This window comes from Mesorhizobium sp. L2C066B000, assembly GCF_000502335.1.
Taxonomy (GTDB): Bacteria; Pseudomonadota; Alphaproteobacteria; order Rhizobiales; family Rhizobiaceae; genus Mesorhizobium.
In genome coordinates, this window is sequence record NZ_AYWZ01000006.1 from 54391 (window position 1) to 110173 (window position 55783).

General features: G+C 62.1%; 60 protein-coding genes and 1 tRNA gene (2 of these 61 running past the window's edge). 42 read left to right on the forward strand and 19 right to left on the reverse strand.

Features of this window, described 5'->3' with window-relative positions:
* From kdsA to X733_RS150305, 3 genes are all read left to right on the forward strand, one after another.
* Positions 1-675, forward strand: the 3' portion of a protein-coding gene (kdsA, locus tag X733_RS150315) for a 3-deoxy-8-phosphooctulonate synthase (protein ID WP_023706540.1). 204 nt of this gene lie to the left of the window's left edge; the window shows 675 of its 879 coding nt (coding positions 205-879); its start codon lies off the left edge, out of view; its stop codon occupies positions 673-675.
* 97 nt (positions 676-772) lie between these two features.
* A complete protein-coding gene (locus tag X733_RS150310) occupies positions 773-976 on the forward strand; it encodes a dodecin family protein (RefSeq protein WP_023668908.1) in 204 nt (67 codons plus the stop codon).
* Positions 977-1060: 84 nt separating this feature from the next.
* Complete coding sequence (locus X733_RS150305; RefSeq protein ID WP_023818871.1) at positions 1061-1426, forward strand: PRC-barrel domain-containing protein; 366 nt, start codon at positions 1061-1063, stop codon at positions 1424-1426.
* Positions 1427-1507: 81 nt separating this feature from the next.
* On the opposite strand, the gene X733_RS1000000171315 is transcribed toward X733_RS150305, so the two are convergent.
* Together X733_RS1000000171315 and X733_RS1000000170225 are read right to left on the reverse strand one after the other, a co-directional pair.
* A complete protein-coding gene (locus X733_RS1000000171315; protein ID WP_023696089.1) occupies positions 1508-1630 on the reverse strand; it encodes a hypothetical protein in 123 nt (40 codons plus the stop codon).
* A 109-nt stretch (positions 1631-1739) separates the two neighbouring features.
* Positions 1740-3230: a hypothetical protein gene (locus tag X733_RS1000000170225; protein ID WP_196813626.1), complete on the reverse strand. Its 1491-nt coding sequence runs from the start codon at positions 3228-3230 to the stop codon at positions 1740-1742.
* Positions 3231-3417: 187 nt separating this feature from the next.
* On the opposite strand from X733_RS1000000170225, the gene eno reads away from it, so the two are divergent.
* From eno to X733_RS150245, 12 genes are all read left to right on the forward strand, one after another.
* A complete protein-coding gene (gene eno, locus X733_RS150300; RefSeq protein WP_023701745.1) occupies positions 3418-4692 on the forward strand; it encodes a phosphopyruvate hydratase in 1275 nt (424 codons plus the stop codon).
* 137 nt (positions 4693-4829) lie between these two features.
* On the forward strand, positions 4830-5153 hold the full coding sequence (locus X733_RS150295) for a septum formation initiator family protein (RefSeq protein WP_023682560.1): 324 nt from the start codon (positions 4830-4832) through the stop codon (positions 5151-5153).
* A 195-nt stretch (positions 5154-5348) separates the two neighbouring features.
* Positions 5349-6395 carry a pyruvate dehydrogenase (acetyl-transferring) E1 component subunit alpha gene (gene pdhA, locus X733_RS150290; protein WP_023668914.1) on the forward strand — a complete coding sequence of 349 codons (1047 nt, stop codon included), beginning with the start codon at positions 5349-5351 and terminating at the stop codon, positions 6393-6395.
* A 15-nt stretch (positions 6396-6410) separates the two neighbouring features.
* Positions 6411-7832, forward strand: coding sequence for a pyruvate dehydrogenase complex E1 component subunit beta (locus tag X733_RS150285; RefSeq protein ID WP_023668915.1), 1422 nt, complete (start codon positions 6411-6413; stop codon positions 7830-7832).
* A gap of 18 nt (positions 7833-7850) precedes the next feature.
* The gene (locus X733_RS150280) at positions 7851-9272 is read left to right on the forward strand and encodes a pyruvate dehydrogenase complex dihydrolipoamide acetyltransferase (protein WP_023668916.1); all 1422 of its coding nucleotides are present in this window, start codon (positions 7851-7853) and stop codon (positions 9270-9272) included.
* 14 nt (positions 9273-9286) lie between these two features.
* Entirely contained in the window at positions 9287-9706 is a 420-nt protein-coding gene (locus X733_RS150275) for a hypothetical protein (protein ID WP_023818872.1), read from the forward strand.
* On the forward strand, positions 9703-10347 hold the full coding sequence (locus X733_RS150270) for an SGNH/GDSL hydrolase family protein (RefSeq protein WP_023818873.1): 645 nt from the start codon (positions 9703-9705) through the stop codon (positions 10345-10347). Before X733_RS150275 ends, X733_RS150270 begins: the two co-directional genes overlap by 4 nt.
* Before the next feature lie 3 nt (positions 10348-10350).
* Positions 10351-11316: a hypothetical protein gene (locus X733_RS1000000169580; RefSeq protein WP_155924209.1), complete on the forward strand. Its 966-nt coding sequence runs from the start codon at positions 10351-10353 to the stop codon at positions 11314-11316.
* On the forward strand, positions 11313-12761 hold the full coding sequence (gene lpdA / locus X733_RS150260; RefSeq protein ID WP_023818875.1) for a dihydrolipoyl dehydrogenase: 1449 nt from the start codon (positions 11313-11315) through the stop codon (positions 12759-12761). Before X733_RS1000000169580 ends, lpdA begins: the two co-directional genes overlap by 4 nt.
* A gap of 102 nt (positions 12762-12863) precedes the next feature.
* Entirely contained in the window at positions 12864-13121 is a 258-nt protein-coding gene (locus X733_RS150255) for a GlsB/YeaQ/YmgE family stress response membrane protein (RefSeq protein ID WP_023668920.1), read from the forward strand.
* Between the two features lie 208 nt (positions 13122-13329).
* Positions 13330-14295: a lipoyl synthase gene (gene lipA, locus X733_RS150250; protein ID WP_023688453.1), complete on the forward strand. Its 966-nt coding sequence runs from the start codon at positions 13330-13332 to the stop codon at positions 14293-14295.
* An 11-nt stretch (positions 14296-14306) separates the two neighbouring features.
* A complete protein-coding gene (locus tag X733_RS150245; RefSeq protein ID WP_023710532.1) occupies positions 14307-14768 on the forward strand; it encodes a type II toxin-antitoxin system RatA family toxin in 462 nt (153 codons plus the stop codon).
* Here X733_RS150245 and X733_RS150240 read toward each other — a convergent pair.
* Together X733_RS150240 and X733_RS150235 are read right to left on the reverse strand one after the other, a co-directional pair.
* The gene (locus X733_RS150240; protein WP_023682551.1) at positions 14744-15253 is read right to left on the reverse strand and encodes a CinA family protein; all 510 of its coding nucleotides are present in this window, start codon (positions 15251-15253) and stop codon (positions 14744-14746) included. The two genes, X733_RS150245 and X733_RS150240, sit on opposite strands and share 25 nt — an antisense overlap.
* Positions 15250-16473, reverse strand: a complete 1224-nt coding sequence (locus X733_RS150235; protein WP_023710531.1) for a bifunctional 2-C-methyl-D-erythritol 4-phosphate cytidylyltransferase/2-C-methyl-D-erythritol 2,4-cyclodiphosphate synthase — start codon at positions 16471-16473, stop codon at positions 15250-15252. The genes X733_RS150240 and X733_RS150235 overlap by 4 nt, the downstream gene beginning before the upstream one ends.
* A 139-nt stretch (positions 16474-16612) precedes the next feature.
* Here X733_RS150235 and dusB point away from each other — a divergent pair, with 139 nt between their 5' ends.
* The 8 genes from dusB to hflX all read left to right on the forward strand — a co-directional run bounded on the left by dusB (position 16613) and on the right by hflX (position 26761).
* Positions 16613-17635, forward strand: a complete 1023-nt coding sequence (dusB, locus tag X733_RS150230) for a tRNA dihydrouridine synthase DusB (protein WP_023818876.1) — start codon at positions 16613-16615, stop codon at positions 17633-17635.
* Positions 17632-18777 (forward strand): nitrogen regulation protein NR(II), encoded by a 1146-nt coding sequence (locus tag X733_RS150225; protein ID WP_023818877.1) that lies wholly within the window; start codon positions 17632-17634, stop codon positions 18775-18777. The genes dusB and X733_RS150225 overlap by 4 nt, the downstream gene beginning before the upstream one ends.
* A complete protein-coding gene (ntrC, locus tag X733_RS150220) occupies positions 18774-20231 on the forward strand; it encodes a nitrogen regulation protein NR(I) (protein WP_023710528.1) in 1458 nt (485 codons plus the stop codon). The genes X733_RS150225 and ntrC overlap by 4 nt, the downstream gene beginning before the upstream one ends.
* Positions 20232-20375: 144 nt before the next feature.
* The gene (locus tag X733_RS150215) at positions 20376-22664 is read left to right on the forward strand and encodes a PAS domain-containing sensor histidine kinase (protein WP_023818878.1); all 2289 of its coding nucleotides are present in this window, start codon (positions 20376-20378) and stop codon (positions 22662-22664) included.
* A complete protein-coding gene (locus X733_RS150210) occupies positions 22654-24015 on the forward strand; it encodes a sigma-54 dependent transcriptional regulator (RefSeq protein ID WP_023668929.1) in 1362 nt (453 codons plus the stop codon). The genes X733_RS150215 and X733_RS150210 overlap by 11 nt, the downstream gene beginning before the upstream one ends.
* A 102-nt stretch (positions 24016-24117) precedes the next feature.
* Positions 24118-24978, forward strand: a complete 861-nt coding sequence (locus tag X733_RS150205; protein WP_023736657.1) for a D-amino-acid transaminase — start codon at positions 24118-24120, stop codon at positions 24976-24978.
* 145 nt (positions 24979-25123) lie between these two features.
* Entirely contained in the window at positions 25124-25369 is a 246-nt protein-coding gene (gene hfq / locus X733_RS150200; protein ID WP_006202172.1) for an RNA chaperone Hfq, read from the forward strand.
* Positions 25370-26761, forward strand: a complete 1392-nt coding sequence (gene hflX, locus X733_RS150195; protein WP_023708495.1) for a GTPase HflX — start codon at positions 25370-25372, stop codon at positions 26759-26761.
* A gap of 6 nt (positions 26762-26767) precedes the next feature.
* Here hflX and mazG read toward each other — a convergent pair whose 3' ends face one another.
* From mazG to X733_RS150180, 3 genes are all read right to left on the reverse strand, one after another.
* Positions 26768-27592: a nucleoside triphosphate pyrophosphohydrolase gene (mazG, locus tag X733_RS150190; protein WP_023688462.1), complete on the reverse strand. Its 825-nt coding sequence runs from the start codon at positions 27590-27592 to the stop codon at positions 26768-26770.
* A gap of 80 nt (positions 27593-27672) precedes the next feature.
* The gene (locus X733_RS150185; RefSeq protein WP_023818879.1) at positions 27673-28857 is read right to left on the reverse strand and encodes an amino acid aminotransferase; all 1185 of its coding nucleotides are present in this window, start codon (positions 28855-28857) and stop codon (positions 27673-27675) included.
* A 129-nt stretch (positions 28858-28986) separates the two neighbouring features.
* Complete coding sequence (locus X733_RS150180; RefSeq protein WP_196813731.1) at positions 28987-29424, reverse strand: DUF3592 domain-containing protein; 438 nt, start codon at positions 29422-29424, stop codon at positions 28987-28989.
* 187 nt (positions 29425-29611) lie between these two features.
* On the opposite strand from X733_RS150180, the gene X733_RS150175 reads away from it, so the two are divergent.
* The 9 genes from X733_RS150175 (at position 29612) to X733_RS150135 (ending at position 36997) form a co-directional block, all read left to right on the forward strand.
* Entirely contained in the window at positions 29612-30133 is a 522-nt protein-coding gene (locus X733_RS150175; protein WP_196813732.1) for a sigma-70 family RNA polymerase sigma factor, read from the forward strand.
* Positions 30130-30906 (forward strand): anti-sigma factor, encoded by a 777-nt coding sequence (locus X733_RS150170; protein ID WP_023818880.1) that lies wholly within the window; start codon positions 30130-30132, stop codon positions 30904-30906. Before X733_RS150175 ends, X733_RS150170 begins: the two co-directional genes overlap by 4 nt.
* 38 nt (positions 30907-30944) lie before the next feature.
* Positions 30945-31661, forward strand: coding sequence for a Bax inhibitor-1/YccA family protein (locus X733_RS150165; protein WP_023818881.1), 717 nt, complete (start codon positions 30945-30947; stop codon positions 31659-31661).
* A 178-nt stretch (positions 31662-31839) separates the two neighbouring features.
* The gene (locus tag X733_RS150160) at positions 31840-32718 is read left to right on the forward strand and encodes an aldose 1-epimerase family protein (RefSeq protein ID WP_023818882.1); all 879 of its coding nucleotides are present in this window, start codon (positions 31840-31842) and stop codon (positions 32716-32718) included.
* A 23-nt stretch (positions 32719-32741) separates the two neighbouring features.
* Positions 32742-33518: a pyrroline-5-carboxylate reductase gene (locus X733_RS150155; RefSeq protein ID WP_023818883.1), complete on the forward strand. Its 777-nt coding sequence runs from the start codon at positions 32742-32744 to the stop codon at positions 33516-33518.
* Positions 33519-33625: 107 nt separating this feature from the next.
* The gene (locus tag X733_RS150150) at positions 33626-34402 is read left to right on the forward strand and encodes a DUF2066 domain-containing protein (RefSeq protein WP_245274439.1); all 777 of its coding nucleotides are present in this window, start codon (positions 33626-33628) and stop codon (positions 34400-34402) included.
* Positions 34403-34472: 70 nt separating this feature from the next.
* Positions 34473-35375, forward strand: coding sequence for an alpha/beta hydrolase (locus X733_RS150145; RefSeq protein WP_023818885.1), 903 nt, complete (start codon positions 34473-34475; stop codon positions 35373-35375).
* Positions 35376-35564: 189 nt separating this feature from the next.
* Positions 35565-35894 (forward strand): hypothetical protein, encoded by a 330-nt coding sequence (locus tag X733_RS150140; RefSeq protein WP_023818886.1) that lies wholly within the window; start codon positions 35565-35567, stop codon positions 35892-35894.
* Between the two features lie 341 nt (positions 35895-36235).
* The gene (locus X733_RS150135) at positions 36236-36997 is read left to right on the forward strand and encodes a GNAT family N-acetyltransferase (RefSeq protein WP_023818887.1); all 762 of its coding nucleotides are present in this window, start codon (positions 36236-36238) and stop codon (positions 36995-36997) included.
* Positions 36998-37020: 23 nt separating this feature from the next.
* Here X733_RS150135 and X733_RS0134835 read toward each other — a convergent pair whose 3' ends face one another.
* From X733_RS0134835 to X733_RS150105, 7 genes are all read right to left on the reverse strand, one after another.
* Entirely contained in the window at positions 37021-37830 is an 810-nt protein-coding gene (locus X733_RS0134835) for an MBL fold metallo-hydrolase (RefSeq protein ID WP_031193348.1), read from the reverse strand.
* A 3-nt stretch (positions 37831-37833) separates the two neighbouring features.
* Positions 37834-38622 carry a TatD family hydrolase gene (locus X733_RS150130; RefSeq protein ID WP_023818888.1) on the reverse strand — a complete coding sequence of 263 codons (789 nt, stop codon included), beginning with the start codon at positions 38620-38622 and terminating at the stop codon, positions 37834-37836.
* Positions 38622-40172 (reverse strand): methionine--tRNA ligase, encoded by a 1551-nt coding sequence (gene metG, locus X733_RS150125; RefSeq protein ID WP_023818889.1) that lies wholly within the window; start codon positions 40170-40172, stop codon positions 38622-38624. The genes X733_RS150130 and metG overlap by 1 nt, the downstream gene beginning before the upstream one ends.
* Positions 40173-40263: 91 nt before the next feature.
* Positions 40264-41319, reverse strand: a complete 1056-nt coding sequence (locus X733_RS150120; RefSeq protein WP_023818890.1) for a DNA polymerase III subunit delta' — start codon at positions 41317-41319, stop codon at positions 40264-40266.
* Positions 41316-41990 (reverse strand): dTMP kinase, encoded by a 675-nt coding sequence (gene tmk / locus X733_RS150115; RefSeq protein ID WP_023748651.1) that lies wholly within the window; start codon positions 41988-41990, stop codon positions 41316-41318. Before tmk ends, X733_RS150120 begins: the two co-directional genes overlap by 4 nt.
* A gap of 72 nt (positions 41991-42062) precedes the next feature.
* Entirely contained in the window at positions 42063-43229 is a 1167-nt protein-coding gene (locus X733_RS150110) for a D-alanyl-D-alanine carboxypeptidase family protein (protein ID WP_023818891.1), read from the reverse strand.
* Between the two features lie 102 nt (positions 43230-43331).
* Positions 43332-44537, reverse strand: coding sequence for a septal ring lytic transglycosylase RlpA family protein (locus tag X733_RS150105; protein WP_023701721.1), 1206 nt, complete (start codon positions 44535-44537; stop codon positions 43332-43334).
* A 295-nt stretch (positions 44538-44832) separates the two neighbouring features.
* Between X733_RS150105 and X733_RS0134840 the strand changes: the two genes are divergently transcribed.
* Complete coding sequence (locus tag X733_RS0134840) at positions 44833-45312, forward strand: MgtC/SapB family protein (protein WP_027050850.1); 480 nt, start codon at positions 44833-44835, stop codon at positions 45310-45312.
* Positions 45313-45518: 206 nt separating this feature from the next.
* Positions 45519-45608: transfer RNA gene (locus tag X733_RS150100), tRNA-Ser, on the forward strand.
* Positions 45609-45755: 147 nt separating this feature from the next.
* Here X733_RS150100 and X733_RS1000000170230 read toward each other — a convergent pair.
* A complete protein-coding gene (locus X733_RS1000000170230; RefSeq protein WP_023691300.1) occupies positions 45756-45917 on the reverse strand; it encodes a hypothetical protein in 162 nt (53 codons plus the stop codon).
* 186 nt (positions 45918-46103) lie between these two features.
* On the opposite strand from X733_RS1000000170230, the gene X733_RS150095 reads away from it, so the two are divergent.
* Together X733_RS150095 and X733_RS1000000169585 are read left to right on the forward strand one after the other, a co-directional pair.
* Complete coding sequence (locus tag X733_RS150095) at positions 46104-46295, forward strand: DUF3606 domain-containing protein (protein WP_023668952.1); 192 nt, start codon at positions 46104-46106, stop codon at positions 46293-46295.
* Between the two features lie 148 nt (positions 46296-46443).
* Complete coding sequence (locus X733_RS1000000169585) at positions 46444-46638, forward strand: hypothetical protein (protein ID WP_155924210.1); 195 nt, start codon at positions 46444-46446, stop codon at positions 46636-46638.
* A gap of 5 nt (positions 46639-46643) precedes the next feature.
* Here the strand turns inward: X733_RS1000000169585 and X733_RS1000000169590 are convergent, their stop codons facing one another.
* On the reverse strand, positions 46644-47390 hold the full coding sequence (locus X733_RS1000000169590) for a hypothetical protein (protein WP_155924211.1): 747 nt from the start codon (positions 47388-47390) through the stop codon (positions 46644-46646).
* 412 nt (positions 47391-47802) lie between these two features.
* Here X733_RS1000000169590 and X733_RS1000000167175 point away from each other — a divergent pair, with 412 nt between their 5' ends.
* From X733_RS1000000167175 to rimO, 6 genes are all read left to right on the forward strand, one after another.
* A complete protein-coding gene (locus X733_RS1000000167175; RefSeq protein ID WP_023818893.1) occupies positions 47803-48192 on the forward strand; it encodes an FdtA/QdtA family cupin domain-containing protein in 390 nt (129 codons plus the stop codon).
* Between the two features lie 64 nt (positions 48193-48256).
* Positions 48257-49453 carry an FAD-dependent oxidoreductase gene (locus X733_RS150085; RefSeq protein WP_031193351.1) on the forward strand — a complete coding sequence of 399 codons (1197 nt, stop codon included), beginning with the start codon at positions 48257-48259 and terminating at the stop codon, positions 49451-49453.
* Positions 49454-50380 carry a glycosyltransferase family 2 protein gene (locus tag X733_RS150080; protein ID WP_023818895.1) on the forward strand — a complete coding sequence of 309 codons (927 nt, stop codon included), beginning with the start codon at positions 49454-49456 and terminating at the stop codon, positions 50378-50380. It abuts the gene before it with no gap.
* A gap of 119 nt (positions 50381-50499) precedes the next feature.
* Entirely contained in the window at positions 50500-50907 is a 408-nt protein-coding gene (locus X733_RS150075) for a DUF930 domain-containing protein (protein ID WP_032904882.1), read from the forward strand.
* Between the two features lie 262 nt (positions 50908-51169).
* Positions 51170-51829, forward strand: coding sequence for a TerC family protein (locus tag X733_RS150070; RefSeq protein WP_023668959.1), 660 nt, complete (start codon positions 51170-51172; stop codon positions 51827-51829).
* Between the two features lie 141 nt (positions 51830-51970).
* Complete coding sequence (rimO, locus tag X733_RS150065) at positions 51971-53284, forward strand: 30S ribosomal protein S12 methylthiotransferase RimO (RefSeq protein WP_023818896.1); 1314 nt, start codon at positions 51971-51973, stop codon at positions 53282-53284.
* Positions 53285-53423: 139 nt separating this feature from the next.
* On the opposite strand, the gene X733_RS150060 is transcribed toward rimO, so the two are convergent.
* The 3 genes in view from X733_RS150060 to X733_RS150050 are tightly spaced (at most 50 nt apart) and all read right to left on the reverse strand, a layout consistent with a single transcriptional unit that may run on beyond the window.
* Complete coding sequence (locus tag X733_RS150060; RefSeq protein WP_023682527.1) at positions 53424-54491, reverse strand: BMP family ABC transporter substrate-binding protein; 1068 nt, start codon at positions 54489-54491, stop codon at positions 53424-53426.
* Between the two features lie 50 nt (positions 54492-54541).
* Positions 54542-55462, reverse strand: a complete 921-nt coding sequence (locus X733_RS150055) for an ABC transporter permease (protein WP_023818897.1) — start codon at positions 55460-55462, stop codon at positions 54542-54544.
* A protein-coding gene (locus X733_RS150050; protein ID WP_031193354.1) for an ABC transporter permease crosses the window boundary here: on the reverse strand, positions 55462-55783 show its 3' portion. The gene runs 803 nt beyond the window's last position; 322 of the gene's 1125 nt are visible here — the last part of the coding sequence; its start codon lies off the right edge, out of view; it ends in the stop codon at positions 55462-55464. The genes X733_RS150055 and X733_RS150050 overlap by 1 nt, the downstream gene beginning before the upstream one ends.

Genomic DNA, 55783 nt, shown 5'->3' on the forward strand with positions numbered 1-55783 from the left:
GACAAGGCCAACCGCACCTCGCTGTCGGCAACGCGCGGCGCCGGCATGGACGCGGCGCTTCCGGTGTTCGACGAGTTGCGCAAGGCGTTTTCGCTTCCCATTCTGACCGATGTCCACACCGAGGAGCAGTGCGCGATCGTAGCGCACCATGTCGATGTGCTGCAGATCCCGGCCTTCCTGTCGCGCCAGACCGACATGCTGGTCGCCGCGGCGAAGACCGGCAAGGTGATCAACGTCAAGAAGGGGCAGTTCCTGGCGCCCTGGGACATGAAGAACGTGGTGGCCAAGATCACCGGCTCCGGCAACCCCAATGTGCTGACCACCGAGCGCGGCGCTTCCTTCGGCTACAACACGCTGGTGTCGGACATGCGGGCTTTGCCCGTGATGGCCGAGATCGGCGCGCCGGTGATTTTCGACGCCACCCATTCGGTGCAGCAGCCGGGCGGGCAGGGCGGTTCCTCCGGTGGCGAGCGCCGCTTTGTCGAGACGCTGGCGCGGGCTGCCGTTGCCGTCGGCGTCGCCGGCGTGTTCATAGAGACCCACCAGGATCCCGACAATTCGACCTCCTCCGACGGGCCCAACATGCTGCCGCTGAAGGACATGCCGGCGCTGCTCGAAAGACTGATGGCATTCGACCGCATCGCCAAGAATGCTGCTGACCTGAACCGAGGCTGATGGTTTCGGCTATGGCGCGCGCGCTGCCCTGCTTGTGGAAGGCATAAGCCGGCTGTAGGCTCGCTGCTGCAAATGAGCGTCTTGGCAGGAGGAAGCCATGTCCGTCGCCCGCGTCACCGAAATCACGTCGTCGTCGAAAAAGAGCTTTCAGGACGCCATCGAGAAGGGGATTGAGCGCGCCTCAAAGACCCTGAAGAACGTCGAAGGCGCCTGGATCCAGGACCAGAAGATCGTCGTCGAGGACGGCAGGATCGCGGCCTATCGCGTCAACATGAAGGTGACGTTCATCCTCGCGGAGTAACCGCCCGCCGCTCGAAAAAACGGGAACTTTCGCCCGCGCCCCTCATTGTCAAAGTATCGATCAACGACATGAGGAGCAGCAGCCATGACCACCCAGACAGGCCACACCGAAGCCATCGCCGCTTCGCGCGTCATCGGCACGTCGATCTACAACACCGAAGGCACGAGCATCGGCAGCATCGAGGACATCATGCTCGACAAGACGTCGAACGGCATCATGTTCGCGGTGATCGGGTTCGGTGGATTTCTCGGCATTGGCGAGAAGTATCACGCCATTCCGTGGGCGAGCCTCGACTATGACGAGGACAAGGGCGGCTATGTCGTGCCGTTCTCGAAGGAGCAACTGAAGGCAGCACCCGCCTATTCGATCAATGAACTGGCCGGCGCCGATGGCGAGGCCGCGCGTGATGCTTCCTATGATTACTACAAGGTCACGCCGTATTGGCATTGATCAGCTGCGCTGACGCCTGACGTGAAAAGGCCCCGAATTCCGAAACGGGGGCCTTTTCAGTGCAACCCGACAGTTTCTAAATTATTCTGCCGCATGAAACGTGGACAGCTGCGTCACCGCCCTTGGCGGCTGCTGCGTATCGCAGGACGTCAGGAACGCCGCCGCGATCAGGAACAAACTCACGATACCGCTCAACTCGGACATGGCGAAACTCCTCCTGTTTCGCCCCGCGCATCACCATCCTAGTCGACACAGAGATTGTTATCTCTGAATTATGATGACGTGGTGTTGTCGAACGTGATCCGAGGCATGCTCAGCCGAGGAGTCCGGCATTCTTCACCGCCTTGAAAACCTTTTCGTGCCAGGCGATCCGATCCGCTTCGCCATTGGCCTGCGTGGCGGAATTGGCGTTGCCGACGTTGATCGCGCGCGAGATCTTTTTGATCAGGCCGGCATCGGCAAAGGCATTGCAGCCTGACCCTTTCCATTCGGCGCAAGCTGCGAGCAGCGAAGTCTGCGGATCCTCGATCAGTTCAGGATGATTGGCGAGGTCAACCTTGGCGAGCTTGCCCTTGGCCGTGTACGCGTCGCGCCCGGTGGTCTGGAACGTGCCGCCGCCGCGGAAATTGAAGCCGTCCAACGTTCCTTTCACATTGCCCATGCGGCCGCCATAGGCCCAGTCGCCCAGGGCTTGCGGCTTGCGCAGCAGGTTGTCCCCGATCCACTGATCGGTCTTGCCCGCGGCTCGCGACCTCCATGCGTTCCGGATTGCCGCCACGGTCGTGTAGGTCAGGGATTCGCGAATGAGGGTGAAGCCACCGGTTTCCATCGCCGCTTGAGCGAAGAAATGCATCAGCCGATCATAATTGTTGCACACGCCATGATCGCCAAGTGTCTTGAGGCCCTTGTCGGAGGTAAAGGCGCCGATGTAACCGTCATAGATTGTTCGCTTGGAACCGCTTGCCGGTCTCGGCGCGAATTTCTGGAAGACCGCTGCCGGCAAACCCTTGTTCGGATCGCCCGCAACCGCTTCGAGCACGCTCTCGACACTCTCGGTCGACAGCACCGGTTCGCCTTCGACGACCACCGAAGCATTGGGAATTCGCTTGCCGTTGCTTTTCGGGAAGCCACCGCCGGCAAAGGTTTTCAGATCGTCGATGAGGGCGATTACGCGTGTCCGGCTCTCCGTGAAATCCATGTCGGAAAGCGGACCGCTCACCTTCTTCGTCGGGTTGATGCATCCGACGCTGGACAGGAAATTGACGCCCGGATGGATCAGGATTTCGGTGCGCTTGTTGGTCTTCAGCAGTTCGAGTCCAGGTTTGGGTGGCGTCTTGGCGCCAGTGTAGCCGATCGTCACATATTTGCCTCCGGCCTGTGTCGCCAGCGGATAGGTGCCGGGCTCGATGCGCCTGCCATTGTCTTCTTTGGAATTGTCGCCTGGGCCGCGAGATTCACACACGAACCCCGATAGACCCGTTACTGCCGTGCCGTTGTGAAAGACTTTATAGGTACCAACTGTCCTGCGTCTGGTGCCCCTCATATGCTCGACTTTGCGGCTAATAAGAAGTTCCCAGCCAGTACCTGAAATCGCTGCCATTGCCGCCTCCCCAAAGAGTTCAAGTTTGTTGATTTCACTGTGGTCGCCAAATAGTTCGCGTTGTAGATGTGACCCTAACATCTTCGAATTCTCTGCATTGTGAAGTTTGTCACGTTGGCGGTAGCCTCTTTTGAAGCATCGGGTGGAGTTTGTGTGCCGCCTGGTTTCGTGACAAAGGCATTGCCGCAGGGGCGGGGCACCCACCCCATGCCGCGCCAGACATATGACGTCAGGGCGGGCTGTTTGCGTTCAGATGGCGTCGCCCATGCCCCACGGCCTTGAGCGCATGGGGCGACTGTCACCATTATTTCATGCCATTCCTGATTGCCTTTTGCGGCACTTTGGCTAAGAGGGGCGCGACGCTTTCAATCGATCAATCGGGGACATCGCAATGACCGCCATCATCGACATTGTCGGGCGTGAAATCCTGGACAGCCGTGGAAATCCGACCGTCGAGGTCGACGTCGTCCTCGAAGACGGCTCGATGGGCCGCGCCGCGGTGCCGTCGGGCGCGTCGACCGGCGCGCATGAGGCCGTCGAACTGCGCGACGGTGGCGCCCGCTATCTCGGCAAGGGCGTGCTCAAGGCGGTCGAGGCCGTCAATGGCGAGCTGTTCGAGGCGATCGGCGGCTTGGAAGCCGAAAACCAGATCCACATCGACCAGACCATGATCGAGCTCGACGGCACGCCCAACAAGAGCCGGCTCGGCGCCAACGCCATCCTCGGCGTCTCGCTGGCGGTCGCGAAGGCCGCGGCGGAAGCCGCCGGCCTGCCGCTCTACCGCTATGTCGGCGGCACCAAGGCGCATTTGCTGCCGGTGCCCATGATGAACATCATCAATGGCGGCGCGCATGCCGACAATCCGATCGATTTCCAGGAATTCATGATCCTGCCGGTCGGCGCGCCGACGCTGCGCGAAGGCGTGCGCTGGGGCTCGGAAATCTTCCACACGCTGCGCAAGAAGCTCAAGGATGCCGGCCACAACACCAATGTCGGCGACGAAGGCGGCTTCGCGCCCAATCTGAAGAGTGCGCCGGTGGCGCTCGATTTCATCATGGAATCGATCGAGAAGGCCGGCTTCAAGCCGGGCGAGGAGATCGCGCTTGGTCTCGACTGTGCGGCGACCGAATTCTTCAAGGACGGCAATTACGTCTATGAGGGCGAGAAGAGGACCCGCGATCCCAAGGCGCAGGCCAAGTACCTGGCCAAGCTTGCCGCCGACTATCCGATCATCTCGATCGAGGACGGCCTGGCCGAGGACGACTGGGAGGGCTGGAAGTACCTGACCGACCTGATCGGCAACAAGACGCAGCTGGTTGGCGACGACCTCTTCGTCACCAACACGGCGCGGCTGCGCGACGGCATCCGCATGGGTGTCGCCAATTCGATCCTGGTCAAGGTCAACCAGATCGGCTCGCTCACCGAAACGCTCGACGCTGTCGAGACCGCGCACAAGGCAGGCTACACAGCCGTCATGTCGCACCGTTCGGGCGAAACCGAGGATTCGACCATCGCCGACCTCGCCGTCGCCACCAATTGCGGGCAGATCAAGACCGGTTCGCTGTCGCGCTCGGATCGCATGGCCAAGTACAACCAGCTGATCCGCATCGAGGAAGAGCTCGGCAAGCAGGCGCGCTACGCCGGCAAGTCGGTGGTCAAAGCTTAAATTCTGCCGAACTGGCGAAAACGACGAAGGGCGGGATTTTCCCGCCCTTTTTCGTTGCGGCCGCTGGCTAATGCACCTGTCCGTAACCGTCCATTAAGCACAATCGAGCGACAAATGGCGGTCAAAGGATTGCGACCATGTGGACACGCCAGCACAAGCAGAGAAACACCGGCCGGCTGATCATCCCGTCGCTTTGCGTGGCGTTCCTGGCCTATTTCGGCTTCCATGCCTATCATGGCGAGTTCGGCATCAATTCCAAATATCAGCTCGAAGCGCAGACCATCGAATTGCAGGCCAAGTACGATGCCATCAAGGCGCGCCGGATCGATCTGGAGCGGCGCGTCCAGCTGATGCATGAGGGCACGCTTGAAAAGGATATGCTCGACGAGCAGGCACGCCGGGCGCTCAATCTGTCCCAGCCCGATGAAATCACCATCATGCTGCCGGCCAATTCGAAATAATCGAATTTCGGTTAATCGCTGTTATCTCTAACGATTCTGGGCGTTTAGGCGCATGCCAGCCATGCGTTTTTCTGCATGGCGAAACGCGGTCTCGCATGTTAGCTTCCTTCCAATCGGTGGGGAGGAGCTGATCCTCCCCGGAGCAGACATGGTCTGCTTTAGTGTCCGCGAAGAGACGCCAACAGGGAGTGATGCATGGCCACCGCCGCCAAAAAAGCGCCTGCCAAATCCGTTAAATCGACATCCGCCAAATCAACGGGGCTTTCCGCCCCCAAGCCGGCCGACTTCACCAAGGACGAGGAGCTTGCCGCCTACCGGCACATGCTGCTTATCCGTCGCTTCGAGGAAAAGGCCGGCCAGCTCTACGGCATGGGCTTTATCGGCGGCTTCTGCCACCTCTATATCGGCCAGGAAGCGGTCGTCACCGGCATGAAGATGTCGCTGATCAACGGCGACCAGATGATCACCGCCTATCGCGACCATGGCCACATGCTGGCGATGGAACTGTCACCGCGGGGCGTCATGGCAGAGCTGACCGGACGCCGTGGTGGCCTGTCGAGGGGCAAGGGCGGCTCCATGCACATGTTCTCCAAGGAGAAGCATTTTTACGGCGGCCACGGCATTGTCGGCGCGCAGGTCTCGCTCGGCACCGGTCTCGCCTTCGCCAACCGCTACCGCGACAACAACAATGTGTCGCTGACCTATTTCGGCGATGGCGCTGCCAATCAGGGTCAGGTCTATGAAAGCTTCAACATGGCCTCGCTGTGGAAGCTGCCGGTGATCTACATCATCGAGAACAACCGCTACGCCATGGGCACTTCGGTGTCGCGCTCGTCGGCCGAAACCAATTTTTCGCATCGCGGCGCCTCGTTCAAGATTCCCGGCATTCAGGTCGACGGCATGGATGTGCGTGCGGTCAAATCCGCCGGCGATCAGGCGACCGAATGGTGCCGTGCCGGCAACGGTCCGATCATCCTCGAGATGCAGACCTATCGCTATCGCGGTCACTCGATGTCGGATCCGGCAAAATACCGCTCCAAGGAAGAAGTGCAGAAGATGCGCTCGGATCATGATCCGATCGAGCAGGTCAAGGTGCGGCTGACGGCCAAGAAGTGGGCGACCGAGGACGAACTCAAGAACATCGACAAGGAAGTCCGCGACATCGTCGCCGACGCCGCCGAATTTGCCCAGCACGACGCAGAGCCGGATCCGTCCGAGCTCTGGACCGACATCGTATTGTAACGGGAGGGCAAGGACATGCCGATCGAAATTCTCATGCCCGCTCTCTCGCCGACCATGGAAGAGGGCAATCTTTCCAAGTGGTTGAAGAACGAGGGCGACAAGGTCGTCGCCGGTGATGTCATCGCCGAGATCGAAACCGACAAGGCGACCATGGAAGTCGAAGCCGTCGATGAAGGCACGATCGGCAAGATCGTGGTTCCCGCCGGCACCGAAGGCGTCAAGGTCAATGCGGTGATCGCCGTGTTGCTGCAGGACGGGGAAAGTGCAGGCGACGTCGAAAAGAGCGGCAAGCCTGCCTCCACCCAGGATGCCATTTCCGCTGGCGGTCAGCGGACCGATGCAGCCGAGGAAGGCTCAAAGGCGGCTCCCCAGGATGCCGGCGAGGCTCCGAAGGCAGTTCCCGCCGCTCCGGCAGCCAAACCTGCCGCCGATCCGGATATTCCCGCCGGCACCGAGATGATCTCGACTACGGTGCGCGAGGCCTTGCGCGATGCCATGGCCGAGGAAATGCGCCGCGACGGCGATGTCTTCGTCATGGGCGAGGAGGTCGCGGAATACCAGGGCGCCTACAAGATCACGCAAGGGCTGCTGCAGGAATTCGGGCCGCGCCGCGTCGTCGACACGCCGATCACCGAGCACGGCTTTGCCGGCGTCGGCGTCGGTGCGGCGATGGCCGGCCTGAAGCCGATCGTCGAGTTCATGACCTTCAACTTCGCCATGCAGGCGATCGACCAGATCATCAACTCCGCGGCCAAGACGCTCTATATGTCGGGCGGCCAGATGGGCGCACCGATCGTGTTCCGCGGACCGAACGGTGCGGCCGCCCGCGTCGGCGCCCAGCATTCGCAGTGCTATGCCGCCTGGTACAGCCATATTCCCGGGCTAAAGGTGGTGATGCCGTACACGGCTGCCGACGCCAAGGGCCTGCTCAAGGCGGCGATCCGCGATCCGAACCCGGTCATCTTCCTTGAAAACGAAATCCTCTACGGCCAGTCCTTCGACGTGCCGAAGCTCGATGATTTCGTGCTGCCGATCGGCAAGGCGCGCATTCACAAGCAGGGCAAGGACGTCACCATCGTCTCGTTCGGCATCGGCATGACCTACGCCATCAAGGCGGAAGCCGAACTGCGCGGCATGGGCATCGATGCCGAGATCATCGATCTCAGGACCATCCGTCCGCTCGACCTCGACACCGTCATTGCCTCGGTGAAGAAGACCAACCGCTTGATCGTGGTCGAAGAAGGTTTCCCGCAAAGTTCGGTCGGCGACCACATCGCCAACCAGGTTTCGCAGCGCGCCTTTGACTTCCTCGATGCGCCGGTCATCACCATCGCCGGCAAGGACGTGCCGATGCCTTATGCGGCGAACCTCGAAAAGCTGGCCTTGCCCAATGTCGGCGAGGTCATCGAGGCCGTCAAAGCCGTCACGTATCGCTGAGCCGGTCGGGAGGACATCATGCCAATCAACATCACCATGCCGGCGCTGTCGCCCACGATGGAAGAGGGCAATCTTTCCAAGTGGCTGGTCAAGGAAGGCGACAAGGTTTCGCCGGGCGACGTGATCGCCGAGATCGAGACCGACAAGGCGACGATGGAAGTCGAGGCCGTCGATGAGGGCACGGTCGCCAAGCTGGTCGTTCCGGCCGGCACCGAAGGCGTCAAGGTCAATGCGCTGATCGCCATTCTCGCCGGCGAAGGCGAGGATGCAGGGGCGGCGGCAAAGGGTGGTGGCGATGCCGCGCCCGCGAAAGCCGATGCCAAGCAGGATAAGGCGTCAATCTCCCCACCCGTGGGGGAGATGTCGACGAAGTCGACAGAGGGGGGCGCTGCCCCGCCGACCTCTCAGTCTGTCGCGCCCCCCTCTGGCCTGCCGGCCATCTCCCCCACAAGGGGGGAGATCAGCCAATCGTCAGGCGAGCGCACCTTCGCTTCGCCGCTGGCTCGTCGCATCGCCAAGGATGCCGGAGTCGACGTGTCCGCCGTAACCGGCACCGGCCCGCATGGCCGTGTCGTCAAGGCCGATGTCGAGGCGGCGATTGCCGGCGGTGGCGCCAAGGCTGCACCGGCCGCGAAAGCCGCACCTGCCGGCGCTCCGGCACCTGCGGCTCCGGCTGCGGCACCCAAGGCGATGTCGGACGAACAGGTGCTGAAGCTGTTTGCCGAAGGGTCCTATGAGCTCGTCCCGCACGACAATATGCGCAAGACCATTGCGCGCCGCCTGGTCGAGGCCAAGACAACCATCCCGCATTTCTACCTGACGCTCGACTGCGAGCTCGATGCGCTGCTGGCGCTGCGCACACAGATCAATGCGGCTGCTCCGACGAAGAAGACCGACAAGGGCGAGGCTCCCGTCTACAAACTCTCGGTCAACGACATGGTGATCAAGGCGATGGCGATGGCGCTGATGGCGGTGCCGGATGCCAATGCATCGTGGACCGAAAGCGCCATGGTCAAGCACAAGCACGCCGATGTCGGCGTTGCCGTGTCGATCCCCGGCGGCCTGATCACGCCGATCATCCGCCACGCCGACGAAAAGACGCTGTCCACTATCTCCAACGAGATGAAGGATCTGGCGAGCCGTGCCCGCAGCCGCAAGCTGAAGCCTGAGGAATATCAAGGCGGCACGACGGCTGTCTCCAATCTCGGCATGTTCGGCATCAAGGACTTTGCCGCCGTCATCAACCCGCCGCATGCGACGATCCTGGCGGTGGGTGCGGGCGAGCAGCGGCCGGTGGTCAAGAATGGCGAGATCAAAATCGCCAATATCATGTCGGTGACGCTGTCGACCGATCACCGCGCCGTCGACGGTGCGCTCGGCGCCGAACTTCTGGTCGCCTTCAAGCGCATGATCGAAAACCCGATGGGCATGCTGGTCTAGGAAGGAAAAAGGCTGTGCGGAAATTCGTAACCAGCCTTTTCGCCCTGATCCTTTCCGGCCTGGCCGGCGGGCTGGTGGCGCTGTGGCTGGCAATCGTCACCAATGCGAATTCCGAATACATCCTGGTCTTCATGGTTTCGGCGCTGGTCACCATCGTTGCGACGGTGGCGTTTTTCATCGCGCAGTTGGTGCCAAACCCGCAAAGGGCGATAAACCTGACGGGGCTTGTTGGGATTGCGTTGTTCGTGCTGGCCGGAATCGGGCTGATCGCCTGGACCTTCTCGCAGCCGCCGGGCAAGGCCCAGTGGTCAGGCGATCTTCACTTTGGCGCCGGTCTGATTTTGCCAAGCATCGCCACGGTTATCGTGCAGTGGCTGTTCGTGGGATGGCGCGTGCGGCGCGGGCTTAAGGCGGAGGCGGGTGCGGGTGCATGAAGACGATCCTCTGCTACGGCGATTCCCTGACCTGGGGCTATGACGCGGCGAGCCTCGGGCGCCATGCGCTGGAAGATCGCTGGCCGAGCGTGCTCAAGGCGGCGCTGGGCGACGATGATATCGAAGTCCTTGCCGAAGGTCTGAACGGCCGCACGACGGCCTTCGACGATCACCTAGCCGGCGCAGACCGCAACGGCGCCAGGGTGCTGCCGACGATCCTGACCAGCCATGCACCGATCGACCTGATCGTCATCATGCTCGGCGCCAACGACATGAAGCCCTGGATCCACGGCAATCCGGTCGCCGCCAAACAGGGCGTGCAGCGGCTGATCGACATCGTGCGCGGCCACGATTATCCGTTCGGCTGGGCCGCGCCGCAAATCCTGATCGTTGCGCCACCCGCGGTCAGCCGCACCGACAATGCCGAATTCAAGGAAATGTTTGCCCGCGGCGACGAGGCCTCGAAGCGGCTGGCGCCGCAATATTCCATCCTTGCCGACGAAGCCGGTTGCGGCTTTTTCGATGCCGGCAACGTGGCCGTGACCACACCGATCGACGGCGTCCATCTCGATGCGGAAAACACGCGAAACATCGGCCAGGCGCTGGCGCCGCTGGTGCGCGTGATGCTGGCAAGGGAGTAGGCGGTGATCCAGGTTCTAATTGAGGAAGGTGATATTGCTGATCAAGTATCGGACGTGATGGTACTTAAGTTCGCTGAGAGACCGCACGGCGCCGACAAATATATCTCCGACCGTGAAGGTTTTGTTCCATCAGTCTTAGAAGGGCAGAGTCAGGCGATAAAGTCTCGCAATACGAGTGCAGCCACTATCTTGTTTGTAGGAGTTGGTACCCTATTGGAGTTTGGTTACGAGAACATAAGAACATTTGCACGAAATGGATTATCTCTCGCAACTCGCGCAAACCCAGACGCGACCAAGATAACGATGACTGCTCACGGCCCCGGTTATGGTCTAGATGAAAAGCAGGCGTTTGTTTCTCTGTTACTCGGACTTCAGGATGCGTGGTCAGAATTGGCTGGTAGGACAAAGATTGATTCGGTTGTTATCGTTGAAAAGAATCGAAAGCGTGTTGAGCGATACAGGAACATTGTCGACGCCTTGGGATTTTACACAATAGGGGAACTATTACTTGGCAATGTTGAACATCTTGATGACGAACGGGTTGTTTTTGCTGACAAAAGCGTTTCTCTTCCGAGGAAAAATGGTGCACTATTTCTAGCGATGCCTTTTGCAGAGAAATTTGAAGATGAGCATTCTGCAATTAGAGAGGCATGCGAGTCACTTGACGTTCTCTGCGAGCGTATCGACACCGGTCCTTTTTTGGGAGACATTGTTGAGAAGATAAAACAGAAGATAGAGGCTTGTGATATTTTTGTAGCGCTCCTGAACGACAATAATCCAAATGTATTTCTAGAACTTGGATACGCTTGGGGGAAAAATAAAAAGACTATTTTGATCGTTGAAGACGTATCGGGTCTGCCTTTTGATGTAAAAACAAAAAATGCCATAGTCTACAAGTCAAGATTTAAATTGCGCGAGGATATGAAAAGAATTTTGGCCGAAACTCTATCAATGAAGGTTGTGCAATGAGCGAACCCTACGACGTCATCATCATCGGCTCCGGCCCTGGCGGCTATGTCACGGCGGTGCGCTCCGCCCAGCTCGGCTTCAAGACTGCCATCGTCGAGCGCGAGCATCTCGGCGGCATCTGCCTCAACTGGGGCTGCATCCCGACCAAGGCGCTGCTGCGCTCGGCCGAGATCATGCACTATTCCGATCATCTGAAGGACTACGGCCTGAAGCTCGAAGGCGGCAAGGTCAGCGCCGACACGGCCGCTGTCGTCGACCGCTCGCGCAAAGTGTCGTTGAGGCTCAATGGCGGCGTCGCCTTCCTGATGAAGAAGAACAAGGTCGACGTTATCTGGGGCGAGGCCAAGCTCTCCAAGCCGGGTGAAATCGTCGTCTCCCAGACGGCCAAGAAACCGATGGAGCCGCAGCCGCCGGTGCCCAAGGGCGTCAAGGGCGAGGGCACCTATACCGCCAAGCACATCATTCTCGCCACCGGCGCCCGGCCGCGCGCGCTGCCCGGCATCGAGCCGGACGGCAAGCTGATCTGGACCTATTTCGAGGCGATGGTGCCGAAGGAGATGCCGAAGTCGCTGCTGGTCATGGGTTCGGGCGCCATCGGCATCGAGTTCGCCTCCTTCTACCGCACCATGGGCGCCGAGGTGACGGTGGTCGAGCTGTTGCCGGCGGTGATGCCGGTCGAGGATGCCGAGGTCTCGAAATTCGCGCAGAAGCAGTTCGAGAAGCAGGGCATGAAAATCATCCTCGAGGCCAAGGTGACCAAGGTCGAGAAGGGTGCCAACTCGATCACCGCCCATGTCGAGATGAAGGACGGCAAGGTCGAGAAGATCACCGCCGACCGCATGATCTCGGCCGTCGGCGTGCAGGGCAACATCGATAATCTCGGCCTCGAGACGCTCGGCGTGAAGACCGATCGCGGCTGCGTCGTCATTGACGGCTATGGCAAGACCAACGTTCCCGGCATCTACGCTATCGGCGATGTCGCCGGACCGCCGATGCTCGCCCACAAGGCCGAGCATGAAGGCGTGGTCTGCATCGAGAAGATCGCCAATTTCCCCGGCGTGCATGCGACAGACAAGCTGAAGATCCCGGGCTGCACCTATTGCAACCCGCAGGTCGCCTCGGTCGGGCTCACCGAAGCCAAGGCGAAGGCCGAAGGCAAGGACATCCGCGTCGGCCGTTTCCAGTTCGGCGCCAACGGCAAGGCGATCGCGCTTGGCGAGGACCAGGGCTTCATCAAGACCATCTTCGACAAGAAGACCGGCCAGCTGCTCGGCGCGCATATGGTCGGCGCCGAGGTGACGGAGCTGATCCAGGGCTTTGTCGTGGCGATGAACCTGGAGACCACCGAGGAAGAGCTGATGCACACCATCTTCCCGCATCCGACGCTGTCGGAGATGATGAAGGAAAGCGTGCTCGATGCCTATGGCCGTGCGCTCAACGCGTGATAAATTGGTGCCGCGAGACTCAGACGCATGCGCCGGAGGAACCTTACGGCAAGACAGTTCGTTTCCGGATGCATTTTCACCTGACACTGGAGGAGTTGGCATATGGACGTGAATGGCGTGGGCTGGATTGCGGCCATCATCATCGGCGGTTTGGCCGGGTGGCTGGCCGAGATGGTCATGAAGAGCAATACCGGCGTCTTGATGAACATCATTATGGGCATTGTCGGCGCGGTGGTGCTGAACGCAATTCTCAGGGCGCTCAACATCGAACCCTTCGGTGTCGGCTGGCTCGCCTACCTGATCACCGGCTTCATCGGCGCCTGCCTGCTGATCTTTGCCGGGCGGCTCATTCGCCGATAAAACGGCTCGCCGTTTTATCTCGTTCTTCTGACGCAATTCCGGACGGAAAACCGTGTCACACTTTTCCTGGAATTGCTCTGGATCCCCGCTATGCGAAAAAGGCTGTGGCGGCATGCGCCGCCGCAGCCTTTTTCTTTGCACCGAAAAGTCCTAGATGACGCCAGAAGGGCGAATGCCGACGGGCAGACGCCAACAAGTCAGGTTTGAGATGGTCACTGTTCTCGACACGATCGCCAACGCGCCGCGCCTGCGGCACCCCGAGAAGGCACACAAGCCTGATCAGGACGTGCTGCGCAAACCCGACTGGATCCGCGTCAAGGCGCCGATGTCGAAGGGCTATGCCGAAACTCGCGAGATCGTGAAGTCGCACAAGCTGGTCACGGTGTGCGAAGAGGCCGGCTGCCCCAATATCGGCGAGTGCTGGGAAAAGAAGCACGCCACCTTCATGATCATGGGCGAGATCTGCACGCGCGCCTGCGCCTTCTGCAATGTCGCCACCGGCATTCCGACCGCGCTCGATGCCGATGAGCCGGCGCGTGTCGCGCATGCCGTCAAGCAGATGGGGCTGACCCATGTCGTCATCACCTCGGTCGACCGCGACGATCTCGCCGATGGCGGCGCGCAGCATTTCGCCGAGGTTATCCGGGCGATCCGGGCAGCGACACCTCTGACCACGATCGAAATCCTGACGCCCGATTTCCTGCGCAAGGAAGGCGCGCTGGAGATCGTCGTGGCGGCCAAGCCCGATGTCTTCAACCACAATCTCGAAACCGTGCCGTCGAACTATCTGACGGTGCGGCCGGGTGCCCGCTATTTCCACTCGATCCGGCTGTTGCAGCGGGTCAAGGAGCTCGACCCGTCGATCTTCACGAAGTCCGGCATCATGGTCGGCCTCGGCGAAGAGCGGAACGAGATCCTGCAACTGATGGATGACCTGCGCTCGGCCAATGTCGACTTCATGACCATTGGCCAGTATCTGCAGCCGTCGAAGAAACACCACCCGGTGATCCGCTTCGTCACGCCGGAGGAGTTCAACTCCTTCGCGACGATCGGCAAGACCAAGGGTTTCCTGCTTGTGGCGTCGAGCCCGCTGACGCGCTCCTCGCATCATGCCGGTGACGATTTCGCCAGGCTGCGGGCGGCGCGTGAGGCGCAGCTCAAAAAAGCCAGTTAAATCCTGCTTCAATGCCGAAATTCGAAGCCACACGCCGCGTTGCCCACACGCCGGAGCAGATGTTTGCTCTGGTCGCCGATATCGAGACCTATCCGCAATTTCTGCCGCTTTGCGAGGCGCTGACGGTGCGCTCTCGCAAGGAGCGTGATGGCCGCACCATTCTCCTCGCCGATATGAGCATCGGCTACAAGGCGATCCGCGAGACCTTTACGACGCAGGTGCTGTTGAAGCCGGACGAGAACACAATCGACGTCAAATACATCGATGGGCCGTTCAAATATCTAAGCAATATCTGGCGCTTCGAGCCGGCCGACGGCGGCGGCTGCAACGTTCGCTTCTTCATCGACTACGAGTTCAAGAGCCGTATCCTCGGCGTGTTGATGGGCACCATGTTCGATCGCGCCTTCCGCATGTTTTCCGAAGCCTTCGAAAAACGTGCGGACGTCATCTACGGAACGACGCCCATCTCATGAGTGTCGCCGAGCGCGCGCAGCCCGATCTCCAGCGCATGCTTGACCGTCTCGCGGCGGATGAAGTCGCGGCCATTGTCGGCAAACATATTGAGCTCGGCAGCCACCGGCCCACGTCTTAGGGCAACTCCGAACCAGACGAGGCCGACCGGTTTTTCCGGCGAACCGCCGCCTGGGCCGGCAATGCCGGTGACGGCAAGCGCCAGCCCGGCGCGCGAGCGCGCCAGAGCGCCCGCCGCCATCTCCAGAACCGTTTCGCGCGAGACGGCGCCATGCGCCTCGAGTGTGGCGGGCGAGACGCCGAGCATCTCCATCTTTGCTTCATCGGAATAGGTGATGAGGCCGCGATCGACGACAGCGGACGAGCCGGCAATGTCGGTCAGTGCCGAGATGATCATGCCGCCGGTGCAGCTCTCGGCCGTCGCCAGCATGATGCCGCGCTGCTGGCAGACCTGGAGCAGGGCGTTGGCAAGATCGCTGTTGTTCATGCGGGAACCTCCCCGGGGAAGACGACACTGGCTGTGGCGATGGCGGCGATGCCTTCCTCGCGGCCGACAAAGCCGAGTTTTTCGTTGGTCGTCGCCTTGATGGAGATGCGATCGCTGGAAATGCCCAGTATCGCCGACAACGCGTTGGTCATGGCCTCGCGATGCGGGCCGACGCGCGGCGCCTCGCAGATCAGCGTGATGTCGGCATTGGCGATGCGGCCGCCGCGTTCGCGCACCAACCTGGCCGCATGCTCGACGAAGATCTTCGACGCCGCGCCCCTCCATTGCGGATCGGAAGGCGGGAAATGCGTGCCGATGTCGCCGGCGCCGCAAGTGGCGAGCAGCGCATCGGTCAGCGCGTGCAGGCCGACATCGGCATCCGAATGGCCCGAAAGCTTCTTGCCGTGCGGGATGGCGACGCCGCACAAAGTGACATGGTCGCCAGCCTCGAAGGCGTGCACGTCATAGCCATTGCCGGTGCGAATGTCTGGAAAACGCTCGCCAGTAAGCCGTTGATCCGCCATCGCGATATCCCTTGCCCAGGTCAATTTGACATTGTCCGGCGATCCCTCGACGATTTTCACCGGAATATGCGCCCATTCGGCGATCGCGGCATCGTCGGTGAAATCCGCCTTGCCGAGATGATGGGCCTTTTCATGCGCGGCGAGCAACGGCCAGAACGGAAAGCCCTGCGGCGTCTGCGCGGCATGAAGGCCGGCCCTTGGCACCGTCTCCTCGATCATGCCGGTGCCCGACTCGCGCTTCAGCGTATCGGCGACGGGCAAAGCGGGCAGCGCGCCCTGGCGCTCGCCAATGGCCGCAATGGTGCGGTCGATCAGGGCCGCGTCGACAAAGGGCCGCACTGCGTCATGGACAAGGACACGGCCGGGCGTACGGTCCCTCAGCGCCAGCAGGCCGAGCCGGACCGAGGCCTGGCGCGACTCGCCACCGACCACGGCGGTAACCCGCTCGGCATATACGCCGGCTGCCTTGTCAAAAAGCGCGTGGTCATCGGCATGGATCGCGACGACGACGGGACCAATTTCGGGATGCGCCAGGAAAGTCTCCAGCGTGCGCGCGATAACGGCACGGCCGCCGATGCGCTGATATTGCTTCGGCCCGTCGGCCTGTCCGGCACGCGCGCCGCGGCCGGCTGCAACGATGACCACACCGACCTTGTCGGTCGTCGCCTCGGCCGGTTTTTCGCTTGCGTCTGTCATGCCGAGAGGCTTAGTCGCGGCTTATGGCGAAGGCCAGCATTTTCCCAAATGCTCCGCAATGTGACGTCATTGCGCGTTGCACAATGCCTTTCTTATGGCTAGAGAATGTGCAGCAATCCGATATGCTTGGTTTTTGTGCATGCCTGAAGTGACAAAATTGGCTTCGCCGCTCGACATTGGCGGCGTGACGATCCGCAACCGCGTCTTCCTCGCTCCCATGTCGGGAATAACGGACGAGCCGTTCCGGCAGCGCGCCTACGCGCATGGCGCGGGCCTGGTCGTGTCGGAAATGGTGGCGAGCGGCGAGCTTGCCAAGGGCAGGGCCGGCTGCGACCTGCGCATCCGTCATTCCGGGCTGCCCGTCCATATGGTCCAGCTTGCCGGCCGCGAGGCCGAGCACATGGCCGAGGGCGCGCGCATCGCTGCCGGCGAGGGCGCCGACATCATCGACATCAATATGGGCTGCCCGGCCAAGAAGGTGACCGGCGGCTATGCCGGCTCGGCGCTGATGCGCGATCTCGACCACGCGCTGTCGCTGATCGAAGCGGTGATCGGCGCGGTCCAGGTGCCGGTCACGGTCAAGATGCGGCTCGGCTGGGACGACAATGCGCTCAATGCACCCGTCTTGGCGAGCCGCGCCGAAGAGGCCGGTGTTAAAATGGTGACCGTGCATGGGCGCACGCGCTGCCAGTTTTATCAAGGCAAGGCCGATTGGGGCGCCATCGCCCGCATCAAGGACGTCGTCTCGATCCCGGTCGTCGCCAATGGCGATGTGGGCTCGCCCGCGGAGGCCGCCGAAATCCTTGAACAGTCGGGCGCCGACGCGGTGATGATCGGCCGCGCGCATTATGGCGCGCCATGGACGGCGGGCCACATCGCGGCAATGGCTGCGGGCGACGCGCCCTCCGGCGTGCCGGAAAGCCCGCAAGCCATGGCGGACTACATCGTTTCCCACTACGAAGACATGCTGACGCTTTACGGCGTCGAAAGCGGCTTGCGCCAGGCGCGCAAGCATCTCGGCTGGTATCTCGACCGCCACTCTGCTGGCGTTTCCGATGAGCGGCGGAAAGCCATTCTCACCTCTTTCGAACCCGCCCGCGTCATTGCCTCGCTGCATGAGGTGTTTTCCGGCGAAGCCACGCCCTTGCGGAGCGCCGCATGAACGCCACCGTCACACCGAGCTCCGACATGGCGGATGCCGCCAGTATAGTGCTGAACACCATCCGCCGTCCGGTCATCATGGTCGATCCGGACGGGTTCATCACCTACGCCAATGCCGATGCGGAAGACTTCTTCCGCTCCAGCGCCAACATGCTTGCCCGCAACACACTCTCCAAACTGATCCCGTTCGGCAGCCCGTTGCTGCAGCTGGTCGACCAGGTGCGCGAGCGCCGTGCGCCGGTCAACGAATACCGTGTCGACGTGTCGTCGCCGCGTCTCGGCATCGAGAAGGTCGTCGATCTTTATGTCGCGCCGGTGCCGGAATTCCCAGGCTCTATCGTCGTGATGTTCCAGGAACGCTCGATGGCCGACAAGATCGACCGGCAGATGACACACAGGGGTGCCGCGCGTTCGGTCACCGGCCTTGCCGCCATGCTGGCGCATGAGATCAAGAACCCGCTGTCCGGCATACGTGGCGCCGCACAGCTGCTCGAACTCTCGGCGTCCGACGAGGATCGCGCGCTGACCCGCCTCATCACCGACGAGACCGATCGTATCGTCTCCCTCGTCGACCGCATGGAAGTGTTTTCCGACGAGCGACCAATCGACCGCTATCCCGTCAACATCCATGTCGTTCTGGACCATGTGAAGGCGATCGCGAAGAACGGTTTTGCCAAGAGAATCAGGGTATTGGAGGATTATGATCCATCATTGCCTCCGGTTTTCGCCAACCGCGACCAACTGATCCAGGTGTTCCTTAACCTGGTCAAGAACGCTGCCGAGGCGATCGGCGGCGACCCGCAGGGCGAGATCGTGCTGTCGACCGCGTTCAGGCCGGGCATCCGCGTTTCCGTTCCCGGAACCCAGGACCGCGTGTCGCTACCGCTTGAATTCTGCGTGCGCGACAATGGGTCCGGCGTTTCGGAAGACATTCTGCCGATCCTGTTCGATCCGTTCATCACCACCAAGCCGAACGGCTCGGGGCTCGGCCTGGCGCTGGTGGCGAAAATCGTCGGCGAGCATGGCGGCATCATCGAATGCGATTCGACGCCGCGCGGCACCACCTTCCGAATCCTGATGCCGGCCTGGAAAGAAACACCCATCGACACTGCCGATGATGAAGGCGAAGGAGACCGCAAATGACGGTTCGCGGCAATATTCTCGTCGCCGACGACGATGCGGCCATCCGCACCGTGCTCAATCAGGCGCTGTCGCGCGTCGGCCATGAGGTGCGCGTGACCTCCAACGCCTCGACGCTGTGGCGCTGGGTGGCGGCGGGCGAGGGCGACCTGGTGATCACCGACGTTGTCATGCCGGACGAGAACGCCTTCGACATGCTGCCCCGCATTAAGAAGGCCCGGCCGGAGCTGCCGGTCATCGTGATGAGCGCGCAAAACACTTTCATGACGGCGATTCGTGCTTCCGAAACAGGTGCTTATGAATATCTGCCGAAGCCGTTCGACCTGACCGAACTGCTCAACATCGTCAACCGGGCGCTGTCAGAGCCGCGCCGACCGAAGATCGATACGCGACCGGAAGAACAGCCTGACGCGATGCCGCTGGTCGGCCGGTCGGCCGCCATGCAGGACATCTACCGCATGCTGGCGCGCATGATGCAGACCGACCTGACGGTGATGATCTCGGGCGAGTCCGGCACCGGCAAGGAATTGGTGGCGCGCGCGTTGCACGAATATGGCCGTCGCCGCGGCGGTCCGTTCGTCGCCATCAACATGGCGGCGATCCCGCGCGATTTGATCGAATCGGAGCTGTTCGGCCACGAGAAGGGCGCCTTCACCGGCGCACAGAACCGCTCGACCGGCCGCTTCGAGCAGGCCGAGGGCGGCACGCTGTTCCTCGACGAGATCGGCGACATGCCGATGGAGGCGCAGACGCGGCTGCTGCGCGTGCTGCAGCAGGGCGAATACACCACGGTCGGCGGGCGCACCCCGATCAAGACCGATGTGCGCATCGTCGCCGCCACCAACAAGGATCTGCGCACGCTGATCAACCAGGGGCTTTTCCGCGAGGATCTGTTCTATCGCCTGAATGTCGTGCCGCTTCGGCTGCCGGGTTTGCGTGAGAGATCGGAAGACATTCCCGATCTGGTGCGGCATTTCTTCAAGATCGGCGCCAGCGAAGGCTTGCAGACCAAGCGCATTTCGACCGGCGGCATCGAATTGATGAAGCGCTATCCGTGGCCGGGAAACGTGCGCGAGCTGGAAAACCTGGTGCGCCGGCTTGCGGCGCTCTATTCGCAGGACGAAATATCAGCCGAGATCATTGAAGCCGAGCTGAAGACAGGCGAAAGACCGGTCGTTCCCGGCGGCGGCAATTTGATCCCGGACGATCTGTCCATCGGGCAGGCGGTGGAGCACTTCCTGCAGCGCTATTTTGCCTCTTTCGCCGGTGAGTTGCCGCCGGCAGGTCTCTATCAGCGCATCTTGTCCGAGGTCGAATATCCGCTGGTGCTCGCTTCCATGACGGCAACGCGCGGCAACCAGATCAAGGCGGCCGAATTGCTCGGCTTGAACCGCAACACGCTGCGCAAGAAGATTCGCGAGCTGGGCGTCAACGTCTACAAATCGTCGAGATCGTGAGCGCCTACCGCCCGATGTGACGTCAGGTCATCCCCTTTTCAGGGGATCGGCGGCCGAAAGATTTCCGTCACGGCCACACTTGTTGCATAATCGCCACAATGCGTTGCATACATCCGACGCAATCACTGGCTCTTAGACGGCGACATGGCTTCGCAAGCTCTGACATCAAACGAACCGCTTTTCAGCAGACCCGGCCAGAGGGATGGACGCCGGCTGCTTGCGTTGCCTGGCGTTGTGGCAATTGCCGGCGCGCTGGTTACGGCGGCAATCTCGTTTGCCATTCTTGTCGGCGCCACGCCGATCACGCCAGACGCAAACACAACGCTGACGCTGATTGCGGCCAATGCCTTATTTGTGCTGGCGCTGATCGCCCTGGTCGGCCGAGAGGTGCATCGCATCACCATGGCGCGCCGGCACGGCAAGGCGGCTTCGCGGCTGCATGTGCGCATCGTGACGATGTTTGCGCTGGTCGCGGCCATCCCCGCCATCATGGTGGCCATCATCGCCTCGATCACGCTCGATATCGGCCTCGACCGCTGGTTCGAAATCCGCACCAAGGCAATCGTCAACTCGTCGCTGTCGATCGCGGACGCCTATGTGCAGGAAAACGCTCGCAATCTTCAGGGCACGACGCTGTCGATGGCCTACGATCTCGATGCGTCGCGCACGCTTTACGGCCTCGATCGAACCGGCTTTCTCGACCTGATGAACAAGGAAGCCGTGGGCAGGAGCCTGGTGCATGCGGCGCTGGTCAGGGAAGACGGCTCCTTTGTCATGAGCGCGAAGACCGATGCGGATTTCTCTATGCCGCCACCGCCGGAGGGCGCGGTCAGCGCCGCGGCCGACGGCAAACCGGTGCTGATCGAGCCGAAGACGCGCAACATCATGGGCGCCATCATCAAGCTGCGGGAGATCGAAGGCCTCTACCTCTACACCAATCGCCTCGTCGACCCCGAAGTGATCAAGGCGAGGGCGATCGTCCAGTCCAACACCGCCGAATATCGCGGCCTGGAAGACAACAGGCGGACGTCGCAGGTGGCGTTTGCGCTGCCCTATCTGTCGCTGACGCTGATCATCATCCTGTCGGCCATCTGGACCGGCATAGCGGTGGCCGACCGCCTGGTGCGGCCCATCCGCCAGCTCATCGGCGCGGCTGACGAGGTTGCCACCGGCAATCTCGATGTCGCCGTGCCGGTGCGGCCTTCCGACGGTGATGTCGCCTCGCTTGGCGATACGTTCAACAAGATGCTGCTGGAGCTTAAATCGCAGCGCAACGAGATCCTGTCGGCCAAGGATTTGATCGACGAACGACGTCGTTTCTCGGAAGCGGTGCTGGCCGGCGTCACCGCCGGCGTCATCGGCGTCGATCCCTACGGCATTGTCTCCATCGTCAACAAATCGGCCGAAACGATGCTGGCCATATCGGCCACGGCGGCGCTGGGGCAGAACCTGTCCGCCGTGCTGCCGCATGTCGGCCGTGTCTTCGAGATCGGCCGCAAATCCGGCAAGCCGGTCTATCGCGAGCAGGTCACCTTCTATCGCACCGGCGCCGAGCGTACCTTCAACGTGCAGATCACCATCGAGGCCGGCGACGACGGCGAGGAGGAGAAATCCTACGTCGTGACGGTCGACGACATCACCGATCTGGTCCAGGCACAGCGCTCGTCGGCCTGGGCGGATGTGGCGCGGCGTATCGCACATGAAATCAAGAACCCGCTGACGCCGATCCAGCTCTCGGCCGAGCGCATCAAGCGACGCTTCGGCAAGGTCATCACCGAGGACCGCGAGATTTTCGACCAGTGCACCGACACGATCATCCGGCAGGTCGAGGATATCGGCCGCATGGTCGACGAGTTCTCGGCTTTCGCCCGCATGCCCAAGCCCGAGATGAAAGCCATCGATCTGCGTGAATCGCTGCGCGAGGCGTCGTTCCTGGTCGAAGTCAGCCGCGCCGACATTGCTTTCGAACGCGTGTTCGGCAACGAACCGCTCAAGGGCACGTTCGATAGCCGATTGATGGCGCAGGCTTTCGGCAACGTCATCAAGAACGCGGCCGAGGCGATTGACGGGCTGGAACAAAAGGACGGTTCGCACGGCATAATCCGCATTCAAGCTGCCTGGCAGAATGGCGCGATCAGAATCGACGTCATCGACAATGGCAAAGGCTTGCCGCGCGAGAACCGCCAAAGGCTGCTCGAGCCCTACATGACGACGCGCGAGAAGGGCACCGGGCTCGGTCTCGCCATCGTCAAGAAGATCGTGGAGGACCATGGCGGGCGGCTCGAATTGCACGATGCGCCCGCGGATTTCCACGGTGGACGCGGCGCGATGATCTCGATCATCCTGCCGCCAGCTGCCGCAACCGCGCCGCCACGCGGTCAAGGCGAAACGGAACACGAACGAGAAACTGAAAAGGTCGGCAATGGCGTCTGATATTCTCATCGTCGATGACGAGGAAGACATCCGTGAACTCGTCGCGGGCATATTGAGCGACGAAGGGCATGAAACCCGCACGGCATTCGATGCCGACAGCGCGCTCGCGGCAATCGCCGACCGGGCGCCGCGGCTGATTTTCCTCGACATCTGGTTGCAGGGCTCGCGCTTGGACGGGCTGGCGCTGCTCGACGAGATCAAGACGATGCATCCGAGCCTGCCGGTGGTGATGATCTCCGGCCACGGCAATATCGAGACAGCGGTGTCGGCCATCCGCCGCGGCGCCTATGATTTCATCGAGAAGCCGTTCAAGGCCGACAGGCTGATCCTGATCGCCGAGCGGGCGCTCGAAACCTCGAAATTGCGGCGCGAGGTGTCCGACCTCAAGCAGCGCAGCGGCGAAACCTTCGACCTGATCGGCATGTCGTCGGCGATGAGCCAGCTGCGCCAGACCATCGAGCGCGTGGCGCCGACCAACAGCCGCGTCATGATCATCGGTCCGTCCGGCTCGGGCAAGGAGCTCGCCGCGCGCGCCATCCACACGCTGTCGACGCGCAAGGGCGCGCCGTTCGTGACGCTGAGCGCGGCCAACATCACGCCCGAGCGCATGGAGATCGAGCTGTTCGGCACCGAATCGAACGGCACCGAGCGCAAGGTCGGCGCGCTTGAAGAGGCGCACCGCGGCATTCTCTACATCGACGAAGTGGCCGACATGCCGCGCGAGACGCAGAACAAGATTTTGCGCGTGCTGGTCGAACAGCAGTTCGAGCGGGTCGGCGGCACGAAGCGGGTCAAGGTCGACGTCCGCATCATCTCCTCGACCTCGCAGAACCTGGAGGCGATGATCGCCGACGGCCGTTTTCGCGAAGACCTCTATCACCGCCTGGCGGTGGTTCCGGTCATGGTGCCGGGCCTGGCCGAGCGGCGAGAGGACATTCCCTATCTCGTCGACAATTTCATGAAGCAGATCGCTCGCCAGGCCGGCATCAAGCCGCGCCGCATCGGCGACGATGCGCTTGCCGTGCTGCAGGCGCACAACTGGCCGGGCAATGTCCGCCAGCTGCGCAACAATGTCGAACGGCTGATGATCCTGGCGCGTGGCGACGATATCGATGCGCCGATCACCGCCGACCTGTTGCCGTCGGAGATCGGCGATGTCATGCCGCGCACGCCGAACCAGTCCGACCAGCACATCATGGCGCTGCCGCTGCGCGAGGCGCGCGAACAGTTCGAGAAGGACTATCTGATCGCCCAGATCAACCGTTTCGGCGGCAACATCTCAAAGACGGCCGAATTCATTGGCATGGAGCGCTCGGCGCTGCACCGGAAACTGAAGTCGCTGGGGGTCTGACCCCCGTTGTTGTTGGTCCAGCGGGCTGTGGCCCATTCAATTGCCGGTTACGGCAGCGGCGGAATCGCATAGAAAAACCGGGACTTTTCTGAGGGATCACCCATGCCGCGCATTGCCTATGTGAACGGGCGCTATGTCGCCCATGCCGACGCTGCCGTGCATATCGAGGATCGCGGCTATCAATTCGCCGACGGCGTCTACGAGGTCTGCGAGGTGGCGCAGGGCTTTGTCGTCGACATGCCGCGCCATCTTGCCCGGCTGAACCGCTCGCTTAGCGAATTGTCGATCGACTGGCCGGTCACCAAGGGCGTGCTGCCGCTTCTTCTGCGCGAAATCGTCCGGCGCAACCACGTCGTCAACGGCCTGGTCTATGTCCAGGTTACGCGCGGTGTTGCCAGCCGCGACTTCGTTTTCCCGGCCGATACACCGTCATCGCTGGTGATTACGGCCAGAAAGGCCGACCCGGCGGCGGCCGCCAAGCGAGCCGAGGCGGGCATCAAGGTCATCACCGTGCCGGAAAACCGTTGGGACCGGGTCGACATCAAGAGCACCGGCCTGCTGCCCAACGTGCTGGCCAAGCAGAAAGCCAAGGAGGCCGGCGCCCAGGAAGCCTGGTTCGTCGACACCGATGGCAACGTCAAGGAGGGCGGCTCGTCTAACGCCTGGATCGTTACAAGGGACGGCGTTCTGGTCACCCGGCCGGCGGAGCATGGCATCCTGCGCGGCATCACCCGCACGACCATGTTCGAAGTGGCGGCAAAGCTCGGGTTGACGATCGAGGAGCGCGGTTTTTCAGTCACTGAAGCCAAGGCTGCGCGAGAAGCTTTCATCAGTTCGGCAACGACAATCGCCATGCCGGTCGTGGCAATCGACGGTGCCGCGGTCGCCAATGGGCACCCCGGTTCGATAACACTTTCATTGCGGCAAGCCTTTTTTGACGTTGCGGAAAAAAGTCCAGCCTGATAACCGCACAGACGGACTGCACATCAATATATCTCGTTCTGCTTGTCGTTACTGACGGCAAGGGGGTGTTTGCAAGCTTGACATGTGCCCGCTAATTTGGCGCATTAGCCTGCAAACCGAAGGGGATCGGCGAAAGACAAGAACAATGGCGGAACGATCGCAAAACCTTCAGGACCTGTTCCTGAATTCTGTTCGCAAGAGCAAAAATCCACTCACCATCTTTCTCATCAACGGCGTCAAGCTGACCGGCGTGGTCACTTCCTTCGACAATTTTTGTGTTCTGCTGCGCCGTGACGGCCACTCCCAGCTCGTCTACAAGCATGCCATTTCCACGATCATGCCGAGCCAGCCGGTTCAGATGTTCGATGGCGAGGAAAGCCAGGGCGCCTGATTGGCACGTGAAAAAGACGCGGACCGCGGCGTCCGCGGGAAACCAGCACATAATTCCGGGACGGAAGCCACAGGTCCGACCCGGGCGGTTGTCATTGTGCCGGTGCTTACCCGGCATCAGCGCAACGATGACGAAACGAACCGTCCACGGCTGACGCGTTCGGCGGATGCGCGCCACGACGAAGCGGTCGGCCTTGCCCGCGCCATCAACCTGGATCTGATCCACACGGCGGTGGTCACCGTCAACGATCCACGCCCGGCAACCTTGCTCGGCAGCGGCAAGGTCGCGGAATTCGCCGAGATCGTCAAAGAGGGTCACGCGGAGGTGGTCATCGTCGACCATCCGCTGACGCCGGTGCAGCAGCGCAATCTCGAAAAAGAAATGAATGCCAAGGTGCTCGACCGCACCGGATTGATCCTGGAGATTTTTGGCGAGCGCGCGCGGACCAAGGAGGGCACGCTGCAGGTCGAACTTGCCCATCTCAACTACCAGAAGGGCCGCCTGGTGCGGAGCTGGACCCACCTTGAACGCCAGCGCGGCGGAGCCGGCTTCCTCGGCGGCCCCGGCGAAACCCAGATCGAGTCGGACCGGCGGCAGCTGCAGGAAAAAATCATCAAGCTCAAGCATGAGCTGGAAACGGTGCGCCGCACCCGCGACCTGCACCGCGCCAAGCGCAAGAAGGTGCCGTTCCCGGTGGTGGCGATTGTCGGCTACACCAATGCCGGAAAGTCGACGCTGTTCAACCGGCTGACCGGGGCCGACGTGCTGGCCGAAGACATGCTGTTTGCAACGCTCGACCCGACGCTGCGCCGCGTGCGCCTGCCGCACGGCACGCCGATCATCCTGTCGGACACAGTCGGCTTCATTTCGGACCTGCCGACGCATCTGGTCGCCGCCTTCCGCGCCACGCTGGAAGAGGTCGTCGAGGCCGATCTGGTCATCCATTTGCGTGATATCTCAGATCCGGATACGGCCGCCCAGGCCGAGGACGTCGAGCGCATCCTTGCCGATCTCGGTGTCGACGCTGGCGATGCGAACCGGGTCATCGAGGTGTGGAACAAGGTCGACCTTCTCGACGACGGCAACCGGGAGCGCCTGCTCGCCGACGGCACTGACGCCAACAAGGCGCCGCCGATCGCCATCTCGGCGGTCACCGGCGAAGGCATCGATGCGCTGAAGGCGCTGATCGAGACCAGGATGTCGGGCGAACTCGAGGAATTGACGGTGACGATCGAACCGCCGCAGTTCGGCCTTGTCGACTGGCTATACCGCAATGGCGACGTCGTTTCGCGGGTAGACAATGAGGATGGCAGCGCGACCATCGCACTCAAGGCCACGCACACCGCCCGGCAAGAGATCGAAAGCCGATTGCACCGCAAAAACAGGCAGTAAGCCTGATTATTTCACGCCCTTGGCCTGCTGCCAGAGCACTTCCATCTCGTCCAGCGTGGCTTTTTCGAGCGTGCTTCCCGATGCATCGATCGCGCGCTCGACATAGTGGAAGCGCGAGCGGAACTTTTCGTTGGTGCCGCTAAGCGCCGCTTCCGAATCGAGCTTGAGGTGACGCCCCAGATTGACGACGGCAAACAGCATGTCGCCGAATTCGTCCTTGATCTCAGCCGTTTCGCCCTTAGCCAGTGCCTCGCGCAGCTCGCCGATCTCTTCCTCGATCTTGTCGAGGATGGGTGCTGCCTCGCTCCAGTCGAAACCGACACGCGCTGCCTTTTCCTGCAGCTTCAGCGCACGAGTCAAAGCGGGCAGGGCGACGGGCACGCTGTCCAGGAAACCCTTGCCATGGTCTTCGGGGTCGAGGCCGCGGGCGAGGCGCGCACTTCGCTTTTCGGCTTTTTCCTCAGCCTTGATCTTTTCCCACATGCCCTTTGCCATGCCGGCGCTGCGCGCCTTCTCGTCGCCGAAGACATGCGGATGGCGCCGGATCATCTTGGTGGTGATGGCCTCGACCACATCACCGAAGGCAAAATCGCCGGCTTCCTCAGCCATCTGCGCGTGGTAGACGACCTGCAGCAGGAGATCGCCGAGTTCGTCGCGCAGATCGTCGAGATCGCCGCGCGCAATGGCGTCCGCCACCTCATAGGCTTCCTCGATCGTATAGGGCGCGATGGTCGAGAAATCCTGCTCGATGTCCCAGGGACAGCCGGTCTTCGGCGCCCTGAGCGCCGCCATGATCTCGATCAGCCGGGAAATGTCGCGCGAAGGTTTCATGCGGCGAATGCTATCCCGCTGCCTGTCGTGCGGCCAACGCTGTCAGCTGGCGGCCTGACCTTGTCCACAGCTCAGCCGTATCAGCCGAGTACCGACACAACCGCCTTGGCGAGGTCATCCATGCCGTCCTCGGGCAGGCCGGCGACGTTGATGCGGCTGTCGCCGACCATGTAGACGCCATACTCGGCACGCAGCCGCTCGACTTGCGCCTCGGTCAGGCCAAGCCTGGAAAACATGCCGCGATGGCTGGCGATGAAGTCGAAGCGGTCGGAGTTGGACTGCCGGCGCAGCGCGTCGGCGAACTGGACCCGCAGCCTCAGCATGCGCAGCCGCATCTCCTCCAGCTCCGCCTCCCAGTCGGCGCGAAGGCCATCATCTTCCAGCACCATGCGCACGGCGGCGGCGCCGTGGTCCGGCGGCATCGAATACATGGCGCGCGCCGCCGCCAGCATCTGGCTCATCGCGACATCGGCTTGCGCGCTATCCTTCGCCAGGATCATCGCCGCGCCGACGCGGTCGCGGTAGACGGCAAAGTTCTTCGAGCAGCTCGAGGCAACGACCATTTCAGGCACCTTGGCCGCGAGAAGGCGCAAGCCGGCGGCATCGGCGTCGAGGCCTTCGCCAAAGCCCTGATAGGCAATGTCGACAAAGGGCAACAGCCCGCGCTCGACGACAAGATCGGCGACGCTGGCCCATTGCGCGATATCGAGATTGGCGCCGGTCGGGTTATGGCAGCAGCCATGCAGCAGCACGATATCGCCGGGCCCGGCTGCGCCAAGCGTTGCCAGCATGTCGTCGAAGCGCACCGCGCCGGAAGCGGCATCGAAATAGGGATAATCGCGCACCTTGAGGCCGGCCCCGCGCATCACCGGCGGGTGGTTCGGCCATGTCGGGTCCGACAGCCAGACGGTTGCGTCGGGGCGGGTCCGCTTCAACAGCTCCGCCACCAGCCGCAGCGCGCCCGAACCGCCCGGCGCTTGCGCGGCGCGGATGCGCGTCATGTCGGCGGCGGGGCCGAAGGCCAGCTTGACCATCGCCGTGTTGAAGCCGGTGTCGCCGGCAAGGCCGAGATAGGTCTTGGTGTCCTGGCCCTGCAGCAACCTCTTCTCGGCCTCGCGCAGGGCGCGCATGACCGGCGTCCTGCCGTCGCGGTCCTTGTAGACGCCGACGCCGAGATCGATCTTGCCGGGGCGCGGATCGGCGCGATAGAGGCCGATCAAGGCGATGATCTTGTCAGCCGGGGCAGGTTGTAGGGTCTCGAACATCAATACGGCTCCAATGGCGGCGGAGTAATACGCAAAGCGGCCGCGTTTCGCCAGTGCTTCCATCTGCGCCAGTCCGCTAGCTTACTGGACCGTTACGCCAAGCTTTGTCTGTACGGCAGGGGTCGGCGGCTATGGCGACGGGTTCATTCCAATCCGCCGGATAAGCACCCGTCCAATCACGGCGAGACCGATGCCGGTCAGCAGGGAGAAACCGCCGAGCATGCCGGCCAGCCCGGCAAGGAACCAGCGTCCGGCGAAGCTGTCGACGGAGGCATTTTGCGGATTGGTTGGGTCGTAAGCGACAGGGACGCTGTCGCCATCACCCCAGAACGAGCTGTGGACGGCATTGTTGAAGCGGATGACGGTGCCATCGGCGGTCGAGAACTCGATGCGGGGATTGTATTCGGCGGCGACAATCCTGCCTGTCGCCGAAGCGGTACGAGGGCCGTACATCTCGACGATGGCCAGCACGCCGGAAGCGATCAGTCCGACAATGCCAAAGATGATGAACACCCTGCCGACGACCGGCAACGCTGCAAAACCCGTTACACGACTACCATTGGCCATCTTTTGCTCCTGGGACAGACGGATAAGGCTAGACTTCATCCATAAAGCAAACATCTGCCGCACGGGAGATGGGTAAGTGCGCAGCGGACTTCTGATTGCATGATGCCTATTGTGGCGACGCAAAAAAGTTTTGGTGGCGATGGATTAAGATCCCCGCCTGTTTCGTAAACGGGGCATGAAACGGTCGATGCCACGCTTCGATATTGTCGGACAGCTGGGTTCGCTCAGGCGCTACGCACGCTCGCTGACGCGCGACGGCACTGACGCCGAGGATCTGGTGCACGATGCGCTGGTGCGCGCCTACGAGCGGCGCGACACATTCCGCTCGGGCGGCAATCTGCGGGCATGGTTGCTGTCGATCGTCCACAACGCTTTCATCGACAAGATGCGCTCGCGCCGGTCGGAAGCAGCGCGTGTCGAGCAGGCCGGCTATCTCACCGATGCCAGCACCCCGGCGCCTCAGGAACATTCCGTGCGACTGGCGCAGGTGCGCGAGGCCTTTTTCAGTCTGCCGGAGCAGCAGCGTTCGGCGCTGCATCTGGTCGCCATCGAGGGCCTTTCCTACCAGCAGGCCGCCGACGCCAGCGAGGTGCCGCTGGGCACGCTGATGTCGCGCATCGGCAGGGCGCGCGCAGCACTGCGCGAGATGGAAAACGCTGCACCTTCGCCGGCCAAAAGCCATCTGAGGATCGTGGGAGACCCGTCATGACCGACCTGTTGCGGGACCCGGTGACCGATACCGATCTCGACGCCTATGTCGACGACCAGCTGGATGTCGCGCGCCGCATCGAGGTCGAGGCGTTCCTGTCGGCTCGTCCGGAGGCTGCGGCGCGGGTGATGTCCGACTTGAGGACGCGCGACGAACTGCGCCTGGCGCTGGCTGCTTCCACAGGCATGGCGCGGCCGGCGACGACTGAAGTCGCGCGCCGGCTGGGCAGGGGGCTGGCCAGTCGCCGCGTCTTCGCCGTGCTGCAGCGGGCGGCGGCGGTCGCCATCTTTGTTGCTGCCGGCTGGCTGGCGAACGGCCTCTTCGGGCCGCTGCTGGTGAGCAAGGTTGTGGCTTCGCCGCCGCCGCCCGCCTATGTCGAAGAAGCGATCCGGGCGCACAAGACGACGCTCATGCGCGAGGCGATGCCCTCGCAGTTGGAGGCGCCCAACTACAATGGCGACGAAATCCGCGCCGCCACCGCAATCGTCATGCCATCGCTGCCCAAGGAGTGGAAGGTTCGCGACGTGCAGATCTATCCGTCGCGCTTCGGGCCGAGCGTCGAAGTGGCGCTGGAGACGAAGGATATGGGGCTGGTCTCGCTGTTTGCGATCCGGCCCGGAACCTTCGACGTGGTCAAGCCTGCCATCGCGCCCTCGGGCGATATCTCCTCGGCCTATTTCCAGATCGGCGAGGTCGCGTACGCGGTCGTCGCGCGCAGCGATGTCCACGACCTCGACCGCGCCGCCGAGACGCTTGCCAAGACACTTTACTGATCAGGACACTTTACTGAGACCACATAAGGAGAACCCGCATGAATACCCCTGACCTCGGATACCGCATGGGCACTGGCGCGCGCGCCGGCGCCGTCTATGACGAGGGCCTGCGCAGCCACATGCTGCGTGTCTATAACTATATGGGCATCGGCCTCGTCGTCACTGGCATCGTCGCCATGGTGGTCGCTTCGACGCCGGCCCTCTACGTGCCGATCTTTTCCAGCCCGCTGAAATGGGTGGTGATGCTGGCGCCGCTCGCCTTCGTGCTGCTGTTCTCGTTCAAGATGCAGACGATGTCGGCGGCGAGCGCCCAGTTGATGTTCTGGGCCTTCTGCGCGGTGATGGGCCTGTCGCTGGCTTCGGTGTTCCTGGTCTTCACCGGCACCAGCATCGCGCGCACCTTCTTCATCACCGCCACGATGTTCGGCGCCACCAGCCTCTACGGCTACACGACCAAGCGCGACCTGACCCAGTTCTCGTCCTTCCTGATCATGGGCCTGATCGGTGTGGTGATCGCCAGCGTCGTCAACATCTTCCTTGGCTCGACCGCGCTGCAGTTCGCCATCTCGGTGATCGGCATTGCCGTCTTTGTCGGCCTGACCGCCTGGGACACGCAGACGATCAAGGAACAGTATGCGGAGAATTTCGATGCGGAATCGCAGCAGAAGCTCGCCGTCTTCGGCGCGCTGTCGCTGTACCTGAACTTCGTCAACATCTTCCAGCTGTTGCTGACTTTCACCGGCGAGCGCGAATAGTCGAACCGTAGCAGGGCAACAATCTCGATCTCGCAGTGGCCGGAGGAGAATCTTCTCCGGCCACTGTCGTTTTTGCCGTCGAGACATCGCTCCTCTATCAGCGCGATGTCGCTGCGCCCTTGAGTCCATGCGGGCTTTTGCTAACCTGCCGCTCGCACGCAGCTTTCCGCGAGAACGCATGGAACAAGTGACGCTTCACGGCGACGGCATTTCGGCGACCATTGTCGGGCAGGGGGCCGAGCTCGTCTCCTTGCGCAATGCCGAGGGTCTGGAGTTTTTGTGGCAGGCCGGGCCGGAATGGCGGCGGCATTCGCCGGTGCTGTTTCCGATCGTCGGCCGGCTGAAGGGCGACCAGCTTCGCCATCGGGGCCAGGTCTATCCCCTGACGCAGCACGGATTTGCGCGCGACAAGCCATTTGTGTGGGCTGACGCGAGCCCCCGATCCTGCACGCTGGTGTTGACCGACGATGCCGATACACGCACGCGCTATCCGTTCGCCTTTCGCCTTGCCATCACCTATACGCTCGAGCGTCGGGAACTTGGTGTGAGCTTCGAGATTGCCAACACCGGCGACGAGACGCTGCCAGCCTCCATCGGTGCACATCCGGCTTTCAATTGGCCATTGCAGCCGGGGCTCGCCAAGACCGACTACCACCTGACCTTTGCCCAGGACGAGCCGGCGCCGATCCGCCGGCTGAAGGATGGCCTGGTGCTGGCTGCACCGCGGCCGACGCCCATCGAAGGCAAAACGCTGGCGCTTTCCGAACAGCTGTTCGAGGCAGACGCCGTGATCCTCGACCGGCCGGCCAGCACCAGCGTGCGCTATGCCGCCGCGAACGGTGCGGCGATCGAGATGTCGTGGCAGGGTTTTAAGGAACTGGGCATCTGGTCGAAGCCGGGCGGCGCTCCGTTCCTGTGCATTGAACCCTGGCACGGGCTTGCCAGCCCCGTGGATTTCGAAGGCGAGTTCGCGGACAAGCCGGGCGTGATGCTGATCGCGCCCGGTGAAAAGCGCGTGCTGAGCTATCAGGTACGGCTCGACCATGCGCCGCTGTGACCGATGAACCAGAGACAGGCGCGATGAAACTTGGCTTCATCGGCACGGGTGCCCTTACAGCGGCCATTGTCAGCGGGCTCAAATCCGTCGCGGATAACTCCGTCTCCGTGCTGCTGTCGCCGCGCAATGAAGAGATCGCCGCAGAGCTGGCAGCCCCTTATCCGGATGTGCGTATCGCTGATGACAATCAGGCGGTTCTCGATCAATGCGACCTAGTCATGCTGGCTGTCCGGCCGCAAATTGCGCATGACGTCCTGCCGGGTTTGCGGTTTCGGCGCGAGCATCACCTCATCAGCTTGATCGCCACGCTGCCGCGCGAGGAGATTGCCGGCTTGACCGCACCAGCGCACCAGGTGACGAAAGCGCTGCCCATGCCGATGATTGCCCACCGGCTGGGGGCAACGATCATCTGCCCGCCGGATGCCACTGTCGCTGCCTTGTTCGGCAATCTGGGGAAAGCGATCGAGGTCGAGAACTCAGCCGAATTCAACGCGTTGAGCGTGGCCACCGCAACCTATGCCAGCTACTTTAGATATCTCGATACGATTAACAGCTGGCTCAAGAGGAATGGCGTGGAGGAAGGGAAGGGGCGCGATTACATCGCCTCGCTTTTCAAAGCCTTGGGAAGCGCTCCTGATATGTCGCCGGATGCCGACTTCATGAATCTGGCGCAGGACTATGCGACGCGCGGCGGCATCAACGAACAGGTTCTTCGCGAACTGACGGCGCAAAACGGGTTCGAGGCGCTTACCGAGAGCCTGGACGGCGTACACCGGCGCATCGTCGGCGATACGCCTTGATGGGCGGTACCTTGAAATTCCCTGATGATCAGGAGTATGGCTCCAACGGATGTTCCGGACCGTTTCGGGAGGGTCGGCGGGTGCCTGGATGCTTGAAATTGGGCTTTGTGGCAGCGGCGCTGGCTGTGCTGATTGTCGTTCCGGTCGCTGCCGCCGACATCGACCGCGCCAGCCTCTACCGCGCGCAATCGGTGACCAGCGGCACTGGCGAGGAGAACCGGGCGTGGGGCCTGGCGCCGTGCCTTGAAGAGGTGCTGGTCAAGGTTTCCGGCGACCCGCGGCTGATCGGCGACCCGCGTGTTGCGGACATGAGCCGGCACGCGGCCGACTATGTCACTGGTGTCGGCTACCGCGACCTGCTCAACAACCGCCCGCCGCATGACGAGCAGGGCACCCACGACCGGCCGCATTACATCACCGCCGATTTCGACCCGGACAAGATCGATGCCTTGCTGGCGTCGCTCGGGCGCAAACCGTGGGCGGTGCCGCGGCCAAAAATCGTCGCACTGCTGGATGTAAGGCCGATGAAAGGCGACGGCTTCACGCTGGTGCGCGATGGCGGCGGCGAGCTTGCGGCGGATATGCGCGTTGCGCTGGCGGACGCGGCGCACCGGACCGGTTTGCCGCTGGAGTTGCCTCGGCCGTCCGACGTCGCGCTAGCCGACGTGGCCAACACGCTGGATGGGGACGCCCTGCTTGCCGGCACTTTGGTATGGCGCCAGGAAGCGCTGGGCTGGGTCGGCGACTGGCGGCTCAGCTTCAAGGATAAGGAGTATCGCTGGCAGGTACGTGGCGTCAGTTTCGACGATGCGTTCCGCAACGCCACGCGCGGAACGCTGCGGATCCTGTCGGGCAATGGAGAGCCGGAAGCCGTCAGGCCCTGACTTCAAGGGAACCTTCTTGCCGGAGCGCCGTAAACAAAGTGGCGGGCAAGCTTTGAGCAAGGAGGTAGAATTGCAACATCGCCGGATCGACGTTGACGGAAACAGCATCTTCTATCGCGAAGACGGCCCGCCTGATGCTCCCGTCCTCCTGCTGCCGCACGGCTATCCGTGCTCGTCCTATCAATTCCGAAGGTTGATGCCGGCACTTGCCGATCGCTGGCATACATTCGCGCCGGACTTTCCCGGCTTTGGCTACAGCGCCACGCCCGAAATGTCGGTTTTTGGCTATGATTTCGATGCCTATGCCGGGTTTCTGACAGCTTTCGCCGATGCGCTCGGCATGTCGCGCTATGCTCTCTGGCTGCACGATTATGGCTCACAGATCGGACTGCGCCACGCCATCGCACATCCCGAGCGCATCGCGGCACTCATCATCCAGAACGGCGATATATACCAGGATGTTCTCGGGCCGAAATACGCTGGGATAAAAGCCTATTGGAAGGAAAAGACGCCCGAAAAGCACCGGCCGTTGGAAGAGGCGGTGAGCGAGGAGGGGTTCCGGCACGAGTTTGTCGGAGAGGTGGATGACGCTGTAGCCGAGCGCGTGCCTCCCGATCTTTGGAAACTCCACTGGCCTTTGATGGGCACGCCGATCCGCCGGCGGCTCGCGGTCGGCCTGATGGAGAAGCTGGAGGCGAACCTCGGCTGGTTCCCGCGCTATCAGAGCTATCTGCGCGAGCACCAACCGCAGACGCTCATCGTCTGGGGCCCCGAGGATGGTTACATGCCGGCACAATCGGCGCATGCCTACCACCGCGATTTGCCGGAAGCAGAACTTCATCTCATCGGCGGCGCCGGCCACTGGCTGCTCGAAACCCATTTCGATGAGGCGCTTCCCCTGGTGCGCGATTTTCTGGCGCGCGTCCACAGTCAGGAAGCGAAAGGGACGGGCCGGGCGGCCGGCCGGGCGTAGACCCCTCCGTTGCGGCCATCCGATCAATCTGCAACCATGGCGTCATGATGGAGAGTCTGCCGCGCCCTGGCCTCTGCTGCAAATCGCGATCGAGCCGAAGTCGCGGGCGGATCAGGAGAAGCTGCTTGTCGCTTCGTCCAAGCTCGCGCCTGACGACCGCGACCCGTCCGCTGCCATGGCCATGGCCAGATGACGTCGCCAAGATTCTCCTCGCGGGCAGGGTTCCTTGTCGGCCTCGGCATCACGCCCGTCGCCTTTTTCCTGACGCTCTATTCGGCCGGAGCCGGGCATGGCGACTATGGGCTGGCGCGACTTCTCTATCCGGTCCCCATGCTGGCAACGCTGTTGACCAACACAACGATCACCGGCCTTTCCATCGGATTGGCTGCGCTGCAGTTTCCTGCCTATGGGGCATTTGTTGCGGGCGCCGGCGGCTCCAGATGGCTGGCCCTTGGCGTCTTCCATCTTGTTGCAATCGCAGCAGCCTTCAGCGGCCTCCTGGAAAGCTTTTCGGGATGACGCTCCTGTTCGTTATCCTGGTGCCAGCCCGTCGAGCAGGAAGTCGAGGCCTTTGCGAAAGGCGCCATCCCTTGAGAAATGAAGACCACGCCAACTCATTTCGCCACTGCTTCGTCAACGTTCCTCCCGCCAAGCGATCAGAGCCGCCGGCCTGCATCTCAGTCAGCAGGGCGTATATTGGCACGCCCCTAATGGAAGCAGCAGCCACATATGAAAGTCGCATAAGATAGATTATGGAACTTGTGCATTAGACTGAAGCTGGAAATTGCTGCGATTTTCACGGGTTTGGCATGATCGACGCGTGTTGCCTTGAGCCGAAAGGCCAACGCTACGCTGTGTCGATGACGACAGCAAAGCGTGACATCGAAGCGGCGATCGAAGTGTTCGTGCACGGCTTCAGTACCGATAAGAGCCGTTCCTTTCCCTACGAGGCCAGCCGCGTCGGACCCTTGTGGCTGATGCGCGATGCCGAGCGCAAGAATGCACGCGACTACCGTGGCGAAGAATGGATCGTCCATGACGTCGCCGCCGAGGAAGCCGATGCCATCGTGCGGCAGCATGCGCGGCCAAGCTTTGCCGTTTCGGTCGTGATCGCGAATGACGGCCCGGACGAACCGACGCGAACTGCCTACAAGGCGCTCGGCTACCGGCTGCTGCGGACGGAAGGCTTTTTCGTCCAGTCGCTGCGCCAAATTCCAGACCCGCCAGCAATCGTCTCTATCGAACGCGTGAGGACGGCTGAACGCGCTGCACAACTGGGAAAGGTCATACGCAGGCGGCCACTTCCAGACGATCAACTCGGCGACGATGCGCCGTTTCGCCAGTATGTGGCGCTCGATGGCGACGCCATCGTCGGGCGTGTGCGCAGCATAGACGCCGTCGGCGCCACATGGTGCTCGGCAATGTTTGTCGAGCCTTCGCAGCGGCGTCGAGGCATCGGCCAGGCGCTGATGGCCAAAATGCTGCATGACGACAAAGCGCATGGGTCGCGGTGCTCGATGCTGTTGGCGACGCGTGCCGGAGCGCTGCTTTATCCCCGCATGGGCTATGAGCGGATTGGAACGCTGCTGATCTTCGCGCCGAAGAACCGAACGTCCTTATAAAGATCTGCTCGTATCATGCTTGCTCATAAAGGAATTTCGATCACCATGCCGTCATAGGCCGGAGTGACGTTGGCCGGCACCTCGGCCTTCACCGTGGCATAGTCGAGCGGCACATGCATATGCGTCAGCACGGCCTGTTTCGGCGCCAGTTTTTCAATCCAGCCAAGCGCCTGACCGAGCGACAGATGACTGGGATGGGTATGGTACTGCAAGGCATCGATGACCAGCATTTCCAGGCCGCGCAGCCGCTCGGCGGTGGTATCCGGGAAGTCGCTTATATCGGGGCAGTAGGCCAGCCCGCCGATGCGGAAGCCGAGCGAAATGATGTCGCCATGGATCTGCGGCAGCGGCTCGAGGGTGAGGGCACCGCCCTCGCCTTCGATCGTCACCGCGCTTGCGTGATCGATGATGTGCGGCCTGACGATCGGCGGATAGGAACTGCCAAGCGGCGTCTCGAAGCAATAGCCGAACGCTTCGCGCAGCCTGAGCATGGTCGGCTGGTCGGCATGGACATCGATCAAATGGCGCTGCTCCAGCACGTAGCCGCGCAGATCGTCGATGCCGTGGATGTGGTCGGCGTGCGGATGCGTATAGACGACGGCGTCGATGCGCCGGACCGCCGCCATCAGCATCTGCTCACGGAAATCAGGCCCGGTGTCGATGACGACCGTGGTTCTGGCGCCGTTGGCTGCTATCCGCTCGACGAGCGCGGCTGAGCGTGTACGCCGGTTTTTCGGATTGGCCGGGTCGCAATTGCCCCAATCGCCGGTGATACGCGGCGTGCCAGGTGACGAGCCGCAGCCGAGGATGGTGAGGCGCAGCCGGTCGCTCATGCGTCAGAGCCCGGCGGGCCGCGGCATCTTGCCGAACAGCCGGAAGAAGTTCTCCGTCGTCAGCGTCGCGATCTCGGCTTCGCCAACGCCGACCGTCTCCGCCAGCACCTTGGCTGTATGCGCGATATAGGCCGGCTCGTTGCGTTTGCCGCGGAACGGCACCGGCGCCAGATACGGTGCGTCGGTCTCGACCAGCAGCCGGTCATGCGGCACATCGGCTGCGATGGCGCGTAAATCGGCGGAGTTCTTGAAGGTCAGTATGCCCGAGAAGGACACATAGCCACCAAGCGCCACGCCGACCTCTGCCAGCCGTCGCCCCGACGAAAAACAATGCAGGATGAAGGGGAAGGCGCCCTTCCCTGTTTCGTCTTCGAGGATGGCAGCCATGTCGTCATCGGCATCGCGCGAATGGATCACCAGCGGCAAGCCGGTCTCGCGCGCGGCCGCTATGTGAGTGCGAAAGCCCTGCGCCTGCGCATCGCGTGGCGCCTTGTCGTAAAAATAGTCGAGCCCGGCCTCGCCGATCGCCACCACCTTCGGGTGCGCGGACAGGCGCACAAGGTCCTCAGCCGTCACATCCAGTTCTTCGCCGGCATTGTGAGGATGGGTGCCGACCGAGCAATAGATTTCGTCGAAACTCTCGGCAATCTCAAGCACTTGCGCAAACCGCTTCACGCGTGTCGAGATGGTCACCATGTGACCTATACCGGCAGCCTTTGCGCGGGCGACGATGGCCGCCCGCTCCTCGGTGAAATCCGGAAAGTCGAGATGGCAATGGCTGTCGACGAGCATCAGGCGCTCGCCTCAGGGTTTTCGACATAACGCGGAAACACGCCCTCCGGCGCGGGCAGCGCCGTGCCGGGCACCAGCGCATAGTCGGCATGGACATGCGCGAAGTCACGCTTGTCCGCCGGCACCGCCAGCAGGTCCAGCAGCTTGCCGGCCGACCCCGGAATGTAGGGCTGGCACAGCAATGCCACGCGCCGCACCAGTTCGGCGGTCGTCCACAGCACTGTTTCCATGCGCGCCGGATCGGTCTTCTTCAGCGCCCAGGGCGCCTGCGAGGCGAAGTAGCGATCCGCTTCCGCCACAACGCCGAAGATCGCCGCCAACGCGAGATGGATGCCCTGTTCCGCCATCGCCTGGCGCGCGGTACCCAGCGCTTCCACCGCCTGGTCGAGGATCGCGCTGTCGGCTTCGGTCAGCTCGCCGCGATGCGGCACCACGCCGCCGCAGTTCTTGGCGATCATCGACAGCGAGCGCTGCGCCAGATTGCCGAGACCGTTGGCGAGATCGGCATTTGTGCGGTTGACGATCGCGTCATGGCTGTAGCTGCCGTCCTGGCCGAATGGCACCTCACGCAAGAAGAAATAGCGCACCTGGTCGAGGCCGTAATGCTCGACCATGGTGAAGGGGTCTACGACATTGCCGACCGACTTCGACATTTTCTCGCCGCGGTTGAACAGGAAGCCATGCGCGAAGACGCGCTTCGGCAGTTCGATGCCGGCCGACATCAGGAAAGCCGGCCAGTAGACGGCATGGAAGCGGACGATGTCCTTGCCGATAATGTGCGTGGCCGGCCAGTAGCGCCATTGCTCGGCCTTGGTGTCGGGATAGCCGGCAGCGGTGATGTAGTTGGTCAAGGCATCGACCCAGACATACATCACATGCTTGTCGTCGCCGGGCACCGGCACGCCCCAATTGAAGGTCGTGCGCGAGACCGAGATGTCCTTGAGGCCGGACCTGACGAAGCTCATCACCTCATTTCGGCGCTCGGCCGGACCGACGAAATCGGGCTGGCTTTCGTACAGCGCAAGCAATTTGTCCTGATAGGCGGAAAGCCTGAAGAAGTAGCTTTCCTCCTCATTCCATTCGACCGGCGAGCCAAGCGGCTCGCGGCGCACGCCGTCGTCGCCGAGCGTGGTTTCGCTCTCTTCGAAATAGGCTTCCTGGCGGACCGAATACCAGCCACTGTAGCGGTCGAGATAGATGTCGCCATTGGCCGCCATCGCCTTCCAGATCGCCTGGCACGACTCGTAGTGGCGTGGTTCCGTCGTGCGGATGTAATCATCATTCGAGCCGCCCAGGACCTCTGTCATCGAACGGAAGATCGCCGAGTTGCGGTCGGCAAGCGCGAGTGGCGTTATGCCTTCCTTCTCGGCCGTCTGCTGCATCTTGAGGCCGTGTTCGTCAGTGCCGGTGAGGAAGAGCACGTCCTTGCCGTCCAGGCGCTTGAAGCGGGCCAGCGCGTCGGTCGCAATGACCGTATAGGCGTGGCCGATATGCGGCTTGCCGTTCGGATAGAAAATCGGTGTCGTGATGTAGAATGTGTCGCGTGACATGAATGAACCGTCATGAATGTCCGAATTGAGTGTGAGCGGTGGATATCGCATCGAGACGGCGATTGCCATCCCGACCCAATGCCGAAACCGGTCACATTCGCATTGCGGAATTCAGGCGGTCGATCATGGTCAAGGCGTGCTGCTTCTTGTCAAGATTGTAGGTATCGGTCTCAGATATGGCGTTCAGCGCCTCGTGCCAAGTGTCGGACAGCGTTTTCGCCCGCGCGAGATCCCCGGCCAGCGCGGCTTCACTGGCGCCAGTGGAGAGCAGATCGAGCGCGCGGCGGTTGAAGATGTCGAACTGGATCGCCTGGTTGCGGCCGGCGACGGCATCGGCAAGCCGATAGGCTCCGGCGATGTCGCTCTTGCCCGACGTGACCAGGGCGTCGAGCGTGCCGGCAATCTCCAGCCCGCCATATTGGGTCAGAAGGATCGCATTGCGGGCGCTGCCCCCTGCCCGTTCCGCCAGTGCCGCGCGCGCGGCAGGATCGGAAGGTGGCGGCGGCTCGACGGTCTCCAGAACACTCATCAGGCTGCCGGCATCGAGCGGCGTCAGCCGCACCATCTGGCAGCGCGAACGGATGGTCGGCAAAAGGCTGCCCGGCGCATGCACGATGAGGATGAACAGCGTGCGGCTCGGCGGCTCCTCGAGGTTCTTCAGCAAGGCATTGGCGGCGTTGGTGTTCATGTCGTCGGCCGGATCGACGATCACCACCCGGTAGCTGCCGTCATGCGAGGTCAGCGACAGGAAGCGGTTGACCTTGCGGATCTCGTCGACGGTGACGACGGTCTTGAAACTCTTGGTCTTGTCGTTCAGCGGCCGGGTCAGGTGCAGCACGCCGGGATGCGCCCCGGTGGCGATCTGGCGAAACAGCGGTGAGGCCGGATCGGGAACGGCAAACACATCCGGCGCCTGGTCGAAGGCCGGATGCTTCAACAGATGGTGCGCCAGGTGAAAGGCAAGCGTCGCCTTGCCGATGCCGACCGGCCCGGCAAAGATCAACGCATGCGGCAGTTTTCCCGAGCGATAGGCGGCAGCGAGCATCGCGGCCGCCTGCTCATGGCCGACCAGGCGCAGCGTCTCGGACGGCTCCGGTACACCGTCCAGTGTGTCGTGCTGCTCGGGAGCGATGCGTTCGAAGATCATGCGGGCGCCGCCTGTCGGTTGCGCGCGGGCGCCCTCGCCTCAAGTGCGGCGAACACCACCGCGGTGATGACATCCTCCACCGCAGCGGGAGGCGCCGACGCGTCGATCACGATGCAGCGGTCCGGCTCGGCGGCTGCGATCGCCAGGAAGGCGTCACGGCGGCGCTGGTGGATGTCCAGCGTCTCCTTTTCGAAGCGGTCCGGACCGTCCTCGGCGCCACGCCGCGCGGCGGCGCGCCGCAAGCCCTCGGCGGGGTCAATGTCAAGGATCAGCGTCATGTCCGGCATCATGCCGTTGACCGCGACCTCCTCCAGAGCTTCCATGAAAGCCGGATCGAGGCCGCCGGTGACGCCCTGATAGACGCGCGACGAATCCAGGAAACGGTCGCAAAGCACGATGGAGCCGCGCTCCACCGCCGGCCGGATGACCTGCTCGACATGGTCGGAGCGTGCGGCGGCAAACAGCAGCGCCTCCATCTTCGGCCCGAAAGGCTCGGCGGCGCCGGACAGGAGCACGTGCCTGACCGCCTCGGCGCCGGGTGACCCCCCGGGTTCGCGGGTGAGGAGGACATCGTATTTCTTGGCGCGCATCTTCTGGGCCAGCCGTTCGATCTGCGTCGACTTGCCGGCGCCCTCGCCGCCTTCGAAGGTGATGAAAAATCCGCTTGCCAATCGAAAGGCCTTTGTCCTGCTTTGCGCTGGTGTCTTAGTCCGCGCCCGAGAAAAGGTCCACGCCGCAGGAACTCAACGCAGCCAGCCTACGGCCAGTTCCCTGGCGGCATCAAACGCGCGTTGCGGCAGTGTGCCGACGCCGACCGATTCGGCGGCGAAAAGCGGCGTTTCCTGGCTCAGCGTATCGCCGCTCCAGACGCGCAGCGCGCCGACGGGTTGCCCCTCCTCCACCGGCGCCGATACCGGCCCCTGATAGACGATCCTGGCGGTCAGCTTGTCGCGGTTGGCGATCGGCAGCAGGACGTCGATCGGCGCCTTTGCCTTCAGCGCTACGCTGGATTTGGCGCCGCCGAACACCTGGGCCTCGCCGACCACTTCGTTGCCAGCGAAAATCTCGGTCTTCTCGAAGGAGCGGACGCCCCATTCGAGCAGCTTGCGCGCTTCCTCGGCGCGCTCGCGATCATTGGCCAATCCGCTCATCGCCGCGAACACCCTGGTTCCGTCATGGCTGACCGAGCCGACAATGCCGAAACCGCCCGCCTCGCTCGACCCGACCGCCAGCCCATCGGCGCCGATGCCCATGGCCAGCAACGGGTTGCGATTCTTTTGCGAGATCTTGTTCCAGGTGAAATCGGCCCGGCCGTAATAGAGATAGAGATCCGGATATTCGCGCCATATATGCAGGCCAAGCTGCGCCAGTTCGCGCACTGTCGTCTGCTGGCCGTCGGCCGGCAGGCCGGTGGAATTGACAAATGTCGATTTCGGCAGCCCGATCTGGCGCGCGCGATCGTTCATCTGCGCCGCGAAATTCTCTTCCGAACCGGCCATGCCTTCGGCCAGCACCATGCAGCCGTCATTGGCGGCCTGTATGGTGACCCCCTGGATCAGATCCTCGACCCGGATCGCCGATTTGAGCTTGGCAAACATGGTCGACGTTCCCGAAGGCGCACCGCCCTTGCGCCAGGCATTTTCCGAAACCACGAAGGTGTCGTCGAGGCTCATGCGCTTCGACTTGATGGCGTTGAAGACCATCTCCATCGTCATCAGCTTGGCCATCGAGGCCGGCGGGATCGGTTGGTCGGCATCCTTGGAAAACAGCACCGTGCCGGTTTCGGCATCGATCATGAAAGCCTGCGTCGCCTTGGTCTCGAAAAGCTGCGCGTTGGCCGGAACCAGCGCGGCAAGCAAGAAGCCAAGGCCAAAAAGCCCGGCAAAAGGGTGGAAAAGGCGAAATCGCATGAAGAGGCTCGACTGTTAGCCGGCAGAAACTTGCCGCAACGCTATCAGGCTTCTTCCCGGCGGATCAACCGCGCAATGACAAAACCGGCGTGCCTTTGTTGGTCAGTTGCGCACAGCCAGCGCGTCCGGCGCGCCATGCGACCATGCCGCGCGCAAGAGGTCGTCGACATTGCCATGGCCATCCGGATAGAGATTGACCGCGTACCAGTCATTGCCGTCGAGTTCGGTGCTCTGGATTTCGGTCCTGCCGAACGGTTCGAGAGCCGCAGCCACCCGCTTTGCCTCGGCGGCATCGTCGAAGGATCCGGCGGCGACATAGTCGGAAACGGCAGGCGATGCCTGCGGGTTGGATTTCTTCCACGATTGCAGGATGTCGGCTGGCGACATGCCCTGGTCGTCAAGCGCTGCAAAGACGTCGGCGCGCTGTACGCGCTCATCCGCATAGGAGAGCGAAGCCACGGCAAAGGGCGATTCCGGGCGCTGAGGCACGATCGGCCCGAATTCAGGCAGCGTCACATCGCTTGAGGCCGGTGCCTGCATCGACATCACTGGCTGTGTGTCGGAATTCGTCAACTGACCAGGAAACGGCACTACGGCAGGGGGTGCGCCAACAGATAGGCTCGGCGAAGGTCCGTTCATCGCCACCATGACGCCGGTCGGCAAGCCATCGGACGGGTCCGGTCGGTTGCCCGGGCGGTAGGAGGCGACCAGATATTGGTCGTCGTCGCCGTCGAGCGGTGCGCGGCCAATATATTCCACCTTGACCCTGGCCGTGCCGACCTTGGCATAGTCGAGCATTTGCGCGGCGCGTTCCGAGACATCGATGATGCGTCCCTCGTGATAGGGGCCGCGGTCGTTGACGCGCACGATGACCGAGCTTCCGGTCTCGGTGTTGGTGACACGGGCGTAGCTTGGCAGCGGCATGGTCGGATGCGCCGCCGTCAGATGGGTCATGTCGTAGACTTCGCCATTGGCTGTGAGGCGACCGTGGAAGGCATCGCCATACCAGGAGGCGAGACCGACCTTGGCGTAGCGCTTGTCTTCCTTGGGGTAATACCACTTGCCGCGCACCTGATAGGGCTTGCCCAACTGGTCGCGGCCGCCGCCGCGCCGCATGTACTGAACGCGCGGGCTGGCCTTCACGCCGTACTCGGTCTCGGCAAAATATTCCTTCGAGCGAGGCTTCTTGTAGACCATGGCTTTCGGCTCGGACTGCGGCGACGCGCACGCGGCCAGCAACGCAGCCGAAAGAGCGCACAACACCAAAGCAGGAGCGCGACGAAGACGCCGATGCGTCGTGGTCTGCATGTTTTCCGATGTCCCCTACCGTCTCGACACAGGCGCCGCTTCTAGAATTTCGGCGGAGCCAGATGAGCAATGCCTGCGACGCGCCAATCCCCATCCCTTGTGCGCAGGAATTGTTTATCAGCGTATTAATCGATTGTGTCCGGAACCGGGCAGGAATGTGGCGGCCAGGTCCCGGGCTGGCCGGGCGCCTGTGAGGAGGCATCCGAGACCTCTGTCCTTTGGAGTCTGGAAGTGAACCTGTGGCATGAAGCGCGGCTGCCTGGAACCGACCGACCCGAGATACGTTCTGCGCCTCATGGATGAATTCATTGAACGTTTCGGGCAACAGACGTGGCTGCCCTTTTCCGTAATTTCAGCCAGGCTTTTGCTCGCGGCCGTCCTTGGCTCCATCGTTGGGATCGAACGCGAATGGCGTAACCGACCGGCCGGATTGAGGACACACATCCTGGTCTGTGTTGCGACGGCTCTAATTGCCATCCTCACGATCGAGATTACTCATCTTCACGTCTTCGATGGTCAGGAAATCGCCATTGATCCTATCCGCTTGATCGAAGCCACGACTGCCGGCGTGGCATTTCTGGCCGCGGGCTTGATCTTCTTCTCCAAGGGCGAGGTTCAAGGGCTTACCACTGGGGCGGGCATGTGGCTGGCAGGCGCCATAGGCCTGGCGGTTGGGCTCGGGTTCTGGCAGATCGCGGCTTTGGCTACCTTGCTCGCACTTGTCGTGCTGGGTCTTCTGCAACTTGTGCAGGTCGGCAGCAAGGATCGCAATTAGATCCCGGCTCCTTCGAAAACGGGTTCGCAGCTCCGTTCGGGTAACGAACGCCACCCCCTATTATCCATGGCAGCGCCGATGGTTGACTTGGCGATGGGCAACGCTCTAGATGAACCGCAAGCTGGTCCGGAAGGATAGGTATCATTCGATACCAACTGTCGTTCACTGGGTCGGTTGATGTTCCTAGATGATTGAAAAGTCACGTTGGAGGGATGGCCGAGCGGTTTAAGGCACCGGTCTTGAAAACCGGCGTGGGTGCAAGCCCACCGTGGGTTCGAATCCCACTCCCTCCGCCAGATATTTGGCTACCGTGCTGAATTGCCTCTGTATTTTCAAAGAGGGCCAAATCTTTCCTAAGTTATTCCTAACTTCCTAAAACGAAGAAGCCTGCCACCGCGAGGCAGCGGGCCAGCGTGAGCGCAAACGTTGCGCCAGCCTCAGGATCAACGTTCGTCCTGGCGATAGAGCCGTTTGGTCGCGCGGTCGCTTTCCATGCGTTCTGCAGGACCACGGTGGCGTCGGGTCATAAGAACGTATGCCATCAATAGGGCCAGCAACAGTGGCCCACCAGCAACGACGATCAACCACATCACACTTTCAAACATGAGGCATCTCCTTCACGTCACAACCGTCAAGGAGAAGAACCGTTCCGTTCAAAGTTACAGCAACACCAGCACCTCCTGCGACTGAGGGCCGTTTTCCCATGTGACCGTTTCGGAAATCCGGGCTCCGCTGCAACAAAAGGCTGCGGCTGCACGTTGCGGTTGATCATTCAACCAGGAGCAAAGCAAATGGCTGACGACAAAACGAAGACGGACTTCCGCGATCGGGACCGCGTCTCTGCCGATGAGGATTATGAAGTCGAGTATTTCGCCACCAAGGCCGGCATCACCCCGCAGCAGGTCAAGGAATTGATCGCGAAGCACGGCAACCGACGCGAGACGCTGGAGCGGGAAGCGAAGGCTCTGGGGAGCGGTAGGTAGGCCGGCATGCCAGAGTACCAGGTGGAAGAGTGGCATGGAGAGGAGTGTGTCTCAACTCAGGCCACGAGCGCCGATGATCCGTTATCTGCGGTAGAGAAGGTCACGGGCCAAAGGGTGTCGCCTAGAGCGCTTCAGGAGCATTGGTTTCGTGTGGTCGATGAAGATGCGCGAAGCACGCATGAATTCAGCCTTGAGGACGGCGGCCCGGCTGGAGATTTCGCAAAATAGCCATGACCAGAATCTCGGACCTGCATTGGGACCAACGCTGCAGATAGGCGAGAAAGGTGCAGCCGCCGGGCGGACCCGACGGCTTATCGTCGATTGGATCGCTGCCGCCGCATGAGGGCCTCAAGGCGTGGCCGGCGCCAGCTTGGCGGCTACTTGGTCGATCTTGTCGGCAAGTACGCTATTGGCCCAATCTGTCACCTCAGGGTCAACGGGCTTGTTGGCCATTTGGGCAAGGGCTGCATCGATCGATGGGACGTTGGCAGCGGCAGCTGTGGCGGCGGTCTGAGCAGCGGCCGCATCCTGGGTGGCGTCATCGAGCGCTGCCTGTGCTGCATCGAGGTCGGCCTGCGTCGGGACATCTTCGGGCGGGGTATTCGGGTCAGCCGCTTTCGCATTCAGCGCGTCGAGCGCCGCTTTGGCGTCGGCAACCGCCTGATTAGCGGCATCGAGCGCCGATTGAGCGTTCTTGGCTATTGCCGACTGTGTCACAAAAGCCTGCACGCCAGCGAAGTTCTTGCTCTTGGAGTGCATAAAGGCGTTGGCGTTGCGCTGCAGTGAGTTCAACCGGCCCAGCTTGGCATGGATATTCTTTTCCTTGGACACTGAAGCGGTAGCGGCCTTGGCGACCTGGCCCTTGGCGGCCTGGCCCTTGGCTGATGCCGACTTGCCGTGCGAACCGCCGCCTCCGCCATTGCTGCTAGTATTACCCTTTCCTCCGCCATTGCCATTGCCATTACCATTGCCATGGCCGTTACCATTCCCATGGCCGTTGCCACCAGCACCAGCCAGGGCCGGCGACACCAAGAGCGCGAGCACCGCGAATGCAGCAAAAAGGGTCTTGCGGGATGTCATAATTTCCTCCGACATTGCCACCGCCACTAAACGTATAGCCGGCAACATGAGGAATCGCTAATACAAAGGGTAAACTTAGATATAGCTGTGCTTTCATTACGAGAACGAAGGGGCGGCCACCCAACGCAAACCGCATAAGTCTTTGAAATTGCTGAAGTAGATCACCCTCCTTGGAACCGGCCGGCCTTCCGAACTCAAAGGTCCTAGACCGCTCGGACCAAGGTCTTAAGCCGTGGTTTCGGCCGCGACTCAGAAGTCGTGACGGCGCGGCGACCTTCGGTAGTCGGCACCTATCGGCCTGAGGCCGAGCTCGACACCGATCCGCTGCAGTGTTCCCAAACACCGCCTAAGTGGTTGTATTCCCTGTCTTTTGATATAAGCGCTAGTCTGAGGTAAAATTTCGACCGGCATCTGGCGGGCTTACGTTATGCAGCATCGAACGTTCTTTGGCGGCAAGGTCACCGAGATCCCCACTTCGTTACATTGCGATCCCAGGGGAATGCTGACCGCTATCGAGTTCAGCGGTTACAATTTCCAAGCCGTGCGGGCGTTCGTCGTCACCGCGCCGCGCGGCACGTCGCGGGGGGGACATGCACACGGCTCGGGCCGGCAATTGATGATGCAGCTGTCGGGCGAGATCGGCATCGAATTTCGCTACCAGGAACGGATCGAACGGCTGACGCTCACCTCATCGAACCGCGCGGTGCTGGTCGACGCCCCGGTGTGGGCGCTGCAGACCTATGAAGGCGAGAACCCGTCTTTGCTGGTTTTCTGCGATACCGAATACGACCCTAAAGACTACGTCTCGTATCCCTGATGACAATCGTCAGGAAAGGAGAGGCCGCGATGCGCGCCAGGACATGACAGCGCCTCGCGGCAGAATGGCTATTCTCGGCGCCGGCATCATGGGCGCCAGCCTCGCTCTCATGATGGCCCGCAGAGGCTACGCGGTGTCCCTCTTCGACAAGGAGAGCGAGCCGATGGTCTGCGCCAGCCGTTGGAACGAGGGCAAGATTCATCTCGGCTATCTCTACGGGAACGATCCCTCGCTGCTGACCGCCCGGCATCTGCTTTCGGGAGGACTGTGTTTCGGCAGGCTTGTTTCCGAGCTGATCGGAAGCAATCTGGAAGCGCACACGACCTTTTCGGAAGACCTTTATCTGGTCCATCGCAACTCGGTCGTCGCTGTCGAGGCGCTGGGGGCGATCTTTGAACGTGTAGATGTATTGGTGCGCAGCCACGCTGACGCCACCAGCTACCTTGCCGACGTATCGGCGGCGCGATCGAATCGGCTTTCCAAAACTGAATTGGCCGATGTCACCAACTCGGACCAGATCGTCGGCGGCTTCCAGGTGCCGGAGCGATCCGTCAACACGCGATGGGTTGCCGACCGGCTTTGCGCCGTGCTTCGGAGTGAACCCAACACCAGCTTGCGAATGGCGGCCAAAGTCCTTTCGGCACAGCCGGTGGACGGAATTGACGGGAAATGGCGCGTGGCGGTCGCAGGCGAAAAAAGTGAGGCGTTCGACATCGTCGTCAATTGCCTTTGGGAGGGGCGGCTGGCTGTCGACCGCACGGCCGGCATCGAGCCGGTTCACGGATGGTCGCACCGCTACCGGCTTTGCCTGTTCGGCCGCACCAGGCAGCCTGTCGATGTGCCGTGCGCGGTCGTCGCCCTTGGCCCGTTCGGCGACATAAAAAACTATAACGGGCGCAACTTCTATCTCTCCTGGTATCCGAGCGGGTTGCTTGCGGAGAGTGGCGAATTGTCGATCGAAACGCCACAAGCGCTCGATGCCGACGCACGAGAGCGGTTCATCGGCGACGTTCGCGCCACGCTCACTCGGTTGGTGCCCAGTGTTTCCAGCATGTTCGACGATGCCGAGGAACTTGAGGTACGCGGCGGCTTCGTGTTTGCGCAAGGGCGTGGTTCGCTCAGCGACCCGAAAGCCACGATCCATCGCCGCGACCAATTCGGGGTCAACCGCCTGGGCAACTACATCTCGGTCGACACAGGTAAATATTCGACGGCGCCGTGGCTTGCCGACAGGCTGCGGCAAATCTGCGGGATCGAGTGAATGGGTGAGACAGAACACGGCGGCGCGAAGCAGGTAGCGCAGAAACAAGTCGAGCTTCGATCCGGCTGGCGGCCGAAGGTCACCGCGCTGATGCCATGCTACAATTCGGCGGCATTCATTTTGCGTACGCTGGACAGCCTCGCCGCGCAGACCTGGGACAATATCGAGATCCTGGTCGGCGAGGACAATTCGACCGACGCGACATTCGAGATCGTTTCGGCCTTCGCCGGCGGCCGCGACGATGTCCGTATCCTGCGCCGGGACAAAAACCTGGGATGGCTGAAGAACTCCAACGATCTGATGGCCAATGCCAGCGGCGAATTGATGTTCTTTGCCTTCCATGACGACGTCATCGATCCAACCTATATCGAGGCGCTGGTGCGGGCGCTCGATGCCAATCCCGAGGCCGTACTGTCGTTCAGCGATGTCGAAGTGATCGAAGTCAGACGCGAAAGTGCCACGTGGAAGTTCGACCTGCTGGAGGGCTTGCAGGACGGTTTTGTGCGTGGCCGGGTGATGGCGCGCCAGCCGCATGGATGGTGGGTCCCCAACCGTGGGGTATTCAGGGCCTGGGCGTTCCACCGCAGCGGCGGGATCAAGCCCAACAGCCAAGGCGAATTCAGCGCCGACTGGACCTGGCTTCTGCATCTGTCGCTGCTCGGCGGCTTTGTCCGCGTGCCGCAAGTGCTCTGCCACAAATACTATCGGGCGGGCAGCATCAGCCGGCGCTGGGAACGCAACAGCACCCAACGAAGGGCATTGAGGGCGGCGGGGATAAGGGAGGTCTGGCACAGCGAGGCCGGCCTGGCACAGAGAACCTTCCTCGCTGCCTATATCGCCTTGCGGCCGTGGCGGTGGCTGCCGCGATCGCGAGAAGCGGAAAGACGGGGAAACAGGCAATCGGTGCATGGCAGCCCGGACAATTAAGAATGGCGCCGGCGACGTGTCAAAGCGGCTGCGTCAAGACACCCTGCCCGGCCAACGACGATTTCCGCGCATATCCGGCTGCCCCAAAATGGCACTCCGGTTGATTTTTCACGCGAGTTATGGTCGTTCTCCCGCCCATGAAAAAACTATTCCTTGCGGCGCTGGCCTCGGTGACGCTGGCCTGGCCCGCCCACGCGATGGACGCCGCCCTGCGCGCCGGCCTGCTGAAACTCGACCCGGAGACCCGGCTGGAGCAGAGATGCGACGCCGAAGTGCTCGACCGCATCAGCCATGACGACCACAAGTACAAGGCAGACCGCGTCGTCGCCTACGCCTTCGCGACGCCGGAAATGAAAGCCGATGTCATCCGCAGCCCGGGTGCTGCCTTCCGCAGCAAGGGACAGTGGTACCGGCTGAAGTTCAAATGCGAGACGGCGCCGGACCATATGGAGGTCCTGCAGTTCCGTTACCGCATCGGCGACGAGATTCCGGAAGCCGACTGGGCGAAGTACAATCTCTACGACTGAATTCGCTGCGACCAGAATTCTCTCTGGCAGAACGACCTTCCCTATTCCCGTGGCTTTCAGCGTCGGCCGTTAGAGCAGTTCAGCTTTTTATGTAGCAGCCGACCCACTCTAACTCTTTGTTTTTGCATAATTCCGGACGGAAAACCGCTACGCACTTTTCCTGGAATTGCGCCGGCAGTCTCTTGACGCGCGGGAACCATACACGTTAGGGCGTCGGCATATCCGACGACGAACACGCCGATACAGCAAGGGGCTCCGGTCGATGGACATTTTCAGCGCTGCAAGCATGACGGCCCTCCTCCAGGTCATCGCCATCGATCTGGTGCTTGCCGGCGACAATGCCATCGTCATCGGCCTTGCCGCCGCCGGCCTGCCGGTCGAGCAGCGCAAGAAAGCCATCCTGATCGGCGTTTTGGCGGCGACTGTGCTGCGCATCCTGTTTGCCGCCGTCACCGTCAAGCTTCTTGCCATTGTCGGCCTGCTGCTGGCCGGCGGCATCCTTTTGTTGTGGGTGTGCTGGAAGATGTGGCGCGAGCTGCGGACGTCGCATGCCGACGAGTTCGAGGCGACCGAGGCGCTGTCCGATTCCGACCTCAACAGCGACAGAACGGTGGGCGGCAAGGCGCCGCGCAAGACGCTCGGCCAGGCGGCCCTGCAGATCGTCGTCGCCGATGTTTCGATGTCGCTGGACAATGTGCTGGCGGTCGCCGGTGCGGCGCGCGATCATTTTCCCGTGCTTGTCATAGGCCTGGTGCTGTCGATTGCCTTGATGGGCTTGGCCGCGAGCTTCATTGCCAAGCTGCTGCACCGCCACCGCTGGATCGCTTATGTCGGCTTGCTGATCATTCTCTATGTCGCGATCGATATGGTCTATCGGGGCGTTGTCGAGGTCTGGCCGCATGTCAGTCCTGTGGTGAGTTGACGCTGCCGGTCCACAGCTTCTGTAGCAGCATGGGCATCTGCCGGAGGCAGTGGTCGCGTTCGCCGCAGCCGCTGCCCATACCAATGCCGCAATAAGTGTGGTACTGGCCGCCGATCCCGAAAAAACCCGGAATGTTTTCTCATGTCTGCGCCTCGCGTCAGTTTCGTCAGCCTTGGATGCCCGAAGGCGCTTGTGGATTCCGAGCGCATCATCACGCGCCTGCGCGCCGAAGGCTATGAGATCGCGCGCAAGCATGACGGCGCCGACCTTGTCGTCGTCAACACCTGCGGCTTTCTCGACTCAGCCCGCGACGAATCGCTCAACGCCATTGGTTCGGCGCTTTCGGAAAACGGCCGGGTGATCGTCACCGGCTGCCTCGGCGCCGAGCCGGACGTCATACGAGAGAAGCACCCCAACGTCCTCGCCATCACCGGCCCGCAGGCCTATGAGAGCGTGATGGCCGCGGTGCATGAGGCGGCGCCGCCCAGCCACGATCCCTATATCGACCTTCTGCCGCCGCAAGGCGTCAAGCTGACGCCGCGGCACTACGCCTATCTCAAGATTTCCGAAGGCTGCAACAACCGCTGCACCTTCTGCATCATTCCGGCACTGCGCGGCGACCTCGTCTCGCGCCCGGCGGCCGATGTGCTGCGCGAGGCCGAGAAGCTGGCCAAGGCCGGCGTCAAGGAATTGCTGGTCATCTCGCAGGACACCAGCGCCTACGGCATCGACATCAAGTACCAGACCTCGATGTTCGGCGACCGCGAAGTGCGGGCGAAATTCCTCGACCTGTCGGAGGAGCTGGGCAAGCTCGGCATCTGGGTACGCATGCACTATGTCTACCCCTACCCGCATGTCGCCGATGTCATCCCGCTGATGGCGGATGGAAAAATCCTTCCCTATCTGGACATCCCCTTCCAGCACGCCTCGCCGCAGGTGCTGAAGAACATGCGCCGTCCAGCCCATGGCGAAAAGACGCTGGAGCGCATTCGCGGCTGGCGCGAGGTGTGCCCGGATCTGGTGATACGCTCGACCTTCATCGTCGGTTTCCCCGGCGAGACCGACGCGGATTTCGAGATGCTGCTCGACTGGCTGGAGGAGGCCAGGATCGATCGCGCCGGCTGCTTCAAATACGAGCCGGTCCGGGGCGCCCGCTCCAACGATCTCGGCCTCGAACAGGTGCCGCAGGAGATCAAGGAAGCGCGCTGGCATCGCTTCATGCAGCGCCAGCAGAAGATCTCGGCGACGCAGCTGGCCAAGAAGGTCGGCAAGCGCCTGCCGGTGCTGATCGACGAGGCGCATGGCACGTCTGCCAAGGGCCGGACAAAATACGACGCGCCCGAGATCGACGGTTCGGTGCATATCCAGTCGCGCCGCCCGCTGCGCCAAGGCGACATCGTCACGGTCAAGATCGACCGCGCCGACACCTACGACCTTTACGGCTCGGCGGTTTAGAAAATTACCAAAAAGGGCGCCTCCCGGCGCCCTCGGATTTTTGGCACAGCCCTCGGCGCGGTTTCGCAGTCGACGCGTGCAGCCCGCGAAGTGAAAAAGGGCGCCGGGCGGCGCCCCTTCTCTTTTGCGTTTCCGATACTTACTGCGGCAACTTGTCGTCGACGCCCTTCACATAGAAGTTCATGCCGAGCAGCGTGCCGTCGTCGGCTACTTCGCCGTCCTTGAGCCACGGCGTGCCGTCCTGCTTGGCGACCGGTCCTGTGAATGGGTTCCAGCCATCTGCGATTTTCTTGGCGGTTGCCTCGGCCATCGCCTTCACATCGTCCGGCATGTTGGTGAAGGGCGCCAGCTTGACGGCGCCGTCCTTGATGCCGAGCCAGACATTGTCAGGCTTCCAGGTGCCGTCGAGCGCCGCCTGAACGCGGCTGATGTAATACGGCCCCCATTCGTCTGTCAGCGAGGTCAGCTGCGCGTTCGGCGCGAACTTGATCATGTCGGAGGACTGGCCGAAGCCGTGCAGCTTGCGCTCTTCCGCCACCTGCAGTGCCGCAGTGGAATCGGTGTGCTGGACGATGATGTCGGCGCCCTGGTCGAACAGCGCCTTGGCCGCGTCGGCTTCCTTGCCCGGATCGAACCAGGAGTTCACCCAGACGATCTTGGCCTTGAAGTTCGGGTTGACCGACTGCGCGCCGAGCATGAAGGAGTTGATGCCCATCACCACTTCGGGGATCGGGAAGGAAACGATATAGCCGGCGACCCCTGCCTTCGATTCCTTGGCGGCGATCTGGCCGAGCACGTAGCGGCCTTCATAGAAGCGCGCATTGTAGATGCCGAGATTGTCAGCGGTCTTGTAGCCGGTGGCGTGCTCGAACATCACTTTGGGGAACTTCTTGGCGACCTTCACTTCCGGGTCCATGAAGCCGAAAGAGGTGCCGAAGATAATCTTGCAGCCTTCGCGCGCCAGACGCTCGAAAGCGCGATCGGCATCGGGACCTTCCGAGACGTTCTCGAGATAGGCGGTTTCGACCTTGTCGCCGAGCGCCTTCTCCACCTCGAGGCGGCCTTGGTCGTGCTGGTAGGAATAGCCGAAGTCGCCGATCGGGCCGGTGTAGACCCAGCATGCCTTCAACTTGTCGGCGGCCTGCGCGGACGCCGCCAGTGACATGGCGGCGGTCGTGGTCATCAACGCAATAAGCAGTTTTTTCATTGTGTTACCTCTCTGAGTTTAGCCTTGGAGCTTCCCGTTTGTTTTTGTTGTCAACGATCCGGAACGAATGGCTGCCCCAAGGAAGCCGGCGTGTTCATCATCGTCAGACGCTTGTTGCGCGAGATTAGAACGAGAACCACTACGGTTGCCAGATAGGGCAGAGAAGAAAGCAGCTGCGAAGGCACCGGAATGCCAAATGCCTGTGCATGAAGCTGGCCGATCCACACCGCGCCGAAGATGTAGGCGCCGGCGAGCACGCGCCACGGCCGCCAGGAGGCGAAGACGACCAGCGCCAGCGCGATCCAGCCGCGGCCCGCGCTCATGTTCTCCACCCATTGCGGCGTGTAGACCAGCGACAGATGGCCGCCGGCAAGGCCGGCGCAGGCGCCGCCGAAGATGACCGCGAGATAGCGGTAGCGGATGACCTTGATGCCGAGCGCATGCGCCGATGTGTGGCTGTCGCCGATCGAGCGCAGAGTGAGGCCGGTGCGGGTCTTGAACAGGAACCACATGACGGCCGCCGTCAGCGTGATCGAGATGTAGAAGATCGGGTCCTGGCCGAACAACAGCCTGCCGACCACGGGAATGTCGGTGAGCACCGGAACGTAGAGGTTTGGCAGCCGCTCGCCGGGCTGGCCGACGAAGCTGGTCCCCATCATGCCGGAAAGGCCGAGGCCGAGCAGCGTCAACGACAGGCCGGTCGCCACCTGATTGGTGGCGAGCGACAGCGTCATCACCGCAAACAGCAGCGAGAACACCGCGCCCATGGCAATTGCCGCCAACAGGCCCATCCAGGGCGATCCCGTGAGATAGCCGGCTCCGAAGCCGCCGACGGCGCCCATGATCATCATGCCTTCGACGCCGAGGTTGAGCACGCCGGAGCGCTCGACCACCAGTTCGCCGATGGCCGCTATTAAAAGCGGCGTCGCCGCCGTGGCGATGGTCAAAAGGATGTTGACGGCGATGTCCATCAGCGGGCTTCCTTCAACTTCGGCGCGGCTTCAAGCTTCGCCGCGCTTTTCGTCAGCGCCATGCCGACCAGACGGATGCGATAGTGGATGAGCGTGTCGCAGCCGAGCACGAAGAACAAAAGCATGCCCTGGAACACGCGTGCCACTTTGTCGGAAATGCCGAGCGCGCTCTGCACCGCCTCGCCGCCGAGATAGGTCAACGCCAGCACCAGGCCGGCGGCGACAATGCCGAGCGGATTGAGCCGGCCGAGGAACGCGACAATAATGGCGGTGAAGCCGTAGCCGGGCGAGATCACCGGCTGGAGCTGGCCGATGGCGCCG

Excerpts from the sequence above, each read along its gene's own strand:
- X733_RS150240 (WP_023682551.1), bottom strand. The coding sequence starts at position 15,253 with ATGAACAACAGCGATCTTGCCAACGCCCTGCTCCAGGTCTGCCAGCAG.
- X733_RS150075 (WP_032904882.1), top strand. The coding sequence starts at position 50,500 with ATGGTCGTTCTCCCGCCCATGAAAAAACTATTCCTTGCGGCGCTGGCC.
- X733_RS150235 (WP_023710531.1), bottom strand. The coding sequence starts at position 16,473 with ATGACAGACGCAAGCGAAAAACCGGCCGAGGCGACGACCGACAAGGTC.
- mazG (WP_023688462.1), bottom strand. The coding sequence starts at position 27,592 with ATGAAACCTTCGCGCGACATTTCCCGGCTGATCGAGATCATGGCGGCG.
- X733_RS150295 (WP_023682560.1), top strand. The coding sequence starts at position 4,830 with ATGTGGACACGCCAGCACAAGCAGAGAAACACCGGCCGGCTGATCATC.
- X733_RS150060 (WP_023682527.1), bottom strand. The coding sequence starts at position 54,491 with ATGAAAAAACTGCTTATTGCGTTGATGACCACGACCGCCGCCATGTCA.
- X733_RS150080 (WP_023818895.1), top strand. The coding sequence starts at position 49,454 with ATGGGTGAGACAGAACACGGCGGCGCGAAGCAGGTAGCGCAGAAACAA.
- X733_RS150310 (WP_023668908.1), top strand. The coding sequence starts at position 773 with ATGTCCGTCGCCCGCGTCACCGAAATCACGTCGTCGTCGAAAAAGAGC.
- X733_RS150215 (WP_023818878.1), top strand. The coding sequence starts at position 20,376 with ATGGCTTCGCAAGCTCTGACATCAAACGAACCGCTTTTCAGCAGACCC.
- dusB (WP_023818876.1), top strand. The coding sequence starts at position 16,613 with ATGCCTGAAGTGACAAAATTGGCTTCGCCGCTCGACATTGGCGGCGTG.
- X733_RS150175 (WP_196813732.1), top strand. The coding sequence starts at position 29,612 with ATGCCACGCTTCGATATTGTCGGACAGCTGGGTTCGCTCAGGCGCTAC.
- X733_RS150130 (WP_023818888.1), bottom strand. The coding sequence starts at position 38,622 with ATGCTCGTCGACAGCCATTGCCATCTCGACTTTCCGGATTTCACCGAG.
- ntrC (WP_023710528.1), top strand. The coding sequence starts at position 18,774 with ATGACGGTTCGCGGCAATATTCTCGTCGCCGACGACGATGCGGCCATC.
- X733_RS150245 (WP_023710532.1), top strand. The coding sequence starts at position 14,307 with ATGCCGAAATTCGAAGCCACACGCCGCGTTGCCCACACGCCGGAGCAG.
- X733_RS150110 (WP_023818891.1), bottom strand. The coding sequence starts at position 43,229 with ATGCGATTTCGCCTTTTCCACCCTTTTGCCGGGCTTTTTGGCCTTGGC.
- X733_RS150170 (WP_023818880.1), top strand. The coding sequence starts at position 30,130 with ATGACCGACCTGTTGCGGGACCCGGTGACCGATACCGATCTCGACGCC.
- X733_RS1000000170230 (WP_023691300.1), bottom strand. The coding sequence starts at position 45,917 with ATGTTTGAAAGTGTGATGTGGTTGATCGTCGTTGCTGGTGGGCCACTG.
- hfq (WP_006202172.1), top strand. The coding sequence starts at position 25,124 with ATGGCGGAACGATCGCAAAACCTTCAGGACCTGTTCCTGAATTCTGTT.
- rimO (WP_023818896.1), top strand. The coding sequence starts at position 51,971 with ATGTCTGCGCCTCGCGTCAGTTTCGTCAGCCTTGGATGCCCGAAGGCG.
- X733_RS150095 (WP_023668952.1), top strand. The coding sequence starts at position 46,104 with ATGGCTGACGACAAAACGAAGACGGACTTCCGCGATCGGGACCGCGTC.
- X733_RS150185 (WP_023818879.1), bottom strand. The coding sequence starts at position 28,857 with ATGTTCGAGACCCTACAACCTGCCCCGGCTGACAAGATCATCGCCTTG.
- lpdA (WP_023818875.1), top strand. The coding sequence starts at position 11,313 with ATGAGCGAACCCTACGACGTCATCATCATCGGCTCCGGCCCTGGCGGC.
- X733_RS150160 (WP_023818882.1), top strand. The coding sequence starts at position 31,840 with ATGGAACAAGTGACGCTTCACGGCGACGGCATTTCGGCGACCATTGTC.
- X733_RS150225 (WP_023818877.1), top strand. The coding sequence starts at position 17,632 with ATGAACGCCACCGTCACACCGAGCTCCGACATGGCGGATGCCGCCAGT.
- X733_RS150055 (WP_023818897.1), bottom strand. The coding sequence starts at position 55,462 with ATGGACATCGCCGTCAACATCCTTTTGACCATCGCCACGGCGGCGACG.
- X733_RS1000000171315 (WP_023696089.1), bottom strand. The coding sequence starts at position 1,630 with ATGTCCGAGTTGAGCGGTATCGTGAGTTTGTTCCTGATCGCGGCGGCG.
- X733_RS150255 (WP_023668920.1), top strand. The coding sequence starts at position 12,864 with ATGGACGTGAATGGCGTGGGCTGGATTGCGGCCATCATCATCGGCGGT.
- X733_RS150280 (WP_023668916.1), top strand. The coding sequence starts at position 7,851 with ATGCCAATCAACATCACCATGCCGGCGCTGTCGCCCACGATGGAAGAG.
- X733_RS150180 (WP_196813731.1), bottom strand. The coding sequence starts at position 29,424 with ATGGCCAATGGTAGTCGTGTAACGGGTTTTGCAGCGTTGCCGGTCGTC.
- X733_RS1000000169590 (WP_155924211.1), bottom strand. The coding sequence starts at position 47,390 with ATGTCGGAGGAAATTATGACATCCCGCAAGACCCTTTTTGCTGCATTC.
- X733_RS150270 (WP_023818873.1), top strand. The coding sequence starts at position 9,703 with ATGAAGACGATCCTCTGCTACGGCGATTCCCTGACCTGGGGCTATGAC.
- lipA (WP_023688453.1), top strand. The coding sequence starts at position 13,330 with ATGGTCACTGTTCTCGACACGATCGCCAACGCGCCGCGCCTGCGGCAC.
- X733_RS150155 (WP_023818883.1), top strand. The coding sequence starts at position 32,742 with ATGAAACTTGGCTTCATCGGCACGGGTGCCCTTACAGCGGCCATTGTC.
- X733_RS150070 (WP_023668959.1), top strand. The coding sequence starts at position 51,170 with ATGGACATTTTCAGCGCTGCAAGCATGACGGCCCTCCTCCAGGTCATC.
- eno (WP_023701745.1), top strand. The coding sequence starts at position 3,418 with ATGACCGCCATCATCGACATTGTCGGGCGTGAAATCCTGGACAGCCGT.
- X733_RS150105 (WP_023701721.1), bottom strand. The coding sequence starts at position 44,537 with ATGCAGACCACGACGCATCGGCGTCTTCGTCGCGCTCCTGCTTTGGTG.
- pdhA (WP_023668914.1), top strand. The coding sequence starts at position 5,349 with ATGGCCACCGCCGCCAAAAAAGCGCCTGCCAAATCCGTTAAATCGACA.
- X733_RS150285 (WP_023668915.1), top strand. The coding sequence starts at position 6,411 with ATGCCGATCGAAATTCTCATGCCCGCTCTCTCGCCGACCATGGAAGAG.
- X733_RS0134835 (WP_031193348.1), bottom strand. The coding sequence starts at position 37,830 with ATGAGCGACCGGCTGCGCCTCACCATCCTCGGCTGCGGCTCGTCACCT.
- X733_RS0134840 (WP_027050850.1), top strand. The coding sequence starts at position 44,833 with ATGGATGAATTCATTGAACGTTTCGGGCAACAGACGTGGCTGCCCTTT.
- X733_RS150135 (WP_023818887.1), top strand. The coding sequence starts at position 36,236 with ATGACGACAGCAAAGCGTGACATCGAAGCGGCGATCGAAGTGTTCGTG.
- X733_RS150210 (WP_023668929.1), top strand. The coding sequence starts at position 22,654 with ATGGCGTCTGATATTCTCATCGTCGATGACGAGGAAGACATCCGTGAA.
- metG (WP_023818889.1), bottom strand. The coding sequence starts at position 40,172 with ATGTCACGCGACACATTCTACATCACGACACCGATTTTCTATCCGAAC.
- X733_RS150085 (WP_031193351.1), top strand. The coding sequence starts at position 48,257 with ATGGCTATTCTCGGCGCCGGCATCATGGGCGCCAGCCTCGCTCTCATG.
- X733_RS150305 (WP_023818871.1), top strand. The coding sequence starts at position 1,061 with ATGACCACCCAGACAGGCCACACCGAAGCCATCGCCGCTTCGCGCGTC.
- X733_RS150120 (WP_023818890.1), bottom strand. The coding sequence starts at position 41,319 with ATGATCTTCGAACGCATCGCTCCCGAGCAGCACGACACACTGGACGGT.
- X733_RS1000000167175 (WP_023818893.1), top strand. The coding sequence starts at position 47,803 with ATGCAGCATCGAACGTTCTTTGGCGGCAAGGTCACCGAGATCCCCACT.
- X733_RS150140 (WP_023818886.1), top strand. The coding sequence starts at position 35,565 with ATGACGTCGCCAAGATTCTCCTCGCGGGCAGGGTTCCTTGTCGGCCTC.
- X733_RS150165 (WP_023818881.1), top strand. The coding sequence starts at position 30,945 with ATGAATACCCCTGACCTCGGATACCGCATGGGCACTGGCGCGCGCGCC.
- X733_RS150205 (WP_023736657.1), top strand. The coding sequence starts at position 24,118 with ATGCCGCGCATTGCCTATGTGAACGGGCGCTATGTCGCCCATGCCGAC.